We start from the raw sequence: 57,671 nt of genomic DNA, 5'->3' as shown, positions 1-57,671 counted from the left end.
ACGCGTTCGATCAGGTTGAAGTAGTCGGCAACGAACTGAGTGTACAGAGCCGGGTTTGTGCGAGCCTGCGTCCAGAAGCCGGAAACCATAGCCCAGCGAGTGTCATTCGGGATCGACAGATCCGTCATGACCGCGTCGAAGACGTTGCGCTTGACGGTTGCGTCTTCCACGGCTGCGCGAGCACATGCTGCGTTCTGGTGGCCGGTCATCGTGCCATCTTCAGCTTCGAGAGCCACGATCTCTGCTTCGCCGGCAAGACCCAGGCGAACCAGTGCGATCAGCAGTACCCAACGGCAATCAAGGTCAAGATCGAGGCCTTCAAGAACCTTTTCACCTGCGAAGATTGCTCGGAGTTGCTCGCCTTGCTCGGCGGTGGTAGCACCGTGAGCGGCTGCGCGGATCAGTATGTTTTGTTCGTCTGATGCCGGAGCAGCTGCAACAGCAAGGTCCAGAAGTGCGCCACCAACTTTTTCGAGGGCAGCCTGACGCTCGGCCGGAGCAACAAAGGTACGAACTGCTTCTTCGATGTGACGGATCGTCAGCTGGAGCATCGACATATTCGTCTCACCCGGGATCGCCGCAAGAGCAAGATCCAAGTAGGAGCGTGCCGACATCTCACCATCGCGGGTCATATCCCATGCGGACGCCATGATGACGCCACGGGTCAGCGAATCGGTGATCGACGCAATGTTCTTTGTTGCGAACTCGAGGGACTCGGCGTCCATGCGGATCTTCGCGTATGCCAGGTCACCGTCGTTCAGCAGAATCAGCTGGGGACGAGCAAGGCCAGAGGCAGCAGGAACAACGGTGCGTGCGCCGTCAACATCGAGCTCTTGCCGGAAGACCTGCTTCAAAGAACCATCTTCAGTGGCCGAGTAACCGGCGACGGCCATGCGGTGCGGGCGCAACGAGGAACCTTCAGAGAAGGATTCCTGCACAACAGCGAGTTCGGAGATTGTGCCGTTGTCGTCGACGTTGATTTCGGGGCGGAGCAGGGTCACGCCTGCTTCTTCCAGCCAGACCTTCGACCATGCCTTGAGGTCACGGCCTGAAGCCTTCTCGAGTTCACCCAGAAGGTCGGTGAGCGTCGCGTTCGCGTAGGAATGAGCGGTCAGGTATTCGTGCAGACCGGTGAAGAATCCTTCGCGGCCAACGTAGGACACCAGCTGACGCAGAACGGATGCACCTTTTGCGTAGGTAATACCATCGAAGTTCACCTCAACGTCCGCGAGGTCACGGATTTCAGCTTTAATCGGATGAGTCGTGGGCAGCTGATCCTGCTTCAAGCCCCAGTCCTTGCGGAGCATGAAGCCTGTCCATGCATCGGTGAACTCGGTGCCCTCAGTGAGAGCCAGGTGGCTCATGAACTCAGCGAAGGATTCGTTCAGCCAGAGGTCGTTCCACCATTTCATCGTCACCAGGTCGCCGAACCACATGTGGGCGAGCTCGTGAAGAATCGTGTTGGCTCGGGTCTCAAGCTGAGCAGCAGTCGGGCGAGTACGGAACACGTAGGAATCGCGGAAGGTCACGCAGCCCGCGTTCTCCATTGCGCCAGCGTTGTATTCAGGAACGAAGATCTGATCGTACTTCGTGAAGGGGTAGGCGATGCCGTACTGCTTCTCGAAGAAAGCGAAGCCCTTGCGGGTCGTGTCAATGATGCGATCAGTGTCGAGGTGCTCGACCAGCGACGCGCGAGAGTACACGCCCAGATCAATTGTGCGACCGTCAGAGGACACCAGTGAATCGGTAACGCCTTTGTACGGGCCAGCAATAATCGCGGTGATGTACGTCGACATCTTTTCAGTTTCAGCGAAACGGTAGATCCACGTCGTGCCATCAACCTCGGGCTTAGGAGTCGGAGCATTCGAGAACACCAGCCAGCCAGCGGGAGCGCTGACGGTCAGAGCGAAGGTTGCCTTCAGATCAGGCTGCTCGAAGGTCGTGTAGACGCGGCGAGCATCCGGAACCTCAAACTGGGAGTAGCAGTAGTCTTCGCCGTCAGCCGGATCGGTGAAACGGTGCAGGCCTTCGCCGGTGTGCATGTACTGGCAGTCAGCTTCAACTTCAAGAACGTTGTGCTTAGCCAAATCGTCCAGCGCGATGCGGTGGTCAGTGTGAGCCTCGGTGGGGATTTCCTGACCATTCAGACGAATCGAACGGACGTTGTTTGAAACTAAGTCAGCGAAGGTCGAGGCGCCGGCGGTCGCATCGAACTCGATGCGCGTCGTGGAACCAAAATCAGTGGCGCCACGCGTCAGATCCAGCGTGATGTCGTAGTGGTGAACGGACAGGATCTCCGCGCGTGTCGCTGCTTCTTCGCGGGTAAGGTTCAATCCCGGCATGATGCCCTTTCAATTCAGAGGAACGTAAACAAAGAAATACTTGATCCTATCTTTTCACTGAACGACCTTTGACGCACATTTGACAATGAAAAAGCAAGCATGACCCGCCAGAGTGATCAGTCGTGAACGGGGAATAGTCCCAGACCGATGGCTGTTCGCCACGGTAGAAATGAAGCGGAGTTTTACCAGATGTGAACACGCTGTGAGGGATCAAGCCACATGTGATCGCCCTGACAGACATCGAAGGCCTCGTGGAACTGATCCATATTGCGTGCAATCTGATTGCATCTAAACTCTGCGGGCGAGTGAGGATCGATCGCCAGCATCTGCAGAGCAAACTCTGGGCGTGACGCGGTTCGCCACGCTCGTGCCCACGCGTAGAAGAAGCGTTGGGCTCCGCTCAGACCATCAATCACCGGGGCAGAATCAATAGTTAAGCCTTGTTCACTCAACGTGGCAACCCACGCATTCCATGCAATCGTCAGACCAGCAAGGTCGCCAATATTCTCGCCCAGGGTCAGTGCACCATTCACCGTTGGAACAGGTGAAGACTCTTCTTCCACCTGCGTATCTTCGCCGGCATCCAGATCATAGACCGCAAGTTGAGCCAAATCTAGGGGAGTGAGTGTGTCGTACTGTTCGACCAGTTTGCTCGTGATCTGCTCGAAGAGCTCGCGGTCGGTGTCACTCCACCAGTTTTCAAGGTTGCCCTGAGCGTCATACCGTGAGCCCTGGTCATCGAAGCCGTGCCCGATCTCGTGTCCGATAACTGCGCCGATTGCACCAAAGTTCACTGCATCGTCAGCTTCGGGATCGAAGAACGGTGGTTGCAAGATCGCGGCAGGGAAGACGATTTCATTCATCGCAGGGTGGTAATAAGCGTTCACCGTCTGAGGAGTCATCAGCCACTCGTCGCGGTCGACTGGCTCATCGAGCTTACGTAGTTCTCGCGTGGTCTCGAACTGGTAGGCCTTTGTCACGGCGTCAACCAGAGAATCACCCTGTTCAATGACGAGCCCCGACATGTCGCGCCACTTCGGTGGATACCCAATCTTCGGGCGGAAGGTTGCGAGCTTTTCAAGCGCCCGCTTCTTTGTCTCTTCGCCCATCCAGTCACATGTAGTGATTGCTTCGCCGTAGGCATTCAATAGCCCTTCGACCAACTGATCCATGCGTTCCTTGGACTCTGGCGGGAAGTGTCGTGACACCCAGATGCGCCCCAGCGATTCGCCGGCAACAGATTCAACGAGGCCGAGTGCACGCTTCCAACGAGGTCGCAGTTCCTGTGTGCCTGACAAGGTACGGCCATAGAAATCAAAGTTTTCTTCGACAAACTCCGAAGAAAGCAGACCGATCCGCGCATCCAGTACGGAGAGCTTTGACCAGATCTTCAGATCCTCGATCGGAGTCTGGCCCCAAATCTGCGCCGATCCGGCAAAGAAATCGGGTTGAGACACGCTGATCTGGGCCTCGTCCCCGATCTGCCAACCCAGGCCGCGCGCCCACGCATCCCAATTGAACCCAGGCGCACTGGCAACAAATTCGCGCCACGTCATCTGGTTATCAGACAGGAGGGGATTGCGGTTATCCACGGCACTGCGGTGATGCGAAGCAAAACGCGTTTCGAGATCCATAATCAGGCGCGCAACCCGGGCAGAGTTTTCACCAATACCGGCCAACGATGCGAGTTTCTCGAGGTGAGAAACGTAGGCATCGCGGATGGGTGCATATGAATCTTCGCGATAGTAGGCCTCGTCCGGAAGACCTATTCCGCCTTGGACAAAGGTCATAATGCGCGCATCGGAATTATGCGGATGCGTACCGCTGTAGGCCCCAAAGAAAGAATCGGCGCCACCGGCCATCAACGTGCCAGTCAATTCATCAAGTTCTTCGCGCGTAGTTACGTGATCGATGGCCTCGAAGAAGGGAAACAGGGGAGTAATGCCTGCTTCCTCAATCGCGTTTTCATCCATAAATGCACCCCAGAGGGTAGCAATAAGAGTGGCGTCCGTGTCATCAAGAGTGCCGGCAAGAGCATCGTTGCAAATATCCCGACCACGTTCTTCGGAAAGATCACGCAACGCGTGGAAAGCGCCGTCGATCGGCCGGTCAGCGGGGATTTCATGCGTTGCAATCCAGTGTCCATTGACGTGACGATAAAAATCGTCCTGCGCACGGACGTTGGAATCGATGTTTGCGGTTTCTAGGACTCGCGCCAGAATCTTTTCGCTCATGCGCTAACTGTATGGCAGAGCATGTAGATATCGCTTTGCGAAAACAGGGGAGTGGTCGGAGGGGCCATGTGCCCCCCAGCTCTTTCCTGGCAGATCCGAGTGCGAATTCCGAATCATTCGTTATGTGAAAATCTGTCATTTCACACCTGAAAAGCGCAGGTTTCCGGCGTTTCTCTACGAATGGAAAATGAGGTACGCCTAAGTTGTGAACATTTGTGCATAGGGGTTGAACAATGCAATCAAATGAGGGGAGGCAAGGCACTATTGAAGAGGCGAAGGGGCTAGCTGTGTGCAAGCCCGAAGCGAAAATGTGAAGGGAACGAATGGTGAAGACGATCAACACTGACGTTGTCGTCATTGGCGGTGGTTCCACCGGAGCCGGTGTCGTCCGTGACGTTGCAATGCGAGGGTTTAGAACCGTCCTCGTTGAACGATTCGACATCGCACAAGGTACCTCTGGCCGCTTCCATGGACTGCTCCACTCTGGTGGACGCTACATCGCGTCCGACCCCGAGTCAGCAACCGAGTGTGCAGAAGAAAACGAAATCGTTAAGCGCATCAACTCAAACGCAGTTGAAGCAACCGGTGGCCTGTTCGTGGTTACCTCGCAAGACGACGAAGAATACGCAGATAAATTCCTCGAGCGCGCTGCCGCGGCAAAAGTGCCGGCACAGGAAATCAGCGTCGCCGAGGCACTGAAGCGTGAGCCTCGTCTTGACCCCAAGCTCAAGCGTGCATTCGAGGTCCTCGACGGCTCCGTCGACGGCTGGCAGATGGTCTGGGGCGCAATCCGTTCCGCAGAGGCTTACGGCGCACAGGTGATGACCTACAACAAGGTCACAAAGATCGAACGCGAAGGTGACCGCATCAGCGCAGTCATCGTCCACAACGTTCGCACCGGCGAAGACACTCGCATCGAATGTCAGTTCGTTTTGAACTGTGGTGGCCCCTGGGCCGGTCAGATTGCCGCGATGGCTGACTGTCACGGCGTTGACGTCGTCCCCGGCGCCGGCATCATGATTGCAATGAACTTCCGCCTGACCCAGACGGTGCTCAACCGCTGCATCTGGCCAGCCGACGGCGACATCATCGTTCCTGACCACCCGGTGTGCATCATCGGCACGACGGACCTCAAGGCAGACGACCCGGACAAGCTGACGATCCCCGCCGATCAGGTTCAGCAGATGTTCGATGCTGGCGAAGCAATGGTTCCCGGCTTCCGCAAGGCTCGCGCGGTTCACGCGTGGGCAGGTGCCCGACCGCTGGTCAAGGATTCGCGTGTTGCAGCAACCGACACGCGCCACATGGCTCGTGGCATGTCGGTCATCGACCATAATTCGCGTGACGGCGTCTACGGCATGCTTACCATCGCCGGTGGCAAGCTCACGACCTACCGTCTGATGGCAGAGCGCATCGTCGACATCATGTGTGAAGAAATGGGCGAGAAACGCGAGTGCAAGACCGCCGGTGAAGCAGTCCCGACCGCATCGCCGAAGCTCTACACCATCGGCCACCGCCTACACGACATCGAGCACAAGAACGCGGCCCCCAGCCACGATCAGATCATCTGCGAATGCGAACTGGTCACCCGCAAGATGCTCGAAGACACAATGGATGCTTTGCCGGGCGGTCAGCTTGATGACGTTCGTCGTCAGGTTCGCCTCGGCATGGGCCCCTGCCAGGGTGGCTTCTGCTCCCAGCGTGCAACTGGTATCGCTCACGAACGTGGAGATATCGATTCCGAGAAGGCAAACGAACTGTTCAAGACCTTCTTGAAGAACCGTTGGATTGGTCTATGGCCGATCACCTACGGCAAGCAGCTACGTCAGGCAGCGCTTGATAACTGGATTCATGAAGGCATGCTCGATGTCGAGCATCTGCCGATGGCGCAAGGCGAGCCTGGCGAGGAATTTGTCTTTCCTGCATCAGCTTCCGAGAATAAGGAGGACGCCCGATGAGAGACGCCGTTGTTATTGGCGCTGGCCTTGCCGGTCTTACCGCAGCTCTTTATCTTGCTCGCGGTGGCGCTTCGGTCACGGTTGTAACGAAGGGGCTTGGCGGTTTGCAGCTTGGCCAGGGCACCGTCGATATTCTCGGATACTCCGAGTCTCGCGTGGATGCTCCGATCGCTCAGATCTCCGAGCACATTTCCTCGCGTCCGACGCACCCGTACACGCACTTCACTCCCGAGTTCATTGCTCACAGCGCGAACTGGTTGAAGGATGTCCTGGGTCCTGACCTTTTGGTTGGCGATCCCGAAAAGAACGTTGTGCTTCCGACCGCGATCGGTGCGCTCCGTCCGACGAGCCTGTACCAGCCCTCGATGGAAGCGGGTATTCCTGCAGACGGAGCCTCGTACCTGATCGTCGGTCTGCGTCGACTGAAGGATTTCTACCCGACCCTCGCTGCCGAAAACCTCTCGCGCCAGACCACACCGAATGGCGAACCGATCAAGGCGCGTTCGTTGATCGTCGACGTCGAGATGCGTGCAGACGAGGCCGATACGACCGGTACGAACCATGCGCGCACATTGGATCGAGTCGAGAAGCGCACCAAGCTGGTTGAGGCCATCAAGCCTCACGTTCGCGAAGGTGAAATCATCGGCCTTCCCGCCGTGCTTGGTCTCGATGACCTGAACGCCTGGAAAGACATTGCTGACCAGCTCGGACACAAGGTCTTCGAGATCCCGATGCAACCGCCATCAATCCCCGGTATGCGTATGAACCAGGTCCTGACCGCTTTAGTGAAGGCTGAAGCGCGCTTCATTCTCGGGTCTGCCGTGAAGGGCATCGAAACTGACGGCCAGAATGTCACCGCCGTGACGATCGGGACCGCCGGTCACTCGACGCGCATCGAAACGAAGAATGTCATCCTCGCTGGTGGCGGTTTCGAATCCGGCGCACTCGATATGGATTCCTACGGGAAGGTCACCGAAACGATCCTCGGCCTGCCGGTTCTCGGCGCTGAGGGCCAGCTTCTCCACGGTGACTTCTGGGGTAGCGACCAGCCGATCTTCCTCGCCGGCCTTGACGTTGACGATGAGATGCACCCGCTGGACGCAGCCAAGAAGCCCGTCTACACCAACGTTTACGCAGCCGGCGGAAACCTGGCTGGCGCAACCCGTTGGCGCGAAAAGTCAGGTGAAGGCATTGCCCTTGCCTCCGCACTCCGCGCCGCCGATTCGATCCTTGGGAGCCTGAAGTGACCATCGAAGAAATGAACGTACTGTCCCTGACCGACGAAGACTTCGGTCTGCGCTCCACCCTCGACTCCTGCGTCAAGTGCACGATCTGTGAAACCCAGTGTCCGGTCATGCGCGTGACCGATCTGTTCCCGGGCCCGAAGTACTCCGGCCCGCAGGCAGAGCGCTACCGCAAGGCAGGGCAGATCGTCGATTCGTCGATCGATTACTGCTCGTCGTGCGGCACTTGCACGCTGGTCTGTCCGCAGGGCGTGAAGGTCACCGAGATGATCCACCACGCTCGCACCGACATGAAGAAGGAAAAGGGCATTCCGCTTCGCGATCACCTGATTGGTCGTACCGGTTTCATCGGTACCGTCATGACCCCGGTTGCTCCGATCGCGAACTGGGCGCTCGATGTGAAGCCGATCCGTATTGCCATGGAAAAAGTCATCGGCGTTCACCGCAGCGCACCGATGCCGAAGGCCGCCGGTCGCACCTTCGAAGGCTGGTTCAAGAAGCACACGCCGCTGGAAGGTTCTGGCCGCAAGGGCCAGGTCATCTTCTTCCACGGTTGCGCAGGCCAGTACTTCGAGGTCGAAACGTCGATCCACTCGGTCCAGGTTCTCGAGTACCTCGGGTACGAGGTTCTGGTTCCGCCACACGGCTGCTGTGGTTTGGCATTGCAGTCGAACGGCCTGTACGACGAGTCCCGCAAGTACGTCTCGAAGCTGACAAACGATCTGCGCAAGGCCAATCGCAACGCGCCGATTATCTCCGCTTCCGGTTCGTGTGCGGGCATGCTCCGCCATGAGGCAAACGAGATCCTCGAGATGGATACTCCGGAGCTGAAGGACGTGGGCTCGCGTATGTGGGACATTTGCGAATTCCTCATGCACCTGCACGAAAAGGGCGAGTTGGATCTGAACTTCCAGCCGATGGACATCACCATCCCTTACCATGCACCGTGCCAGCTGAAGTCTCAGGGTCTCGGCCTTCCGGCCGTCGAACTGATGGAACTGATCCCCGGTGTGAAGGTCAAGGAATCGAACCAGCCTTGTTGCGGTATTGCTGGTACCTACGGCATGAAAAAGGAAAAGTACGACATTGCCCAGGCAGTCGGAAAGCCTGTCTTCGACTTCATCAAGCAGGTCAACGTTGAACTGGCCGCGTGCGACACGGAAACGTGCCGTTGGCAGTTGCGCACCGCAACGGGTGCGAACGTTGTTCACCCGATCTGGCTGATCCACAAGGCGTACGGCTTGCATAGCTGAACGTTGAATACAGGCGAGTGAGGCGGTGCGAACCCACGTGGTTCGCACCGCCTCACTGCAATCAGGGCTTAATTTCCTTCAGATACGGCACCGTTTCTTCGTAGCGACGATACGATGAAAGACCACACGACGCTAAGGAGGAGTCATGCCCCCCCGTTTTGTCCGATCCTCGCAGACAACGCGAAAGCCATTAGTCGCCACCGCCCTTGTAGCGATAACAAGTCTGCTTTTAGCCGGTTGCGCAAGCTCAACGATGAGTTCTGACTCCAGTGGGGCGCCCGTGGGTCAGAATTACGAGTATGGCACCTCTTCGAGCGAGGCGAGTAACTCAGACTCTGACTCTTCGTATGACTCGAACAGAGAATCGCAAGGAACAACGGTTGAAGCTCAAGTGATCGTCACCGGTAATATGAGCCTCGATGTTGCTGATCCCGCTGAAGCGTTAGCTCATGCCTCCACTATCGTCACTGAAGCGGGTGGCTCAGTTGCTCATTCTTCCCTGAAGGGAGAATCGGATTCACCGTGGGGCAACGCAACATTCAAGATCCCAGCAAATAGCTTCGAAGAAACTCGTCAGAAGCTTGCAGAATTGGGGAAGGTCACTGATCAATCGACTGATACTGCCGATGCGGGGGCTGAAGTCGCTGACCTTGACGCTCGCATCACAGCGTTGAAAGCATCCATCGCCCGCCTTACCACTTTGATCGATCAGGCAGAGACTACATCGGATCTCTTGGAAGCAGAACGCGAACTCACAAGTCGTCAGGAAGAACTCGACAGTCTGAAAGCGCAGCGCGCCTGGTATTCCGACCAAGTGTCGTATTCAACTCTTGAGGTTTCTTTCCATTCGACAGCGATCACTCCGGTTCCCTCAAGCTCGGCATGGGAAGAATCCTGGCAGGCGTTCTCTCAGGGAATCGCAGGACTTGTGTATGGACTGATCATGTTCGTCCCGTGGCTTATCGTGATTATTCCGATCACGCTATTTTTCGTGTGGCTATATCGCCGTAGAAGGGCTCGCCGGCGCGCGCGAGGGGAGGCAACGCCTACCATGTCTACGGAAACTGAGCCCGAGGCTCAGGGGGATCCCGTTGCTCAGGCAACGAATACGCTGGTCGCACGCAACATGTGACCGGGCAGACTAACCGCTGATGTTGAACTCTCGCCGGAGGGATGTGAGGGACAAGCCACGTGGGCTGGCTCGGCTCTCAGTCGTAATTTCAGCTACGATAAACACCAACGTTGATCCGGCCTGCGCTACACGGCGCGGGGTATCACCGGGGAGTTTTCGGAAGAACCGGGCGCGCTCGCAGTGCGCCCACAGTAGAACCGAACGGGTGAGCCCGTTACAGCGAATAAAAGAAGCGGCTTTGCTCCTGCGGCGCGCACGCATCGGGGTGGTAGAGCAAGCGGGGTGGTACCGCGGGTCCCAGTGAAGCTGGTCCTCGTCCCTGTGAATCGAACAGACGAGGACAACAATGACGAAGCACGGCTTTTACCCGCGTCACCGCGACAACGAGGTGGACGCAAGCCCGTCCTTCCCGCAGATGGAAGGCGAAACCCTGGCCTTTTGGGCCGATAACGATACCTTCCGTAAGTCCATTGAGGCGCGCCCTGCTGGCGAAGGCGGTCAGAACGAGTTCGTGTTCTACGACGGCCCACCCTTTGCCAACGGACTTCCGCACTACGGTCACCTTCTGACCGGCTACGTCAAGGACGTTGTTGGTCGCTACCAGACAATGCTCGGCCACCGCGTTGAACGCCGTTTCGGCTGGGACACGCACGGTCTGCCCGCTGAACTCGAGGCGCAGCGTATCCTCGGCATCGAAGATGTCACTGAGATCACCCGCGAAGGTGGCCTCGGCATCGAGAAGTTCAACGAGGCCTGCCGTTCGTCTGTTCTTCGTTACACGAACGAGTGGGAAGACTATGTCACCCGCCAGGCTCGCTGGGTTGACTTCTCCGACGACTACAAGACGCTCGACCCGAACTACATGGAGTCGGTCATCTGGGCATTCAAGACTCTCTATGACAAGGATCTTGCCTACCAGGGCCACCGCGTTCTGCCGTACTGCTGGCACGACCGTACCCCGCTGTCCAACCATGAGCTCAAGATGGATGACGATGTCTACCAGGATCGTCAAGACAACACGGTCACCGTTGGTATGCGCCTCGAAGAGCCTCTTGTTGAGGGCTCTGACAAGGGTGAACTGGTCCTGATCTGGACTACGACCCCGTGGACCTTGCCGTCGAACGAAGCTGTCGCCGTTGGCCCGACCATCGACTACGTGGTCGTGCGCGTTCCGGCTGACCTCGAGTCCCCGGTTGCCGGCCAGGATGTCGTTGTCGCTCAGGGGCGTCTTGGCGCATACGCGAAGGAACTGGGCGAAGAACCGCAGATCGTGAAGACCTTCAAGGGGAGCGAGCTTGCGGGCAAGCATTACTTCCCGATCTTCGACTATTTCGACAACGCCGATCACCGCGCCAAGGGTGCGGCTCCCGGCCCGGACGGCTGGACGATCATCCCCGGCGATTACGTGTCGACGGAAGACGGCACCGGCCTGGTCCACATCGCACCCGCATTCGGTGAAGACGACATGTTCGTCTGCCAGGAACGCGGAATCCTACCGGTCATCCCGGTGGATGAAGGCGGTTGCTTCACGTCTGAAGTTCCCGACTACCAGGGCATGCAGGTGTTCGATGCGAATAAGCCGATCACCGTTGACCTGCGCGATGGTACTGGTCCGCTGGCCCGCGTTCCCGAAGAAAAGCGTGCCGTTCTGGTTCAGCAGAAGTCGTATGTTCACTCCTACCCGCACTGCTGGCGTTGCCGTAAGCCGCTGATCTACAAGGCTGTGTCCTCGTGGTTCGTGCGCGTCAGCGCTATCCGTGATCGCATGGTCGAACTCAACCAAGAGATCACCTGGGTTCCTGAGCACACCAAAGACGGCATCTTCGGAAACTGGCTTGCCGGCGCTCGCGACTGGTCGATCTCGCGTAACCGCTTCTGGGGTGCGCCGATCCCGGTCTGGCGTTCAGATGACCCGAACTACCCGCGTGAAGACGTCTACGGTTCTTTTAAGGAACTTGAGCGCGACTTCGGCGTGAAGGTGGATAACCTGCACCGCCCGTTCATCGATCAGCTGGTTCGCCCGAACCCGGATGATCCGACGGGCAAGTCGATGATGCGCCGTATCCCGGACGTTCTCGACTGCTGGTTCGAGTCTGGTTCTATGCCGTACGCGCAGGTTCACTACCCGTTCGAGAACCAGGAATGGTTCGAGTCGCACTACCCGGGCGACTTCATCGTCGAGTACATCGGCCAGACGCGTGGCTGGTTTTACACCCTGCACGTCCTGGCGACCGCTCTGTTCGACCGCCCGGCGTTCACGAACGTTGTCTCGCATGGCATCGTTCTGGGTGATGACGGCCGCAAGATGAGCAAGTCCCTGCGCAACTATCCGGACGTCAACGGCGTGTTCGACACCTACGGTTCGGATGCGATGCGTTGGTTCCTCATGAGCTCGCCTGTCGTCCGCGGTGGCAACCTCATAGTGACCGACACGGGTATCCGTGACACGGTTCGCCAGGTGCTACTGCCGATCTGGAATACCTACTACTTCTTCACTCTGTACGCGGGGGCAGCGAATGGGGGCAAGGGGTACGAGGCCACGGCCTGGGACCTCAACGACAAAGCGGTGGTTTCCAGCTTGTCGAAGATGGACCGCTACCTGCTGGCACGCACGCGCTCGCTCGCAGCCGATGTCAAGGCTGACTTGGATTGGTATGACATCGCGAAGGCATGCGAGCACGTCCGCGATTACCTGGATGTTCTGACGAACTGGTACGTGCGTACTCAGCGCCAGCGTTTCTGGGAGGAGGATTCGGCTGCGTTCAACACGCTGTACACCGCTCTTGTCCGTCTGTCTGAGATTGCAGCTCCGTTACTCCCGTTGCTCAGCGAGGAAATCTGGCGCGGTCTGACCGGTGGTGAGTCTGTCCACCTGGTTGACTTCCCGGTGATCTCGGATCTGGTTGCTGACGACGCACTGGTGTCCGCAATGGACGAGGTCCGCGACGTTGTGTCGACGGCACACGCCCTGCGTAAGAACCATCACCTGCGCGTTCGTCAGCCACTTGCCGGCATGACGATCGTCTCTGAGCAGGCGGGTGCGCTCGGCCAGTTCGCTGACCTTGTTGCATCCGAGGTCAACGTCAAGGACGTTCGCTTCCGAACGCCGGAAGAATCCGGTTTGCGTGCGAACATCGAACTGTCGCTGAACCCGCGCGCCTTTGCTCCCGAGCTCCGTAAGCTGACGTCTTTGCTGTTCAAGGCGCAGAAGTCGGGCGAGTGGACCGTGAACGAAGACGGTAGCTGTGTTTTTGCGACCGTCCAGCTTAATGGCCAGCCGGTTGTTCTGACCGGCGAGCAGTTCTTAGTGGCCACCACCGTGGACGCTGAAGAAGGCCAGGCGGCGGACGTCATGAGCAATGGCACGGTGGTCCTGCTTGATACAGAGCTGACCGCGGAGCTGGAAGCTGAAGGCTACGCACGTGACGTGATCCGCGCCGTGCAGGATGAGCGTAAGAACGCCGGCCTGCATATTGCTGACCGCATCACGCTGAACCTCGTTGTTCCTACTGATCGCGTGGACGCCGTGAACGCGCACACTGAAATGATCGCCCACGAAACGCTCGCCCTTCAGGTGAACGTGGAAGCCGGCGAGAAGCTCACGGTGAGCGTCGCAAAGCACTGATCATTTGATCGCGTGACTCGGGGCTGGGATCACATCACTACGAAGTGCTCCCAGCCCCGAACCGTATAAAATAGGCGGGTCGCTTTTTAACTGCGCGCACTTTCGATGCGCCGGGCAACATGTGCTCTGGAGGCCCTCATGTCGAACGATCACTCCGCATTCTTTGGCGATAGCGAGGAAGAAGCGGTTGCAGGCTCAATCCCTGCGGATCTGATTCCCTACCTTGAAGCGGCTGACGAGCCCGATGAGGTGGCATTGACTGACGTAACGGATCACGGGCAAGATGCCGAAGAGGCTGAACTGCAAACTGCTCTGCGGAACCTCGTCGAATCCTCCTTGCTACTTGGCCCCGATCCTTCGATTCTCGCAGAACTGGAAGGCGATATCGACGAAGACTTTGCCGACGACGCCGAGGCAGCGCGCGCAGAACACGAAGAAGCTCTCGCGAAGGCTGCAGATTCGGTTGAGCTGGATGCTACGGTGGCTCAGATCTACGAATCAATCGTCGAGCGCGCACCCGAACACGACATTGAGCCGAGCTTGGATCGCATCCGGATGCTGCTCGATATCCTGGGCGATCCGCAGAATACATTCCCGACCGTGCACATTACGGGTACGAACGGCAAGACATCGACCGCACGCATGATCGATGCGGTGCTGACTGCGTTCGGCGTGCGCGTCGGACGATTTACGTCTCCGCATTTGATTGATGTGCGTGAGCGAATAAGTATCGAAGGCATACCAATTTCCCGCGAAGCCTTTATCGCAGCCTGGAACGATATCGCGCCCTACGTCGAGATGGTCGACACGAAGTCGGTTGCTGCCGGAGGAGTACGCCTGTCGTTTTTTGAGGTCTTTACTGCTCTAGCGTTGGCAGCGTTTGCGGACCACCCGGTCGATGCTGGCGTCATCGAGGTCGGCATGGGTGGAACGTGGGATGCCACGAACCTCATTGAGGCCGGCGTTTCTGTGATCATGCCGATCGATCTGGATCATACGAAGTGGCTGGGCTCCACGATCCGTGAAATCGCAGAAGAAAAGGCCGGGATTATCAAGCCCGGTCAGATTGTCGTGATCGCCGAGCAACCCGAAGAAGCACTAGAGGTCCTATTGGACCGCGCCCGCGAAGTTGATGCGATCGTCCGCCTTGAAGGCCGAGACTTCGAGCTCCTTGATCGCCAGATGGGCGTTGGTGGTCAGCTGGTTACTGTCCGCACTCCTTCCGCCACCTATACTGACGTTTTCGTTCCGCTCTTTGGCGAGCATCAGGCCCACAACGCGGCGGCAGCTCTGGTTGGAGTCGAAGCGTTCATGGGCGGTCGCGCCTTGGATGCGAAGATCGTCGAAAATGGCATGATGACGGCGACTTCACCGGGACGCCTGCAGGTTGTGCGCACATCCCCGACAATTCTTGTCGACGCTGCACATAATCCCGCAGGTGCTCGCGTCCTTGCCGATGCTCTTGACGATTCCTTCGCATTCGCTCACGTTGTCGGCGTCTATTCGGCGATGGGAGACAAGGACATCGAGTCCGTTCTGGCCGAAATGGAACCGCATCTGGATTCGATTGTCATCACCGAAATGCCCGGCGAACGTGCTGCGAATATCCAACAATTGCGCGAAATTGCAATCGATGTCTTTGGTGAAGACAGGGTGGAAGTACGCGACAATCTTGGCGAAGCGGTCGACCGTGCGGCGACCCTTGCTGAAGTCACCACTGACCCCGCAGACAAATGCGGCGTGGTCGTCTTTGGCTCGGTCGTTCTTGCAGGCCACATGCTTGATCTTGCTGGCATTCGTCCATAGAGGTCAGTGAGCCGTCTTTTTGCTAGTCGAGTAGCAAAAGTCGTGGCACCATAGTCCCAGAGCATGACCGCTCTGTTTTGATGCAAGGAGGCACGATGAAGAAGCTGGTCAATGACGTCCACAACGTCGTCAAGGAAACCCTCGAAGGGTTTGCTCTGGCGCATGCGGATATGGTGGAGGTTCACCTCGATCCCGATTTCGTTACCCGCGCAACCCCGAAGGATAACGGCAAGGTCGGTCTGGTTTCCGGTGGTGGCTCTGGTCACGAACCGTTGCACGCAGGCTTTGTCGGCCTGGGCATGCTGGATGCTGCCGTTCCTGGCGCCGTTTTCACGTCCCCGACCCCGGATCCGATCCTCGAAGCCACAAAGGCTGCCGATCGCGGTGCAGGCGTCCTGCACATCGTGAAGAACTATACCGGCGACGTCCTCAACTTCGAGACCGCCGCCGAAATGGCTGAAATGGAAGACATCGAGGTCCGTTCCGTTGTCGTCAATGATGACGTCGCGGTCGAAGACTCGCTGTACACCGCAGGCCGTCGTGGTGTTGCCGGCACCGTCTTTGTTGAGAAGCTTGCCGGTGCAGCCGCAGAACGTGGCGACGACCTTGACAAGGTCACCGAAATCGCTCAGCGTGTGAACGACGAGATGCGTTCCATGGGCCTCGCACTTGGCCCGTGCACGGTTCCTCACGCAGGCACCCCCTCCTTCGATCTTGGCGAAGACGAGATCGAGCTCGGCATCGGTATCCACGGTGAACCCGGTTACCGTCGTGGCAAGATGGAAACCGCTGACGCACTGGTGGAAGAGCTCTATATCAAGGTTCGTGATGACCTGAAGCTTGAAAAGGGCCAGCGTGTGATCACCCTGGTCAACGGAATGGGTGGCACACCTTCGTCCGAGCTCTACATTTGCCATCGTCGACTGGCTCAGCTGCTGGAAGCAGACGGCATTAAGATTGCTCGCACAATGGTGGGCAACTACGTGACCAGCCTTGAAATGCCTGGCGTTTCTGTCTCCCTGCTCCGCGTGGATGACGAAATGCTTGAACTGTTCGATGCGCCGGTGGCAACACCGGCATGGAAGTGAGGGACTAGATGGCGCTAGATACTGCATGGGCAATGCGCTGGATTGCGCTTACTCGCGTAGAGATTGGTGCTCAGCGTGAATACTTGATCGATCTGGACCGCCAGATCGGCGATGGTGATCATGGTGAGAACCTCGATCGTGGGTTCGGCAAGGTCATGGAAGCCTTCGAAGCAACGCCTCCGACTAGCGTTCAGGACTGCCTGAAGATCGTTGCGAAGACTCTGATGTCGACGGTCGGTGGGGCTGCTGGTCCTCTGTACGGAACAGCTTTTCTGCGCGCAGCAAAGGTTGCTGTCGACGAACCTCTGACCGCTGAAGCTGTTGCTGCCCTGATCGGCGGTGCTCTCGCTGGCATTCAGGCTCGTGGCAAGGCAGAGCGTGGCGAGAAGACCATGGTCGATGCCTGGGGTCCGGCGTATGACGCAGCTAAGGCTGCTGCAGAATCTGGCGCCACACCTGAACAGGTTCTGGCGGTTGCTTCCGAGGCCGCTCATAAGGGTGCTCTTGCCACTGAACCTCTTCAGGCAACCAAGGGTCGTGCTTCCTACCTGGGAGAGCGTTCCAAGGGACATCTTGATCCGGGTGCTATGTCGTCCGCGATCATCCTTGCGAAGGCGCTTGAAGCAGCTGAGGAGGAATGATGGCGCGCGTTGCATTTGTCATCGCAAGCCATTCGGATCTTCTGGCTCGTGGCGTAGTCGAACTTGCCCGGCAGATGGCTCCCGAGGTTTTCTTCCAAGCCGCGGGTGGTACTGATGAGGGCGGGATCGGTACATCCTTCGACAAGATTGATGCTGCTGTCAGCGCCTGCCTCGATGAGGTTGGCGATGGCGATGGTGCAGGTGTCTTGATCCTGACAGATCTTGGTTCAGCCACGATGACGGTTGAATCGGTTCTGGATTTTGCTGACGATCCCGATCATCTGAAGTTCATTGAAGCTCCGCTTGTTGAGGGTGCTGTCGCGGCTGCGGTGCGCGCTCAATTGGGTGATTGCCTGAATGACGTTGCCGATGCTGCGCGTAATGCGATCGGACCAATGATCGAGCTTCACTCTATGCATCAGGATCGCCAGACTTCTTCAGCTCCAACCGATGGTGTCACGGACACGGCAGTTGTTGCTGATCCGGTTGGTCTGCATGCTCGTCCGGCAGCTCTTCTGGCTCGTCTTGCAGCCACATTTGATGCCGAGATTCTTGTGAATGGAACAGATGCCGCTTCCGTTCTTGAAATCATGGCTCTCGGTGTGAAGCAGGGCGAAACGGTTGAACTGCGGGCTACTGGTCCGCAGGCAGCTGAGAGCATTGTTGCTCTCAAAGAGATGATCGAAAACGTTTCGTGATGCGGTGTGGCTGTGGTGGATATTCATCCGAGTACCGCCACAGCCACGTCGTGTGAACGATGATGCGATCATCGGTTACGATATTGATTCCTTGAACAACGTGTAATGAAAGGAGGGCGAATGCCAACTCCTGATCTGCTCGACCCGAATAAGGAACACACTCTGATCCTGGTCAAGCCCGATGGGTTTGCTCGCGGTCTGACTGGAGAGGTTCTGCGTCGCATCGAAGCGAAGGGCTATGTCCTGAAGGGCCTGAAGATTAAGAAGGCCTCTAGGGAACTCCTTGAAGAGCACTACGCGGAGCACCGTGAGCAACACTTTTTTAACGGAATGGTTGATTTCATGAGCTCGGGCCCGCTCGTTGCCATCGTGGTTGAAGGTGACCGCGTGATTGAGGGTATGCGTATTCTCATGGGCACAACAAACCCGACCTTGGCTGCTCCTGGAACTATTCGTGGCGATCTTGGACGCGACTGGGGTTCGAACCACGTGGAGAACGTTGTTCACGGTTCAGATTCCCCGACTTCTGCTGAGCGTGAGATCGCACTGTGGTTCCCTGAACTGTGTTGCTGAGACTATCTTGTATGAGCGTGAACCTGTCCGAGGAGCACGCATGACATTATGAAAAAGTGGTGTTTGCATCTGCAGGCGCCACTTTTTCTTATTCTTCCCACAGTTTCCACGTATCCTTGACCCGTGCACTTAAAGAACCTGACGCTACGCGGGTTTAAGTCTTTCGCATCTACGACGACGTTGAAGCTTGAACCCGGGATCACCTGTGTCGTGGGTCCGAACGGTTCGGGTAAGTCGAACGTTGTGGATGCACTTGCCTGGGTGATGGGCGAGCAGGGCGCGAAGAGCCTGCGTGGCTCTAACATGTCGGACGTTATTTTCGCCGGCACATCGGGACGTCCGGCTTTAGGGCGTGCGCAGATTGATCTGACGATCGATAACTCAGATGGCGCTCTTCCCATCGAATACACGGAAGTAACGATCACCAGGACACTGTTCCGCGGTGGGGGCTCCGAATACGCAATTAACGGTTCACCTGCTCGACTGCTTGATATTCAAGAATTGCTGTCCGATACGGGCATGGGACGTCAGATGCACGTCATCGTGGGGCAGGGGCGCCTCGACTCGATCCTTCAAGCAACCCCGGAAGATCGTCGCGGGTTCATTGAAGAGGCTGCCGGTGTGCTGAAGCATCGCCGGCGTAAAGAGCGTGCGCTGAAGAAGCTCGCTGACATGGATCAGAATCTCGTGCGTGTTCTGGACCTGACTGAAGAGATCCGACGCCAGCTGGGTCCTCTTGCGCGCCAAGCGAAGCAGGCGCGCAAGGCCTCGTTGATCCAAGCACGAGTGCGAGACGCGAAAGCTCGCTTGCTCGCCGACGATCTTGTGAACGTGCGCGAGAAGCTTGAACGTCAGTCGCATATTGATACCCGTCTCGAAGAGCTGAAGCGTGCGCATGAAACCAAGATTGCGGATCTGCGGGCATCAATTGAGGAAAGCGAACGCAATCAAGAAGCTCGCGCTCGCAATGCGAATGACGTGACGCGAGTCTGGCAGGAAGCGACCAGCGTCCATGAGCGTGCGAAGACGACGCTCGCAATCTCTGCCGAGCGCGTCAAACAGTATTCGCGCCCCGAAGCTACACCGACGGGTGAAGACCCGGATGTCTTGGACCAGAGGGCATTAGCTGCTTCGAATGAGGACGGGGACCTTCTCCAGCGTGTTCAGCAAGCCCAACGTGAATTAAGTAGCCTCGTACGCGCCAAGGAACAAGCGGAAGACGAAGATCAACGCGCAGCCAAAGAACTCGCCAGGGTCAACGCACTCGTCGCTGACCATCGTGAGAAAGTGGCGCGCCTGACGGGTGATGTTGGGAGTGCTCACGCCCGATTGGAAGCCGGTGAAGCGGAAGCCGGTCGTGCTCGTAGCGCGCTCGAAGCTGCACTCGCGCGAGCTGAAGAAGCGAAGAAAGCCGTTGAGGACGCGCCCGAAGAATCGGGTGGCGATTTCGATGTGAGTCGCGCGCATGCGCAGGCGGGCATCCATCGTGATCAGGCACGAGCAAAAGTTGATGCCCTCCTTGCCGCTGAACGCGAAGCTCGCGCCGATCGTGCTCACTGGGAAGCGCGTCGTGATGCCCTGACCCAGCTTCTTGCGCGTGACGATGACACGGCTCACCTGCTCGATCGTGACCACGTGCTGGGTGCCGTCCAGGATTTCGTGAACGCCCGCCAAGGAACCGAGAACGCGATCGCGACGCTACTTGGCCCATTTGCGGACGCCGTCGTCATGGATTCCCTGGATTCTGCGCTCACTCAAGCGCGCGACGCCCAGGAGTCCAATAGTGGCCAGTTACGGATGATGATCGCGAATGGGGACGAGGTCGCGCCTGCCAAGCAGAAACTACCCGAGGGCCTGACGTGGGCGCGAGAGTGCGTGACACCAGACCCGAAAGTCGCAGCGAGCGTTTCAGCCTTGCTTTGTGGCGCAGTAGTTGCCAACGATCTTGATGCTGCCCAACGTGGCATTGCGATCGACACAGTGGACGTTGCCGTTACATTGAGCGGAACAATGGTGACTCGTTCAGGTGTTATAGCAGCCGGACAGACAGCCGACTCATTACTTGCCATCAAAGCCCAACACGAAGCAGCCGCTACGAAGGCCGAGGCAGCACAACACACGTGCGATGCCCTCTCTGATGAACTCACGGCAGCGAATACTGCGCTGGACCTGGCAATACGCGGAGCGAACGAAGCCCTGAAAGCTCTGCGTGCCCACGACGCCCTGCAGGCTGAACGCGCTCAAAAGACTGCACGACTCCAGTCCGCGCTCGCAGCCAGTGAAGCTGAGGTAGGCCGTGGACGAGAAGCGCTCAAACGTGCCGAGGATCATGTCGAATGGGCTAAAGAACGCGTTGAAGAAGCGCGATCGAAAGTCGAAACACTGTCGGAGAGTCCCTCTGAAGACGTCGACGCAGCGCGCGATAAAGCTGAGGGTGCTGCCAGAACGGCGAAAGAAGCCCGTGAAGCGGAAACCTCAGCGCGCCTGGCATTGCGAGCATTAGAAGAACAATCCAGGCAGGCTGGCGCGCGTGCCCGAAACCTTCGCCAGGCAGCAGCAAAAGAGCGCGAAGAGCGTGGCCGTTATGCGAAGCGCGAAGCTCAACGCCAGGTTGCGTTGCGTGCTGCAACGGAGATTGAGGCCGACGCGCGTCAGGCAGTGAACGAGGCTGCCCAGCTGCTTGCTATCGCCTCGGCCCGCCAGACGGCGGTTGCTGAAGAAACTCGGCAGGAAAATGAGCGCGTTGGTGCCCTGCGCTTGGCCGTGGATGAAGAAATGAAGCGCCTAGCCGACGTTACTGGCGAGGTTCAACGTGACGAAATTGCGCGCACTCAACTGGAATTGCAAGCGAGTGATGTTGAGCGTCGAGCAATGGAAGAGCTTGCGCTCGATGCTGACACTTTGATTGAAGAATACGGACCCCATACCCTGGTACCCGTTTTCCCATCGGACCCGGATGAAGAAGTCAGCGAAGAAGGCCAGCCTTTTGTTCGAAGCGAACAAGAAAAGGCTTGTGAGAAAGCTTCAAACGAGCTGGTGCGCCTGGGGCGCGTGAACCCCCTGGCTTTGGAAGAACACGATGCTCTGGCTGCTCGTCATGCATTCTTGATGGAACAGGTAAAAGACCTCAAAGAATCAAAAGCCGATCTGATGAGCATCATTACCGATGTGGATCGACTGGTTGAAGAAGCATTCGTTTCCGCATTTGAAGACACGAAGAAACAGTTCGCGCACACCTTTGACGTTTTGTTCCCCGGCGGTACAGGTGATCTGATTTTGACCGACCCAGATTCGCCTTTGACCACGGGCATTGAAATTGAAGCTCGCCCCGCCGGCAAGAAGGTCAAGCGAATGAGTTTGCTGTCGGGTGGTGAACGCTCACTCGCAGCTATTGCTTTCCTCGTCGCGATCTTTAAAGCTCGTCCATCTCCGTTCTACGTGATGGACGAAGTTGAAGCCGCACTCGACGACGTGAACTTGTCGCGTCTTCTGGCAATCTTTAAAGAACTACGTGAAGAATCTCAGCTGATCGTGATCACGCACCAGAAACGCACTATGGAGATCGCCGATGCTCTCTATGGCGTCTCGATGCGTGATGGTGTGACAGGAGTTGTTTCCCAGCGTCTTGCGCGCTCATAATGCCGTGTTAGTGTGAGAAACCCGTGTCCGCATCTTTATGTTTTCTGCCCGCGCGATAACAAAGACAATGGGTACGCCAGATGGCGTACCCATTGTCTATTCAGTAGTTGTGGCGTGGTCAAAGAGAACCGAGACAGCAGATGATCAGTTGTCCTTGTTCAGGAAGTGACGTTCGTCGAGGATCGAGGCGCCCGACAGCATAAGGGCGTCAAGGTTTTGCGTCGCGTGGTGGGCGCAGAAGAACAGTTGGAAGCCGGATGGCATCGTGGCACGCAGCCACGCCTTCGCGCCACACTTGTCGCAACGGTCGGCGGCGTTGAGAACCGGGGCCGTTGAGGTTTCTGGCTGAAGTGAAAGCGTTGTCATGTTTCAATCACACACTAAAGAGTCGGTAATGTCGCGTTCAAAAGCGATTGTTCACCCTCGGCGCAATCCGTACGCGAGTGTGCTCATCATGCGAGCAAGTGGAACACGCGTCATCTGGAAGAATACGGCGAGGTGAAATGGCGCTCATTCAATGATTCTTTAAGATAAGCGGGTGACTTCTTCATCTGACTATTCGGCACGGCACCTCAGCGTCCTTGAAGGACTGGAAGCTGTTCGTAAGCGCCCCGGCATGTACATCGGTTCCACGGACCACCGCGGTTTGATGCACTGTCTCTGGGAAATTATCGACAATGCCGTTGACGAGGCTCTTGAAGGTCACTGCGACACGATCAATGTGCGCCTGCACCCTGACTATTCTGCGTCGGTGGCTGACAACGGTCGAGGTATTCCGGTTGACGAGGTCCCCGGTGTCGGTTTGTCAGGCGTCGAGGTCGTGTACACGAAGCTTCACGCTGGCGGTAAGTTCGGTGGTGGTTCCTATGCGTCATCGGGTGGTCTGCACGGCGTGGGTGCGTCCGTTGTGAACGCGCTGTCCGCGCGTCTTGACGTGCAGGTTGACCGCGGCTCAAAGACATGGGAAATGTGTTTCCGTCGCGGTGAGCCCGGCGAATTCGACGATTCGAAGCAACGCACCCCGAATTCACCGTTCACTCCGTTTGAAGAATCTTCACAGCTGAAAACCGTTGGCAAGGTAAAGAAGAATGTCACCGGTACACGCGTGCGTTTCTGGGCTGACTTTCAGATCTTCCCGTCAACCGAAGGATTCTCATGGGAAGCTTTGTGCGCGCGTGCACGCCAGACCGCATTCCTTGTTCCCGGCCTGACCATCAACTGCTGGGATGAGCGCGCAGAAGAAGAGCTTCACGAGTCATTCCGCTACGACGGTGGCGTCGTTGACTTTACGAACTGGCTGGCCAGCGATGGTCCTGTGACTGACACGTGGCATATTCAAGGTGAAGGAACCTTCACCGAAACCGTTCAGGCACTCGATCCGTCAACGGGACACCTCGCTGCGACCGAAGTGGAACGCACGTGCCAGGTGGATTGCGCCTTGCGATGGGGGATTGGCTACGATACTTCACTGCAGTCATTCGTCAACATTATTGCGACCCCGAAGGGTGGCACACACGTTGCCGGTTTCGAGCAGGCTGTCTTGAAGGTGTTGCGCGCGCAGATTGATAAGAACGCGCGCAAGTTGAAGGTGGGTACCAAAGATGGGCGTCCCGAAAAGGATGATGTCCAAGCGGGTCTGACTGCCGTTGTCACCGTCCGTTTCCCCGAACCGCAGTTTGAGGGGCAGACCAAGGAAATCCTGGGTACACCACAAGTCCGTACGGTCGTGTCTCGCGTTGTCACCGACTGGCTGAATGCGAAGTTTAATTCCGCAAAGCGCGACGACAAACAGCAGACGTCTTCGCTGATGGAAAAGGTTGTCGGCGAAATGAAAGCGCGTGTTTCAGCGCGTATTCACAAGGAAATTTCGCGTAAGAAGAATGCGCTTGAAACATCCTCTCTGCCCGCGAAGCTCGCAGACTGCCGAATGGAAGATGTCTTAGAAACCGAACTGTTCATCGTCGAGGGTGACTCGGCACTGGGCACGGCAAAGGCGGCACGCAACAGCCAGTATCAGGCGCTCTTCCCGATTCGAGGCAAGATCCTGAACGTCCAAAAGGCATCGACAGCGGATATGCTGGCGAACGCGGAATGCGCGAACATTATCCAGGTCATTGGTGCAGGATCAGGTCGAACTTTCGATCTTGATTCCGCCCGCTACGGCAAGGTTATTTTGATGACCGATGCTGACGTCGATGGCGCGCATATTCGCACGTTGTTGCTCACCCTGTTCTTCCGCTATATGCGCCCCATGGTCGAAGCTGGCCGAATTTACGCTGCTGTTCCACCGTTGCACCGCATTGAAGTGAGCGCTAAGGGACGCAAGCCTCGCGAACTGATTTACACGTATTCCGAAGATGAACTCCACAAGAAGCTTGCTCAACTGCGTAAGGCGGGGCGGACATGGAAAGAACCGATCCAGCGCTACAAGGGCCTGGGTGAGATGGACGCGGACCAGTTGGCTGAAACCACCATGGATCGCGCGCATCGTTCCTTGCGACGCATCACCCTTGATGATGAAGACGCTTTGCGCGAAGCAGAAGATGTGTTCGAACTGCTGATGGGTTCCACGGTGGGACCGCGTAAGGATTTCATTGTCGAAGGATCCTCTGGCATCGACCGCATGCGCATCGACGCCTGAAAACTCCCTGTCGCCCCATCGTGTTGGGCCTCGTCTTTTCGCACCGTGTGTATTGAGCACCTGGCCGCTGAGACCTAGCGCAGAACCTTCCCGCGTATGTGACCAAAGACCCGATGCGCACGTACACTAGGATCTATGACTGGACTTGCGCAACGTTTGAAGCCACCAGCCTCAGTTTCGTATCCGGGCACCCACATCGGATTGAGGTGGCGTTCGATGATCGCCTCCGACGCTCCGGGTGTTTATGACGTGATTCGTCAGGTTGAGGCTGCTGATGAGATGCATCATCGTATGAGTGCATCCGACATCGCCGACATGGTGGAAGGTCGCACGCAAGATTTCTGGATCGATGCGCTTGTCGGTATCGATTCAGACAATCGTATTTGCGCAGTCGCAGCCGTTCGAGTCCTCACTTCGCTCTCAGATCATGCTGCCGCCGAGGTCAACGCCTACATTCATCCGCATTGGCGTGGACGTGGATTGGGCCGAGCTCTCCTCTACTGGCAAGATGGCCGTGCCCGTCAAATGCTGGTCGAAACATTCGGAGCGGACTCGAAGGTCCCCGCATCAATTTTCAACGTCGTTGATGCCCACATGACGGATCGTCGTCGTTTGTATATTGCGGCGGGCTTCTACGCGAAGGCTACGTTCCAAGTGATGTACCGCGAGCTTCTAGGGGCTGAAAAGGCTCGGAAGCCTCGCCACGGCTATTCGATCATTCCGTGGTCCGATGTTGATATGGGGAGCGCGAAAGCACTGTACTTGCGTTCTTTCGCTGAGCACACCCTGCCCTACTTGCACGAGGCCTGGTGGGAAGAATCTACCTCGAATTTGGATCCTCGCTGGTCGTTCGGAGCAGTATCTGAGCAGGGCGAGCTGGCTGGCTGTTTCGTCGTGGGACGCCCCGTTGAACGGTGGGCCGCGACCGGTAAGACAGAGGCATACGCGGAACTTCTGGCCGTTGATCAATCGCATCGTGGGCACGGGCTTTCAACCGCGTTGATTGGTGCAGCGGTGGCGGCGGCCGCTGAATCGGGAATGTCCAGGATCGGATTGGATGTGGATACGAAGAATACGTCGAACGCCCATGCCATCTACGAGCACCTCGGTTTCCTTGACGGGCCCGCGCAGGTTTTCTATTCGATTGACCAATAAGGTGTCCTGCGGGTTAGCGTGCCCGTGGGCGAATACAGGGACGTGAATATCTCACAATCTGGTGGTGACAAGAAAGGACGCGCATGGCTGACAATGCGTTGACGGGTGAAATCCCGCTGGCTCGTCGTACAAGCGCGCCCGACGACGTGCCATTCCCGCCGTCCCATCATGGGATTGTCTGGGAAGAGCTCAGCATGAATCGCCTGCATGAATTGGCGACGCTGATTGCGCGCATGGAAGCGCAGGATAATCCTCCATATCGCACCAGTGTCGACGAAGTCGAAGAGATGCTGTCGGCTGAAGGCTGGCGTGGGCTGGCCGGTATGACGACTCGTGGTATCGCGAAGGGACGCATGGTCGCTTACGGTCGCGTTGCAATGCGCCAGAGTGGTCGTGTGGAGTGCCTGTGCGAAGGAGGCGTTGACCCGTCGTTCCGTCGCATTGGCTTGGGCAGTTCGCTGGTTGAATGGCAGGAAGCAGTTTCGCGTCAGATGCTTGCTACAGCGGATACGGATGCGCCGGCTCAGATCACCATGCTTGTCGAGGCGGGTGAAAATGAGCTGGAAGAGCAGCTTCAGTTGCGTGGCTTCCACTGGACCCGTTCGTACTATGAACTTCGTGCGGATCTGTCCCAGATTCCTCCGATTCCGGATCTTGGCCGTTATCTGACGATTGAACCTTGGTCGGATGAGTGGGATGAACCGGCGCGTCACGCCGCGAATCGGCTCTCCGAGATTGAGTGGGGTAGTCCTGCCCTCACTCGTGAACAGTGGCTGATGGGACGTACTTCTTTCGTCCCGCAGTGGTCGTTCGTTGCCGTGGACCGCAGGGGTGACCGTCCGTGCGTGGTTGGTTTCCTCCTTGCCTCGAAGTACGTCCAGGACTGGGCTGCTCTTGGTTGGCGCGAAGGCTATATCGACCAGATGGGTGTCTTGGAAGAGGCGCGTTCGGATCGCGCCGTCGATGCCCTGATTACGTCGTCGATGCGCGCGATGGCAGCCGATGGGATGGATCGTATCGGCGCTGGGCTCGGAAGCGCGAATCATTCCAGAGCGCTTGCCGTCTACGATTATTTGGGTTTTGCGACGGTGGGTCAGACGCGCTTGTACGCGATCGATGTGTGACGAGGCCACGCCGGCACTTTCGCGCCGGCGCGAACCGTTGTAGCGCCTTAGCCGATGAGGGTGATTGGAAGAACCACGGGAGTACCTGACCCATCGCGACGTTCGTCAACGTCGGGCAAGTCAACGGGGGAGCCATCAGCTGAGGCGCCTCGAGGTCGACGGTCACCCACCCACGCCAAGTCAATGCGATCCTCACCGCGCAGGAAACGCTGGGCGCGGACGCCTTGACCACCGCGACCCTTGACCGGGTAGAGCTCCAGCGGAGTTACCTTAGCGGTCGTCTGACCCGTTCCCGGCAGTGCTCCTTCAGCTGCTGCGACGGTGACGACGAAGGAGTCTGATGATACTGACAGAGCCCAGAATCCGAGTGCTTGGGCACCATCGTTCAGCTTCATACCAGCCATACCAGCGGCGGTGCGCCCCTGCGGTCGTACCTTCGATGCCGGCGTACGAAGAAGCTGCGCGTCGGTTGAAACAAAGACAAGATCGTAGTCGTCGGCACACGGTCCGAAACCAACTAGACGATCACCGTCATCCAGTGTGATGACTTCCCATTCGTCACGGGCAAGTACATCCGGCTTCAAGCGCTTCACGGTGCCGTGGGCAGTACCCATCGCATACACCTGGTCTGATGCGGGATCAAGCAAACCGATCGCGGGAGAATTCGTGTGCAAGAGCAGAGATGCGGGCGTGGCTGCCGCCAGCGACAATCCTGTATCGAAGCGGGGGAGCGCGGGTAGGTCCACGACCTCCATGCGGTGAGCAACACCGTCTGCTGTAACAACCGCGATCTGAGAACGTGCGGTCGACGACAATTGTGCTATCCACCCGTCGTGGCTGGCACGAGGCCCCGGTTCTAGCGGGTCTCCGCCTTCAATTCGAGCCAGACCACCGTTCGATGACAGCACAACGACGCACGGGTCATCAGGGATCTGCAGGTCCATTCCCTTGCCGGACTTCGATGTGGCCGGCAACGTAGCAGCCAAGGCGGCGCCACTCGTCGCCTCGTTCCCCGATTCGGCTCCGGCAGACGACAGCAGCAGAGTCCGCCGGGGAGTAGCCAGACGCTGAGCAACATCGCGCAACTCAGAGATGACCAGGCCTCGCAACATCACCGGATCGGAAAGAATCTCTTCAAGATGTGCGATCGTTGCTTGGAGTTCATCGCGTTCGTTCTCTAGCTCGATGCGCGAGAACTTGGTCAAGCGACGCAGGCGGAGCTCCAGAATGTAGTTCGCCTGAATATCGGTCAGGTCGAAGGCAATCTTCAGTCGTTCGCGAGCGGTTTCCACGTCGAAAGACGAACGAATAATCGCAATGACGTCATCAATATCGAGGACTGCGATCAATAAACCTTCAACCAGGTGAAGGCGATCCTGAGCCTTACCCAGACGGAACTTCGTGCGTCGCGTTGTCACGTCAAGACGGTGGTTGACGAATACGCTCAGCATGTCTTTCAAACCGAGGGTACGAGGCTGACCATTGACGAGGGCAACGGCGTTGATCGAGAAGGAATCTTCAAGAGGTGTGCGCTTGTACAGCTGTTGCAGGACCGCTTCGGGGTTGAAACCGTTCTTGATTTCGATGACCAAACGCAGGCCGTGGATACGGTCAGTCAGGTTCTGAACCGACGAAATACCCTTCAGCCGCCCGGCGTTAACGTTTTCCTTGATCTTTTCGATGACCTTTTCGGGGCCGACCATGTAGGGCAGTTCGGTGACGATCAAACCCATCTTGCGTGCGCTGACGCGTTCGACTCCGACCTTTGCGCGAGTCTTGAAAGCACCGCGACCAGTTTCGTAGGCGTCTTTGATTCCATCGAGTCCGACGATGACGCCACCTTCAGGCAGGTCAGGCCCGGGCACGAAACGCATCAGGTCGGCGACGGTGGCATCCGGATGCTCAATCAGGTGAATGGACGCTGCGATTGTTTCAGCAAGATTGTGCGGGGCAATATTCGTTGCCATACCAACAGCAATACCGGAAGCGCCGTTGACCAGAAGCTGGGGGAATGCCGCTGGGAGTACCTCGGGTTGCATGAACTGGTTGTCGTAGTTCGGCACGAATTCAACCGTGTCTTCATCCAAACCGGTGACAAGATCCAACGCGGAGGGAGCCATGCGGGCTTCGGTGTAACGCGCGGCTGCGGGGCCGTCATCAAGAGAGCCAAAGTTGCCGTGTCCGTCGACTAGGGGAAGACGCAGGTTGAACGGCTGAGCGAGGCGCACGAGAGCCTCGTAAATTGCCGAGTCACCGTGCGGGTGAAGCTTACCCATAACCTCGCCGACAACACGCTGGGATTTCACGTGGCCCTTGTCGGGGCGAAGTCCCATCTGATCCATCTGGAACAGGATGCGTCGTTGCACGGGCTTGAGGCCATCGCGTGCGTCTGGGAGTGCGCGAGCGTAGATGACAGAGACGGCGTATTCCAAGAAGGAGGTTCGCATCTCTTCGGAGACATTGATTTCACTGATGTCTTCGTCCGCAACGGGCAGTGGTTCTACGAGGTCCTTCTTAGCCATATTCGCGATTATCACGGGCGAAAGAACCTCTGTTCGACTCCCACGCCGAACGCGGGCACAATTAGAGGGTGAACACATGGGATCGAATCAATCGAACGGGCTTTTTCCCCCAGCTTGTTACCGCATCTTTGAAGCGCGCGTTGGGTGGTCAGACGCCACGCGCCACTCTTTGCCAGGTGGATGCTGCTTTTGATCAGGGGTCGGTTTTCCGCCACCTGTCATTGGCGACTCTGACTGACAGTGTGCTGATTCATATGCATGTTGATGAACTCGAAGATGGCGGAGCCTCCGTTGGCACGGGGATCTTCCCTCTTTCGCGTTTGGGGACGGTGTCGTCGATTGAGGTCTATCGTGAGGCGATGACATCGATGTTTCCTGCGGAGCTGACCATCTCGGTTGATCTGGGGGCAATGCGTCGTAGCGAAGTTGAGCCCGCTCAATGTGGCGATCCCTCGTGCACAGCGGAACACGGTTACACGGTCGCATCTTTCCCCGATGATTTGAATTTCCGTATCAGCGTCGACGCTGATGGCGTGGATGCAATGACTGAAGCCAGGCAGTTCGTGGATCTGCTTTCATCTGCTACTCGAGATCACCACTGATCGCCATGGCCACTTCACCCGTTTCGGTTCCCGCATGGGCAGATGTGCCTTCGCAGGCTGACCCGTGTTTGGCTGATGTTTTTGGTGCCGCTTTGGCATGTGCCGGTCTGCCTCTGGGGAACGAGGCCGCTCGGGCTCGTTTGTCGCTTGACCGTGAAGAAGGGCAGCTCCTGATCATCTTGGTCGATGGCTTGGGCTATGTTCCCTTGATGTCTCACCTTGGGCACGCGTCGACCTTGCGGTCGGTGCGCGATGACATTGTGAACCTTCACACGATCGCGCCGTCGACGACAGCCGCTGCGATTACCTCTTTTGGAACGGGGGAAAAGCCTGGGAAGACGCGGATGGTGGGCTATGCGGTTGCCCGGGGGGATTCGGTGATGAATCTTCTGGCGTTTGAGAATGGTCCAGATCCTCTGGCATGGCAAGAATGTCCGACTTACTTTGAGCGCCTCAGCCAGCAGGGGGTGAAGTCCGCAGTTATTTCTCCGCCGACGTTCGCTGGTTCGGGCTTGACGAAGGCTGCCTTAAGGGGCGCGCGCCACGTGGCTGGCAAAACCTGGGATGAGCGTGCCAGTGCGGCTCTGCGAGAGCTCAAGAAAGGCACGCAGGTCGTCTACCTCTACTGGTCAGAAATCGACCATACGGGCCATGGGCATGCAGTGAGCTCTTGGGAATGGTCCGATGCTCTTGAAGCCTTCGACGCCGGATTGGGGCGCCTGCTTCGTAGCCTGCCCCGCAACGTGCGTACGGTACTGACTGCTGACCACGGCATGATCGATATTGACCATGGTGCGTTGATTGATCTTGCGGATCGTCCAGATCTTGCCGACGGTGTACGGATCCTTGCCGGAGAAACACGCGCTGTTCACATTCATACCGAAGCTGGCCGTGAATCCGAAGTGATTGACCGTTGGAAGCATGAACTGAACGACGTCGCGTGGGTACTCGGTTGCGATGAATCTGCGAGCCTCTTGGGTGAAGGCCCAGGTAATCGCGAAATTGGCGCGGGTATCGCGTTCTTTAATGGACGCGCAGGCCTCGTTGATTCCAGATCACAAAAGCCGGAAATGATCGCGATGCCTGGAGTCCACGGTTCCCTGACCGAAGCTGAAATGCGAATTCCGCTGATCCGGCTTTCCTGAACCCGAGCCGTCAGCAAAAAAACGAAAAACTCACGAGCATCATGTGTCGTGGGTTTCTCGTTTGAAAACGACTACTTCGACTTTGAACCGAAGACGATCTCGTCCCAACTGGGAACAGAACGACGACGAGACTTCGACTTCTTCGCGCTAGCTGGCGCTGAAGAATGAGGCTCTTCAACAAGGTTTTCAAGACCTGGCAACGACTGGTCATCGTAATCAGCATCCGAATCGGTGGACGCTTTTTTCGCGGGCGCAGTCTTCTTTGCAGAAGGAACCTTCGTGTCCTGGGTCTTCGAGTTGGGAGCTTCCTTGTCCTTTGGTGAAGAAGTAGACGCGCTCGGGATCGGCGTCGATGCGGACAGTGCATCGAGAACAGGGAACTCGGAGTTCTGCGAAGGGACCTCTTCCTCTTCCTTCGTGCGAGCATGTGCCAAGGAATAGATGCGAGCCGAAATTGAAGAATCGGTCAGCGTGGCCTGTTCGAACTCTTCGGGGTCAAAATCCTCGTCATCAAGGTCATACTCGATGTCCTGAGGCTTTCCGCGGCTCGCATTCAACTGATCAATGATCGCTTCACGTGCGCGAACTTCTTCGAGGTCTGCAGGATCCAACGCATCGGGTGCGTTCGGCTGCAGGGGAGTGAAGATTGAAGCCGCAGGAGTCGACGACTGGGTTTCAGTCAGCCACTGGGCTTCCTGATCAATAGCTTCAAGAGGACCGGTCTTCGGCAACAGCCAATTGGCGGCGTGTTCTGACGCCGACTGGATGAACGTCAAGCAAATCTGCCAGGGGCCAGCACCTTCGCGACTTGCATTCCATTCCAAAGTTGACGGATCAACACCGCGTGCGGCCAATCGATCAATGACAAGCTCACCCATCTTCGGGCCGTCCGCTACCGAGCCAATACGCATATTCTGCGCGCGCTGGAGTGCGTATTCTTTTTCAGCCTGGATGGGGCTTTCGAAGGAACGCACCATCTCGATATCGCATGCGTGGGATGTGGCGATTTCTTCGGGAGTAGCGCCGGCACGGAGCAGGCTCTGAATCTCGCGGGGAGAGATCTGCTGACGCGCTGGGCTGGGTGCTGGCTCGAGGTGCATACGATGACGACGGATTGATCCGCGAAGCTCGTCAGTAATAGAGACTTGGTAGCGTTCCCCGTTTGGATCGGTAAAGACCAGCGTTTCGCCGTCTGCGCCGATACCGAGCAAATCGAGCTCGATCATGAGCACCTCCTACAGTTCATCAGCGAAATGTTCTCAAACTGTAGGCACTAATCGTGATTGAACGCGCCGCAAAGTCCTAAGTGGTGGCATTCGTCTCTTAACAGTGTTATATTCCCTCCGCCGATACAGTTCATGATCAGATCATGAAATAACCCGCCCGAAGGACGAAACTCATGGCTACCGATTACGACGCACCTCGTAAGAATGACGATGATGTTGCCGAAGATTCAATCGAGGAACTGAAGTCGCGTCGAGGTGACGCTGGTTCCGCTGAAATCGAAGAAGACGAGACCGAAGCAGCTGAGAACTTTGAGCTCCCCGGTGCTGACCTGTCGAAGGAAGAACTGACCGTTCACGTTATTCCCCGTCAGGATGACGAATTCACCTGCTCGTCCTGCTTCCTCGTCCACCACGCTTCTCAGCTCGCCTACGTTGACGACGCTGGGCTGCCGGTGTGCACCGAGTGCGCGGGCTGAGGCGCTATCTTGTTTTTCTCTCGAAAGAAAAAGGCTGAAGCAACCGATATTCCCGAGCTTGGAACGCAGGTAGCACCTGAAGAAACCGTTGACCCGATTGATTTGCCGGGCCCTCGCTCGGTTGGCGAGTGCGATACGTCCAACGGCTACATCGATATGGGCTCCTTGCTTCTTCCATCCGTCCCCGGTGCCCAGTTGCGTACCCAGGTCGGCGATGACGGTCACTCCGTTCTCAAGGTTTTAATCGTTATCGGAGACTCCGGTCTGCAGATTTCTGTTGCTGCAGCACCTCGAAGCGGTGGCGTGTGGGATGAAATCCGCGAAGAGATCCGTGCCGGATTGCTGAAGGATTCTGCAACAGTCATTGATCGCGATACGCGTTACGGGACTGAGCTCCAAGCTGATATTCCAGTCTCCCTTCCGGATGGCCGGCAGGGGACCTCGCGGATGAGGATCATCGGACGTGAAGGCGACCGTTGGTTTGCGCGCATTGACATTCTTGGCCCTGCGGCTCTGAGCAATGAGGCAGGCAAAAACTTCGAGTCGATCATTGACCGAATCGTTGTCGTTCGCGACGATCAGCCACGCGCTCGCCTTGGGTTGCTTCCTCTTCACCTTCCGAACGAAGAAGTCGAGATTCCTCGTGTCTAAACACAGTTCGCGTGCGTCAGGCTTCTGGAGCGCACTCGCGCAACATTTCTCGACGGACAGTCGTCAAAAAGACGAGGCTCTGGATGAGGAACAGAGGCGAGCGCGCCGTGGAACCACTCCAATTCGTGACGTTCACAATCGTCAACACGTCACGCTTTTTGGCACGCTCATGTCAATGACCTACCCGCCTGAAGGATCACATTTCATGCTGGTTGGAACCCTGTATGACGGGACGGCCTCCATTGAACTGAGATGGCCGGGACGCGTGTCAATTCCGGGGCTGAAAGTCGGCGAACACATTGAGGTTGAAGGCACAGCAGGAATGCAAGGAGACGTGCTGACAATCATCAATCCGCTCTACCGCATCATCGCTTCGGAGAACATGTGAGCGCCTTAGATGAACACGATGAATCCACTGGCGTGACCGAGTCTGGTCCGACCTGGACGCGTCAACTCAACGAAGAATCGTTTTCTTTTACCCAGGCGGTCGGAGGCTGGCGCGGACTCACTGAATCCGTAGTGCCAGCCCTTCTCTTCGTTGTCGTTTTCATCATTTTCCACTCGGTCGTCGGCGCATCGGTCGTCGCGGGTGTCGTTGCGCTACTCGCCGTTGGCATCCGTCTTGTTCAGCGTCAGCCACTGACACAATCGCTTTCAGGCGTCATCGGTGTAGGAATCGGCGTGGTCTGGGCTCTTGCTTCGGGCAGGGGAGAAAACTTCTACACGTGGGGCCTGATCACCTCGGCAGCTTTCCTTGTTGGCTTCCTTGCGTCGATCGTCGTAAGAAAGCCACTTGTCTCCCGGGGCGCTGGGATGTTCTGGGAACTGGAAGCTGACTGGTATCGCAAAGAAGAGTGGGCCGGCCTTAAGCGTCGAGGCCTTCTTCTTACGTGGCTTTGGACAGGGCTCTTCGCACTACGTCTTGGCATTGAGCTTCCCCTATGGCTTGCTCACATGGTTGGCCCATTAGGTATCGCGAAGCTTGTCCTAGGACTGCCACTCTTTGCCCTCGTCACATGGCTCACCTGGATGGGTTTAAAACCGTTCTCTCCAACAAAGGCGGATGAGCATTCAGCCCAGGCCTCGTAGCGACGAATCGCGAATCGGGTGAAGGCGGAATTATTCTTCCGACTCGGCTTCCTCTTCGTCGGCCGCTGGCGGAACTTCCACCAACGCTTGGAGAGTCGACAGAGCATTCTTCTCCGTATCGGAAATCAACAGCAACAACTCGTCACCGGACTCAAAAAGATCATCATCCGATGGCGTGAGTGGGCGACCATCACGGAGCAACGACGTCAATACGGTGCGCGGAGGCAGATCCGTGTCAGAAATGCGTTTGCCAACGATCGGGGAGCCCTCGGGCAAAACGATCGCGTACATCGATACTTCAGCAGAGTTGAACGAGAACAAACGAACCGGAATACCCTCGGACACGGCTTCTTCCACGAGAGCCGTCATAATGCGTGGGGTCGACACCGAAACATCAACGCCCCACGAGCCATTGAACAGCCACTCATTGTGAGGATTGTTCAGACGAGCAACCACTCGCGGCACCGCGAACTCGGTCTTCGCTAGCAAAGAAATAACCAGATTAGCCTTGTCATCGCCCGTCGCGGCAACCATCACGTCAGCTTCCGCAAGACCTGCTTCACGCAAAGCGTCGGGAGAACAGGCGTCAGCGAGAACCCAGTCCGCGTCAGCAACCGATGCAACGCGTAACTTATCGGGCTGCTTATCGATCAGAGTGCACTCGTGACCGTGTTCGAGAAGTTCAAGGGCGACGGAGCGACCAACCGAGCCTGCGCCTGCGATAACGATCTTCATGCGTATCAGTCCTCAAAGTTCGGGGTGGCCGTCAGAATAGAACGCAAGCGCGTCGACTCTGCTCCACCGATCGCAAAGTACAGCTGGTCGTGTTCTTGCACCACGAAGTCTTGGCGCGCTGGAACGATAGTCCCCAAACGGGATACGAAGGCAATACGCTCGCCGGTAAGTTCTTCAACTGTCGGGAAAGAAACGCCGTACCACGATGTCTCGGGCGTCGCCGTAACCAAGGAAACCTCGCCCGTGGGGTGCGTCCATGTGACCGCCGCATCCGGGGGAAGCATACGGCGCAGAACTGATTCTGCCGTGCGCTTCACGGTCGCAACCGTTGGGATGCCGAGACGCTCGTACACGTAGGCGCGTTCAGGATCATAAATTCGTGCGACAACGTGTGGCACGTGGAAGGTCTCTTGGGCGATACGCGTCGAAATAATGTTCGAGTTATCACCGCTGGAGACAGCTGCGAACGCATAGGCGTCTTTAATGTCAGCTTTCTTCAGGGCCTCGCGATCCATACCCAAGCCGGTGACGCGCTTGCCGGAAAAATCTGACGGCAGACGCGAGAAAGCTTTCGGATCAACGTCGATGACTGCAACTGAATGCCCATCAGCATCCAAAGCGGTGGCGAGGAAAGAACCAACGCGACCGCATCCCATAATGACGAAATGCACGCTCCTAAACTACCCGCATCAGCGTGCTTTCGTCACGTCTGAAGGGCTGGCCTAGAGCACATGTTCTCGGTATCACTTAAAGAGTTGCCCCAAGGAGTGCTGTTTTGACGCTAATAGGGCTACGCTTTAGCCCGTGCTGTATAACGTTTTCGCCAGAGCAAAACGTGTTCTGATCGGTCGTCCGATGCGTTCGGACGCGATGGGACACCAGCTTCTGCCTAAGCGCATTGCGCTACCGATCTTCGCCTCAGACGCGCTGTCGTCGGTCGCCTATGCCCCCGATGAAATCCTGCTGACCTTAGCGTTAGCGGGCGGTTTGGCTGCCATGCAGTCGATTTGGGTTGGTGTCGTCGTCGCTGCGGTTCTTGCAGTTGTCGTGTTGTCATACCGCCAGACCGTGCATGCTTACCCGTCGGGTGGCGGTGACTACGAGGTTGTCACAACGAACCTTGGTCGCACGTGGGGTCTGGTTGTCGCATCAGCTCTGCTGGTCGACTACATCCTGACGGTCGCCGTATCGATTTCGTCGGGTGCTGCCTACATCACGACTGCTTTGCCGTCGCTTGCGGGGCACGAGGTCCTGATCGCAGTTCTGCTTGTCATCATCTTGTCCCTGTTGAACCTGCGTGGCACGAAAGAAGCAGGTGGCGCATTTGCGATCCCGACATACATTTACATGGGTGCGATCGCGCTGATGGTGATCGTCGGCTTTGTGCAGATGGCGACAGGACACCTGGGGAGCGCACCGACAGCGCAATACGAACTGGTTGCTTCCGATCAATTCTCCTCTGGTCTGGCGGGCCTTGCGGGAGCGTTCCTGCTGATGCGCGCGTTCTCTTCCGGTTGCGCCGCTTTGACGGGCGTTGAAGCAATCTCGAACGGCGTGCCCATGTTTAAGCGTCCCAAGTCGAAGAATGCTGCTTCGACGCTTGCACTGCTCGGCTTGATTGCCGCAACAATGATGCTGTCGATCCTGATCTTGGCGCGTGCAACCGGTGTGAAGATTGTCGATGACGCCGTCGAACAGCTGACACTTAACGGCCAGCCCGTGGGTGAAGAGACGGTTGTGTCTCCCGCAATTGGTCAGATTGCTTCGGCTGTTTTCGGCCATGGATCAATCCTGTTCCTCTTGGTGACGACCGTGACCGGTTTGATTCTGGTTTTGGCAGCAAACACTGCGTTTAACGGTTTCCCGACTCTTGCGTCGGTTCTCTCCCGTGATTCCTTCCTTCCGCGACAGCTCTACAAGCGTGGCGATCGCCTTTCATACTCGAACGGCATCGTTGTTCTGGCTCTTGCAGCGATCATCTTGATCGTTGGATTCAAAGCCCAGACGACGCGCCTGATCCAGCTGTACGTGCTCGGTGTGTTTATCTCCTTCACACTTTCGCAGCTGGGCATGATTCGTCACTGGAACCGCGCTCTGCGTATGCGCCAGACCGGCTCAGAACGAGGCGCCGTATTGCGCTCGCGTGCGGTGAACATCATCGGTTTTATGATGACCGGCTTGGTTCTGCTGATCGTTTTGGCCACGAAGTTCACGCACGGTGCGTGGATTACGCTGATCATGATTGCGGTCGTCTTCTGCGTCCAACTCGGCATTCAGCATCACTACACGCAGATTCGCTCTCAGCTGCGTGTCGACGATTGGTCGGCGAAGCGTGCGCTTCCGACCCGCGTTCGTGCCCTGGTACTGGTCTCTAACCTTTCTCGCCCGTCTATGCGAGCTATTGCTGCGGCCCGCGCCTCGCAACCCTCCGCTCTGGAACTGGTGAGCGTCGTTGCCGACGATGACGAGGAAGCCCACATCCGCAAGGAATGGAAAGAATCTGGTCTACCGATCCCGTTGACCCTCCTGTCGAGCCCGTACCGCGACCTCAACCAGGTTGTGTTGCAGTACGTGCGCGGGCGTCGCCGTCGCGCTCCGGAGGAAATGCTGGTCGTGTATATGCCCCAGTTCCTTGTTCGTCATTGGTGGGAAAATGCAATGCATAATCAGACTGCATTGCGTCTTCGTCGTGCCCTCCTGTCCGTTCCCGGTGTAGTGATTACGACCGTGCCGTGGAAGCTAGGCGAAGATGACGAAGTGGAAGGTCGTCAGTTGATTAACGACCCCTTCAAGTCCGATGAGCACCATTCGAGTGCCCACGAAAATAGGCGACCGCCTTCGTTGACGACGAAATAGAATCGTTTCTTCACATCCAACTCGCTCCCGTGAGGCTTTATCGCCATCGGGGATTATCAAAGGCTTCATATGAACAAGCGCCGTTATCATCACCGCACTGCCACTCCACGCAACGAAGAGATTATTGAGTTGCGTGTTGGCGAGCCGGCTCACGGTGGCGCGTGTGTTGCCCGCGACGTTTCCGGGCGCGTGGTGTTTGTCCGTCACACATTGCCCGGCGAAAAGGTGAAGGCACGCGTGACGGCGGTGCAGAAGAACCTTGCGTGGGCTGACGCTGTAGAGATTCTTGAGGCATCTGCCGATCGTGTGCCGTCCGTGTGGCCACAGGCTGGCCCTGGTGGCGTCGGCGGTGGCGAGCTCGCTCATGTGGCGCCCGCGGCTCAGCGCGCGTGGAAAGAGACGGTTCTGCGTGGTCAGCTTCGTCGCGTTGGTGGCGAGGCTCTGTCTGCCCGCGTTGAAAATCTTGGCGGTGTTACAGTGCGTCCAGCTCCTGGGGACGAGGCCGACCAGACTTTATTGCACCGTCGAACGCGCATTGAGGTCGTCATTGATCGCGCTGGCTTGGCCGGTATGCACACCTATCGTGGCAAAGATGTCATTGCTCTAGATTCGATGCCATTGGCTTCAGAATCGATTGAACGATTGGGCCTGTGGGGTGCGAATTCGCAATGGGCTCCTTTCTTCAAGCCTGCTGATCGTGTGCGCGTTGTCGCGCCTGACGGTGGCTCTCCGGTCGTCGTGACTCCTCGCGGAACATTCAACTCACTGGGTGAAAAGCTCACGGAAACGCGATTGCCTTGGCATGTCACGGTGAACGGTGAGCAACTGGAGTACCGCGTTCGTGTTGGGGGCTTCTGGCAGACGCATGTCATGGGCGCTGAAGTTCTTGCAAACGCAGTCATGGGTGTTGCTTGTCTGTCTGAAGGCGACCGGGTGATGGAGCTGTATTCGGGTGCTGGCCTGTTCAGTGTTCCGATGGCAAAGGCTGTTGGTGCACGCGGTCGCATTGTCACCTTGGAAGGTTCTCAGGGCGCGGTCGAGGACGCAGGCGAGAACTGTGCGCCCTTTGACTGGGTTGAACCCTATGTTGGGAATGTCGACACTGAAGGTGTCCGTGAACTTGCAGCGGAGCTAGAAGGACGCCCGGACGTCATTGTTCTTGATCCTCCGCGCGCGGGTGCAGGTCGTGAGGTGACTGAGGCTATTGCTCAGTGTGGTGCATCGAAGATTGTCCTGGTTTCATGTGATCCTGCTGCCGGTGCCCGTGACATGTGCTTGCTTACCGAAGCGGGGTATGAATTGGCCAGCCTCCATGCGTGGGATTTATTTCCGCATACGCATCACCTGGAGACAGTTGCTTTGCTTCAACGCGTGAATTGACTTTGTCGGTTCTTCCCCCAGATTGATCTTCGTATCGTACGCGCTGGCATCGTTTCGTTGATCCTCGTCGCGGTTTGGCCTTGTCTCTTCTGGTAGCTGAATCGGCCACTTCGCGTTTTGGCGCTACTGTAGCGGTGCGGGAATGGGGAAGAAGTAGCCGTGAAAGTGTGGAGCAGATGGAACTCATTATTAGAGCTCGTTGAATGAAGAGTCATCTTCTGCGTGTCGCTGACGAACCCCATCTTTTTTGAACTGCGACCAGTCACTCGCCGAGGCGTCGGAAGCATACACTAGAGCTTCACGCGCCTGTCAAACGATATATGGAGCTTCATGCAACTCTTGCTTGCAGTCATTTACGTCGCCTTCATCAGCTTGGGTCTGCCAGACTCGCTGTTAGGTGCGGCGTGGCCGTCGATCTATCCGCAGATTGATGTCCCTGTTTCGTACGCAGGCATCATTTCGATGCTGATTGCAGCGGGCACCATCGTCTCCTCCCTGAACTCCGATCGCCTGACCCTGCGTTTTGGCACCGGCAAGGTGACAGCAACGAGCGTCGCGATGACCGCTGTTGCCCTTCTCGGCTTCTCCTTCTCAACGTCATTCCTTGAGCTTTGTCTTTGGGCGATTCCTTACGGTTTGGGCGCGGGTAGCGTTGACGCATCGCTGAACAACTTCGTCGCTCTTCATTACAAGTCGCGACATATGAGCTGGTTGCACTGCATGTGGGGCGTAGGCGCCAGCCTTGGCCCGTACATCATGGGGTACGCGCTCACCGGGCATGTTGGTTGGGCTGGTGGCTATCGAATCATTGGCCTGATGCAAATCGGGTTGGCGACGTTGCTCTTTATCAGTCTTCCCCTATGGAAGAAAACACCTGTCAATACCGGTGTGAGTGACGCCAACTCCGCGCCCACACATCAGGCGGATGCTGATGATCGTCAAGCGCGGCCTCGTACCCCTTTGACCCTGGCGCAGATTCTTCGCATCCGTGGTGCAAAAGCAGTTATGCTCACATTCTTCTGCTACTGCGCGATCGAAGCTACAGCTGGACTCTGGGCTGCCAGCTACCTGAACCTTCACCGTGGAGTATCTGCTGAAGACGCCGCTTCGTACGCAGCGGCATTCTTCGTTGGTCTTACGGTGGGGCGGGCACTCAGTGGTTTCCTGACCATTCGATTCAGCGACGATCAGATGATTATTGGTGGTGAAGCCTTGATTGTCATCGGTATCGCCACCACGGTGATCCCAGGCCATAACATCATCGCGTTGATGGGGCTTGTGGTGATTGGCTTGGGGTGTGCTCCGGTGTATCCGAGCATCATCCACGCAACACCTGCGCGCTTCGGAGCGGACAAATCGCAGGCGATTATCGGCGTCCAGATGGCAACCGCCTATGCGGGCACCCTCGCCATGCCACCGTTTTTTGGGTTGATTGCGAACCATTTTTCTGTCGCGTTATTCCCTTACTACCTCATGCTTTTGCTGTTCGCGATGGCCGCTAGCCACCGCCTGCTATTGTGGATCAGCGCTACGCATGCGGACGAGGATACTGCCTAGCGCGATCCTCATCTGGGCGAGTCATCGTTTCGTTTCTACGAGCGCATGGGCTATGCGCTCATCTCAACCTTTCATCAATGCGGTTTCACGTCTGACCGGTGGTAGACATGGTGCGGATGGAAAAATGATTGGCTCGCATGAATTGCTGGCATCTTTTGTGTCTTTTTGTTCACTGAGAACCAACATCCGCGGGTTTTTAGTACACCGATGTTGTTGATTTCTGAGGCGAGTGTTGTGTGAGGGCCTCCTGCACCACCTGAGGGAAGCCGAGAATTCACCGAAAAGTCTGAATTCAACGAATCTGTCCTATTTCTACTTGCGGACACCACGTCAGCAAGTAATCTTGATATCAAGATACTTAAGTGTGTGCGCAACAGTGGAGGAGAGGTCATGGCATCCGTGAACTCATTCGGAGCACAAACCACCCTGAGCGTTGATTCTCAGGACTACACGATTTACTCGCTTGACGCGGTCGATGGCCTCGACAAACTTCCGTACTCACTGAAGGTTCTTGCGGAAAACCTGTTGCGCACCGAAGACGGAGCAAACATCACCGCTGAGCACATCAAAGCGCTCGCATCGTGGGATCCGGACGGTGAGCCTGACACCGAAATCCAGTTCACCCCTGCGCGCGTCATCATGCAGGATTTCACCGGCGTTCCCTGCATCGTGGACCTCGCAACGATGCGTGAAGCAGTTGCTGACCTCGGTGGCGACCCGACTCTGATTAACCCACTGGCCCCCGCTGAAATGGTCATCGACCACTCCGTTCAGATTGACGTTGCCGGCACCTCGATCGCATTCGAACGCAATGTTGAACGTGAATACGAACGCAACCAGGAACGCTACCAGTTCCTCCGCTGGGGGCAGGGCGCATTCGATAACTTCCGCGTTGTCCCGCCGTCAACCGGCATCGTTCACCAGGTCAACATTGAGCACCTCGCCCGCACGGTTTTCGTCAAGGATGAAGCCGACGGTTCGAAGATGGCCTACCCCGACACTTGCGTCGGCACTGACTCGCACACCACGATGGTCAACGGTCTCGGTGTGCTCGGCTGGGGCGTCGGTGGTATTGAAGCCGAAGCCGCCATGCTTGGCCAGCCCGTTTCGATGCTGATCCCGCGCGTTGTTGGCTTCAAGCTGAAGGGTAAAATCCCCGCTGGCGCAACCGCCACCGACGTCGTGCTCACGATTACGCAGATGCTGCGCGCACACGGAGTCGTCGGCAAGTTCGTTGAGTTCTACGGCAGTGGCGTGGGCGCAGTTCCGCTCGCGAACCGCGCAACGATCGGCAACATGTCGCCGGAGTTCGGCTCCACCGCCGCCATCTTCCCAATCGACGAGGTCACGCTTGACTACCTGCGCCTGACGGGTCGGAGCGAAGAATCGATTGCCCTCGTTGAGGCATACGCGAAGAAGCAGGGTCTCTGGCACGATCCTTCACGCGAAGCCCGCTATTCCGAATACCTTGAACTCGATCTGTCGACGGTTGTTCCGTCGATTGCAGGCCCGAAGCGCCCGCAGGACCGTATCGAGCTGTCGAACTCGAAAGATATGTTCGAGAAGACGATCGGCACCTATGCGCCGGACGGTCCGCGTGAGGATGTTGAGTTGATGCTGGCCGATGGGACGAAGACTCGCCTGAACCACGGTGATGTGGTGATCGCGTCGATCACTTCGTGCACGAATACGTCGAACCCATCGGTCATGTTGGCGGCCGGTCTGCTGGCACGTAACGCTGTGAAGCGTGGTCTGACGTCGAAGCCGTGGGTGAAGACTTCCCTGGCACCCGGTTCCAAGGTTGTCACCGACTACTATGAGAAGGCAGGCCTCTGGGACGACCTCAATGCTCTGGGCTTCAACCTGGTTGGCTATGGGTGCGCCACCTGTATCGGTAACTCTGGCCCGCTGACTCCCGAGGTTTCTGCAGCGGTGAACGACAACGACCTCGCTGTCGTGTCGGTTCTGTCGGGCAACCGTAACTTCGAAGGTCGCATCAACCCCGACGTGAAGATGAATTACCTGGCGTCCCCCCCACTTGTCATCGCCTACGCGTTGGCTGGCACGATGGACTTCGACTTCGAGAATGATCCGTTGGGAATCGACCCCGCAGATGGTTCTGAAGTGTATTTGCGTGATATCTGGCCGGACGCCGACGAAGTACAGAAGACAACCGACGCGTCGATCGACCGCTCCATGTTCGAAAACGGCTACGCGGATGTCTTCGCTGGCGATGAACGTTGGCGCTCTCTGAACACCCCCGAAGGCCATGTATTCGCATGGAACGGAGAATCCACCTACGTGCGTAAGCCCCCCTATTTCGAGGGCATGGGCTTGGAGCCTGCTCCAGTCTCGGATATCGAAGGTGCTCGCGTTCTGCTGAAGCTCGGCGACTCGGTGACAACCGACCACATTTCGCCGGCTGGCGCTTTCAAGCCGGAAACCCCCGCGGGGCAGTACCTGATGAGCCACGGAGTCGAGCGCAAGGACTTCAACTCCTACGGTTCTCGCCGAGGCAACCATGAGGTCATGATCCGCGGTACGTTCGCGAATATCCGTATTCGTAACGAGATGCTTCCCGGTGTTGAAGGCGGTTTCACGAAGAACTTTGCTCACCCGGGTGCACCGGTTTCAACCGTGTATGACGCCAGCGTCGACTATCTCGCCCAGGGCACCCCCCTCGTTGTCCTCGGTGGCAAGGAATACGGTTCCGGTTCGTCTCGTGACTGGGCAGCAAAGGGAACCTCCTTGCTCGGCGTGAAGGCCGTGATCGCTGAATCCTTTGAACGCATTCATCGCTCGAACCTGATCGGCATGGGTGTCTTGCCCTTGCAGTTCCCCGAAGGACAGACGCGTGACTCGCTGGGATTGACCGGTGATGAGGTCTTCTCAATCCACGGTGTCACCGCTTTGAATGAGGGTATAACCCCGCAGGCTCTGACGGTCGAGGCCCTACGCGAAGACGGTACCTCCGTTACCTTCGATGCGCGCCTGCGTATCGATACGCCCGGTGAGGCTGACTACTATCGACACGGTGGCATCTTGCAGTACGTGTTGCGGGGCCTCGCTCAGCGTGACTAAAAACATGCGCGGTAAGACGAGTGGGGGGCACGGTGCGCTACCAAGTTGGTAGTCGCCTTCAAGATTTTGCGAGTGAATTATTCACGAGGCCCGGATGCCGCGTACCACGCTGCACCGACGATGCCGGCGGTATTACGAAGCTCAGCCGGGAGCATCTTCGTCTTTAGATCAAGCAACGGCATGAACTTCGCGTGGTTCTTCGACACGCCACCGCCGACCACGAACAGGTCGGGGCTGAACAACATTTCAACGTGGCTGTAGTACTTCTGAAGGCGCTTCGCCCACTTCTTCCACGACAGATCCTGAAGTGTCTTCTGACCGGACGAGGCGCGGGTCTCGGCGTCGTGGCCGTCGATCTCAAGGTGGCCGAGCTCAGAGTTGGGGACGAGCTTGCCGTCCATGATCAGAGCCGAACCGATTCCTGTACCGAGCGTCGTGACAATGACCAGACCCGGGACATCCTTCGCAGCACCGTAAACGACCTCTGCCAGACCAGCAGCATCAGCGTCGTTGAGTGGAACAACCTTGCGACCAAGGTGCTTTTCCATCAGGTCAATGACATTCACACCAACCCACGAATCATCCAGATTCGCCATAAAAGGAATAACGCCGTGAATCACTGGAGCTGGGAAGGTAATTCCGACAGGAATATCGGAGGCAACCTCAAGACCTTCAAGAAGCTGACGACAAACATCAGCAACTGCATCAGGGGTTGCAGGCTTGGGCGTTTCAATGCGAATACGTTCGCCGATGAACTCACCAGTCTCCAGGTCGACCAGGGCTGCTTTCACGCCAGATCCACCAATATCGATTCCACATCCAACGGTCGTCATTGTGCGAATGATCCCTTCCGAAACGTCATTGTTCGACTCAGTTGATATCGTACCGTAGCGCCGAGCAACAAGGTCGCGCGAACAGTTACGTCCGCGCGACCTCGTCGATCAGCAAAAATGTGCCAGCCTCAGACTCACGGAAGAGTCAAAATCTCCGCACCGTCTTCGGTGACAACGATGGTGTGCTCAAACTGAGCAGTACGTGAACGGTCAGCGGTCACAACGGTCCAGTCATCGTCCCACTGCTCCCAATCAATGCCACCAAGGGTCAACATCGGCTCGATCGTGAAGACCATACCGGGCTCCATCATCGTCGAATACGCGGGTGCAGCATCGTAGTGAGGAACAATCAGACCGGAGTGGAAGGCCTCGCCCACACCGTGCCCCGTGTAATCGCGGATCACGCCGTAGTCGAAACGCTTCGCATAACGTTCAATGACACGACCGATCACGTTGATTTCACGACCCGGACCAACAGCCTTAATGCCACGCATCATCGCTTCATGCGTGCGTTCAATCAGAAGGTGCGATTCCTCGTCGACCTTGCCAACCTCGAACATCGCGCAGGTATCACCGTGAACACCATCAACATAGGCGGTGATATCAACGTTCACGATGTCGCCTTCTTCCAACGGGCGATCGTCGGGAATGCCGTGGCAGATGACCTCGTTGATCGACGTGCACAGAGACTTCGGGAAACCCATGTACCCCAAGCATGACGGGTAGGCATTGTTGTCAATGAGGAACTCGTGGCCAATACGGTCGAGTTCGTCGGTCGTCACGCCCGGTGCGACGCTCTTGCCCACGGCCTCCAGAGCCTGAGCAGCAATACGGCCCGCGTGACGAATACGCTCGATCGTCGACACGTCCTTAATATCCGACGCAGTCACGCGCTCCGGACCCTCATGGAACATGTATTCAGGACGATCAATATGAGACGGGACTAAACGAACAGGGGAGATAGTTCCCGGTTTCAAGGTTCCAAGTGGCGCACGCTTGGCTAAATCAGATATATGAGTCATACCTTTAAGACTAGTCCTTTCGCTCACCTCGGGCAGATGGCCAGGCGACGAGGCTCCTTTATGACTGCTGACTGTGCAGACAACGAAGATATGAACCCAGCGTGAGTGACCCCATGTGGACGACAACGTAGTATCTTGCGGGCTCGGACTATCATGGCAGGGCATATAGTGCGTTCAAAACGAGACCTAATTGGAGGAAACAGGACATGGCCCAGGAAGCCCCTGACCTCAATCCACTGGATAGTGCAGCCGTCGACGCCCTCGTCACAGCTGCACTTTCAGATATTGAAGCCGCATCTTCACTCGAAGAACTCAAAGCCACAAAGCAAGCGATCCTTGGCGACAACGCCCCGCTGGTCGTAGCCAACCGCATCATCGGTTCCCTCAAACCCGCAGACCGTGGCACTGCAGGTAAGAATCTCGGTGGTGCTCGCGGCCAGATTTCGAAGGCTCTCGCCGTCCGTCAAGAGGTGCTTGAAGCTGAGAACGAGGCACGTGTTCTTCGCGAAGAATCCGTCGATGTGACTGCCGGTGGGCATCGCACGGTGACGGGTGCGCGTCACCCGATCGAGACTCTGATTGAAGAGATCGAAGATGTGTTTACATCCATGGGCTGGGCTATCGCTGAAGGCCCCGAAGTTGAACACGAATGGTTTAACTTCGACTCCCTGAACTTCGACATCGACCACCCGGCTCGTCAGATGCAGGACACGTTCTACGTTGACGGCACTTCTGCTGGTGGCCAGAACGCCGATGATGGGCACCTCGTGATGCGTACTCACACGTCGCCGGTGCAGTCGCGTGCCATGCTTGACCGCGGTGTCCCTCTGTACGTCGCATGCCCGGGCAAGGTGTTCCGTTCTGACGCTCTTGACGCGACGCACACCCCGGTTTTTCACCAGGTCGAAGGTTTGGCCGTTGATAAGGGCCTGACCATGGCGCACCTGAAGGGCGTGCTCAATCACTTTGCTCAGGCAATGTTTGGTCCTGAAGCGAAGGCGCGCCTGCGCCCGTCGTTCTTTCCTTTCACTGAGCCCAGCGCCGAACTTGATATTTGGTTCCCACAGAAGAAGGGTGGCGCCGGCTGGATTGAAGTCGGTGGTTGCGGCATGGTGAACCCCAACGTTCTCAGAGCAAACGGAATCGATCCGGAGGTCTACACCGGTTTCGCATTCGGTATGGGTATTGAACGCACCCTCATGCTCCGGCACGGAATTGCTGACATGCACGACATCGTTGAAGGCGACGTTCGTTTCAGCCAGCAGTTCGGTTTGATTGGAAAGGGACACTGACATGCCAATGGTTCCGATTTCTTGGCTCGCCGATCACGTCGAGGTCCCTGCTGATCTTGATGCCGCGCAGCTCGCAGCAGCGCTGGTGAAGGTTGGTCTGGAAGAAGAAGCAATCCACCCCGCAAAGGTCACCGGTCCGCTGGTTGTTGGCAAGGTTCTGACCCTGGTGAAGGAAACTGCCTCCAACGGCAAGACTGTCAATTACTGTCGCGTCGACGTTGGTCAGTACAACGACCAGCCGGGTGCCGGTAAGGAACCTTCGGATCTGCCAAGCCGTGGCATCATTTGCGGTGCTCACAACTTCGTTGAGGGTGACCTCGTTGTTGTTTCCCTGCCCGGTGCAGTTCTTCCCGGCGATTTCGCGATTGCAGCGCGTAAGACCTACGGTCACATTTCCGATGGCATGATTTGCTCTGCCCGTGAACTGGGACTGGGTAACGATCACGATGGCATCATCGTGTTGCCGAAGTATTTCCCAGACCGTGAGATCCCTGCTCCGGGTTCTGATCTGCTCGGTTTCCTTGGCTTGGGCGAAGAGACTCTTGAGATCAACGTGACCCCCGACCGCGGTTACTGCTTCTCAATGCGCGGTGTCGCACGCGAATTCGCGCACTCGACGGGTGCGAAGTTCACGGATCCCGGTCTGGTTGGAAACTGTGTTGCTTCGGTGCCCGAGGCAACCGCTGACGGATTCGAGGTGCGTATCGCAGACGACGCGCCGATCCACGGTAAGCCCGGTGCGGACCGTTTTGTCACCCGCATTGTTCGTGGCGTGAACCCTTCGGCTCCCAGCCCGCGTTGGATGGTCGAGCGTCTCGAAGCAGCAGGAATGCGTAGCCTCTCCTTGGCCGTTGACATCACCAACTACGTGATGCTCGACCTTGGGCAGCCAATGCACGCCTACGACCTGAATGCTCTTGAAGCTCCGATCGTTGTCCGTCGCGCACGCGCCGGTGAGCGTCTGACAACGCTGGATGAGGTCGATCGGCAACTGGATCCGCAAGACCTGCTGATCACAGATTCTCCGAACGGTGAAGGATCACGCATCATCGGCATGGCCGGTGTTATGGGTGGTCAGTATTCAGAGGTCGAGCATTCCACGACGGATATCCTCCTCGAAGCCGCTCACTTTGATGCGGTGTCGGTCGCCCGTACCGCACGTCGTCACCACCTGCCGTCTGAAGCGTCGAAGCGCTTCGAACGTGGCACTGATCCCCAGCTTGCTCCTGTCGCAGCTCAACGAGCTGTTGACCTGCTGGTTGAGTACGGCGGGGGAACGGCAGATGCAGCAGTGTCCGACTTCAACGAAGTCGCGCCGGCCTCGTCAATTCGTTTCCCGTACACCGATGCCGCCCGCTTGATCGGCGTCGACTACTCGAAGGAACGCGTTGAGGAGCTTCTCACTGAAATTGGTTGCACGCTCGACGAAATCGAAGACGGAATCTTCAACGTGACCGTTCCGACGTGGCGTCCCGACCTGACCGGTTCTGCCCACCTGGTTGAGGAAATTGCACGTCTTGACGGTTTCGACACTATTCCGTCGATTCTGCCGTCGGCTCCTGCCGGTGCTGGTTTGACTGATGCGCAGCAGGCGCGTCGTCACGTTTCTGCGTCGCTTGCAGCTTCTGGTTTGGTTGAGGTTCTCAGCTATCCGTTCGTTTCGGATTCCTTCGATCGTCAGCGTCTCGCTCAGGGCGATGAACGTCGTCAGGCTCTGAAGCTTCGTAACCCGCTTGCGGATGATGCACCCCTGTTGCGCACCTCGATCATTGATACCTTGCTCGACGCTGCCGGACGCAACGTTGCACGCGGTAGCGACCGCGTGGCGCTGTTTGAAACCGGACTTGTTGTTCGCCCTGCAGGCACAGTTCCTGCCGATCTTCTGAGCGCTGAACAGCGCCCGACTGATGAGGAACTTGCTGGACTGCGTGCTGGCACTCCTGCTCAGCCGTGGCATGTGGGTGTTGTCCTTGCCGGTCGTGCCTCGGCTTCGCCGGTTGTCGAGCCTGCTCGCATGTTCGCATGGTCGGATGCTCTTGAGACGGTCGAGAATATTGCGTCTCTTCTGGGCGTTCGCATTGAGGTCACTCGCGCGTGGGATGCCGACTACAAGAAGGTGCCCGGTCCGCTGATGCCTGAACCTGCATCGGATCCGGCTGATGTTGCTCCGTGGCATCCGGGTCGTGTTGCTCGCGTATTCGTCCGCCGTGGTCGCGATTTGATTGATATCGCGATGGCTGGCGAACTTCACCCCGGCGTGTGCAAGTCGTTTGGCTTGCCGGCCCGTTCGTGCGCCGCAGAGGTTGATCTGTCTGCTCTGATTGAGGCGATGAGCGGTGAGCCGACGCAGGTGAAGCCCGTCTCGACTTACCCGATTGCGAAGGAAGACATCGCTCTTGTTGTGTCGAAGTCGATCCCTGTTGCTCGCGTCGAGCAGGTTGTTCGCCAGGGCGGGGGAGCGTTGCTTGAAGAAGTGACGCTGTTCGACATTTTCGAATCCGAGACACTTGGCGCTGACGTTCGCTCGCTGGCGTTCGCTCTGAAGTTGCGTGCGCCGGATCGCACGCTGAGTGCCGACGAAGTTCGTGAGGTTCGCGAAAGTGTCGTCGCGAAGGCGGGCAAGGTGCTGGGAGCACAGTTGCGCTCTTAGTTAACGAGGCTCCTGACGGGGCACGATGACCGATAGAACAGCCGGGCTGGAGTCCGCGCCTTGTGTATCTTGACTCAGTACGAGATGTCAGCGCGACTCCAGCCCGGCTTTCTGCCACACTTATAGCTATGCATATCCTTGTCACTGCTTCTTCAAAGCATGGTTCAACGAACGAAGTTGCCGACGCGATTGCGAGGCGACTCGAAGATGCCGGTCACACGGCTGATCGCATCGCGCCGGAGGATGTTACTTCTGTTGACGCTTATGACGCTGTGATTTGCGGTTCGGCTGTTTATATCCTGCAGTGGATGGATGGAGCGCACGATTTCATGGATCGTTTTAGCGCCCAGCTTGAAAACAAGCCCGTGTGGGCATTCTCAGTTGGTATGAATGGTGTTCCGAAGCATGCCCCTCAGGATCCGACTCGTATCGGTCCGCTTCTGACTCGCGTCAGTGCTATTGATCTTCATTCTTTTGCTGGTCGCTACACCCCATCGTTGCTTTCGTTGCGTGAACGCTCAGTTGCACGTCTTGCCGGTGTTGTGGAAGGCGATTTCCGCGACTGGGATGAGATCAACGAGTGGACTGATTCGATTCTGAAGGATCTCGAACAGCGCTGATTTTGGGTGCCTCGCGCCATTGTGCAATTTATACATAGTTACGTATAATCATGCATATGGGAGATCGAAGCACACAAACGCCCGCTGCGCGACGTGAAGCAATTCGTTCAATTCTTGCTAGCGGATCAATCGGTTCGCAAAAGGATCTTCGCGATCTGTTGCGTGAGCAAGGTATTGACGTTACTCAGGCAACTCTGTCGCGTGACCTTGTCGATATGCGTGCGACAAAGATTCGTGTGGCTGACGGCACTCGCATCTACTCCGTTCCCGATATTGACGGGGGAGCAACCCACGAAGGCGAAGCTGGACACGAACGCTTGCAGAAATGGTGCCAGTCGATCCTCGTTACCTCAATCCTTGTTGACCATCAGCTGGTGCTCAGGACAACGGTTGGAGCAGCCAATCTCTTGGCCTCAGCTATCGATGCTGTTCGTCTTGATGCGGTTGCGGGAACAATCGCGGGCGATGACACAATCCTTGTGATTTGTCGATCTTCTGAAGATGCGCAGCAGACCCAATCGTATCTGATGGATCTTGCTGAGCCCGGATCTTCCGCTCACTGAGCCCACACTTTTCTTATTCACTCCACTCTCACACTTTCATCGGAGAAGGAATACAACATGGCAGAGCACAAGGACCGCGTTGTCCTCGCATACTCGGGTGGTTTGGACACCTCCGTTGCTATTGGTTGGATCGGCGAACAGACCGGTCGCGAGGTCGTTGCGGTTGCAGTTGACGTGGGGCAGGGTGGCGAAGACCTCGAGGTCATCCGCCAGCGCGCGCTCGACTGCGGTGCGGTGGAAGCCTACGTTGCAGATGCTCGCGACGAGTTCGCCAACGAATACTGCATGCCGGCACTGAAGGCGAATGCCCTCTATGAAGGTAAGTACCCGCTGGTTTCAGCTCTGTCCCGTCCCGTGATCGCCAAGCACCTGGTGAAAGCTGCGCGCGAATTTGGCGCACACACTGTTGCTCACGGTTGCACCGGCAAGGGGAACGACCAGGTACGTTTCGAGGTTTCGATTACGTCGATGGCCCCCGACATGGACTGCATCTCGCCGGTTCGTGACCTTGCGCTGACGCGTGACGTTGCTATCGAATACGCCGAGAAGCACCACCTGCCGATCGAAACGACGAAGCATAACCCGTTCTCGATCGACCAGAACGTGTGGGGTCGAGCAATCGAAACTGGCTTCCTTGAAGACCTGTGGAACGCGCCGACCAAGGACGTCTACGTTTACACCGATGATCCGACTTACCCGCCGCTTCCGGATGAGGTCGTCATTTCCTTCGAAAAGGGCATCCCGGTAGCCATTGACGGTCGCGCAGTCACCCCGCTTGAAGCAATCCAAGAGCTGAACCGCCGTGCAGGCGCTCAAGGCATCGGTCGTATTGACATGGTCGAAGATCGTCTGGTTGGCATCAAGTCACGTGAGATTTACGAGGCTCCCGGTGCTCTCGCTTTGATCGAAGCACACCAGGGGCTGGAATCCATCACCCTCGAACGCGTGCAGCGCCGCTACAAGCGTGGTCTTGAGCAGATGTGGGGTGAATTGGTCTATGAAGCCCAGTGGTACTCACCGTTGAAGAAGTCCATGGATGCGTTCATTGAAGATACTCAGCAGTATGTGACCGGTGATATTCGTATGGTCCTGCACGGTGGCCGTGCAACTGTGAATGGACGGAGTTCCGAGGCTTCACTGTATGACTTCAACCTGGCAACCTACGAGACTGGCGATAGCTTCGATCAGTCTTCGTCGCGTGGATTCATTGATATCTACGGTCTGCAGTCGAAGCTTGCGGCTGCTCGTGACGTCCGTCTGGGTAACTCGCAGGGATACTGAGCAGACGTTCGTTTGGTCAAACAAACACTGATATGCACGTGTGCCCAAGGCTGATTTCCTTGGGCACACGTGTTTTCTTTATCTAAGTGTGCCCAATGGACACCGGGGCGTGGCACGTTCTTTCGCTAGAGTGGTCACGATGAAAGAATCGGTTGAGTTTCTACGCAGGTATGGGGCGAAGACGACGCCTGAGCGTCGAGCCTTAGATATCGTCACCATTGCAATCTTCTTTCTAGGCTTCGCAGGCCAAGGCGTACGTAATATCGTTGGCTTCTACGGGTCTTCGGTTGTCATGGTGGCATTATTTGTTGCTTTGGCGTATCTGATGCATCTCAATCAGATTCGTTTCACACGGGTTGCGTATCCACTTGCCACACTGCTGTTCGTCATGTGGTGCGCTTTATCGGTCGCATGGTCGCAATATCCGCATTATTCTGCGATGTTTGCCGTCGTGACAATCGGCGTGTCTCTTACAGGTTTGGCGATTTCTGCCTGTTACACGTTTACGGAAACAGCGAATCTTCTCATCGTTTCGTTCAAGGTCATTCTGATTGTTTCCTACGCTCTTGAGCTGTTCACCGCTCTTATCTGGAAACAGCGCTTGGCTCCGATTCCAATGATCCGCGCTGGGGAATCCGTGCCCGATATGTCCTATTGGGTTTATGGAGATCTTTTTAATGGTGGCCCTATTCAAGGCTTCCCCGGTAATCGGAATCCGCTTGCGTTTATTGCGTTGCTGTTGATTCTCTGTTTGCTTGTCAAATGGATGTCAACGTATAAAAACACGACGTCAACGATTATCTGGCTGATCATTTCGATTGTGACAATTGCTCTGACGCGTTCAGGAACGGTCACCGTCGCGGTCATCATCTGTATGGCGATCGCAATGTCCTTCGGTTTGGTGAAGTCGGTGACGCGTCCTCATCGTCCCGCCCTGATTTCTTTGATCGTCTCGCTGACTCTGACAGGAGCGGTGATCGCACTGTTTAACCGTTTGGCGATCACTGATTTCCTTGGTCGTTCCCCGGATTTTTCAGGTCGTGGTGACATCTGGAAGGCGCTTCTCCCCATGTGGAGCCAACATCCGATTCTCGGATGGGGCTTCACCATTGGCTATCAAGGTGATGTGCCTGTTTTTTCGAATTTCATTCGTCGCGGTGATGGAACTCCGACAACTCAGGCTCACAACTCGTTTATCGAGGCCCTTTTCCAGACAGGCATTATCGGAGTCTCAATTCTGAGCGTCGCCGTTGCGACAGTATTCTTTGGCACGTTCATTTACGCTGTGCGCCATATCGATGAATCCCGCAGGGTTGTAATGCCAGCAATGATTGCTTCAGCATTGATTATTCAGTCGACGGTTGAATCCCGTCTTTTGTTTGAAGGCAACTGGATTCTTTTTGTCATCTTGGCAGCGTGGGTGGCGAAAAAACAACCTTTTGCTTCACTGTTTGCAAAATATGGTCCCTTTAAACGTCTCGCGAATTGGAGTTTGTCGCGAGGGCAAGGAATGATGAACCCGTGACTTCGCAAGAGACAACAACACCGACTGCTTTGTGGGGTGGCCGTTTTTCCGGTGGTCCTGCGCAGGCGCTCGCAGCCCTTTCAGTTTCTACCCATTTCGATTGGCGTCTCGCGCATGTGGACATTGCTGGTTCTCATGCCCACGCTGACGCGCTGTACGAGGCTGGCCTCTTAAGCGCTGATGAAATCGACGCGATGCATGCCGCGTTGGCGCAATTGGATGCCGATGTTGCGTCGGGTGCGTTTGTTCCATCGCCGGACGATGAGGATGTCCATACGGCACTCGAGCGTGGTTTGCTTGAGCGCGCGGGTAGTGAGCTTGGCGGAAAGTTGCGTGCGGGGCGTTCGCGTAATGATCAGATTGCAACACTGATTCGCATGTACCTGCGTGACGAGACGCGCCATATTGCGAGCCGCGTCCTGGATGTTGTGGACGCGATTTTGTCGCAGGCTGCACGTGCTGGTGACGCTGTTATGCCGGGGCGTACTCATATGCAACACGCACAACCCGTTTTGGTGGCGCATCATCTGATGGCACACGCATGGCCTCTGATTCGCGACGTTGAACGTTTTGCCGATTGGGATAAGCGTGCCGCGATTTCTCCCTATGGCTCGGGCGCTCTGGCAGGTAATACTCTCGGCATGGATCCGCAGGCTGTTGCTCGTCAGCTCGGCTTTGATGATTCGGTGGATAATTCGATCGATGGAACCGCGTCGCGTGACATCGTTGCGGAGTGCTCTTTTATCCTTGCGATGATCGGCGTTGATATCTCTCGCCTCAGCGAAGAAATCATCATGTGGAACACCAAGGAATTCGACTACGTGACTCTTGATGATTCCTTCTCAACAGGATCATCGATCATGCCTCAGAAGAAGAATCCCGATGTGGCTGAACTCGCTCGCGGTAAAGCCGGTCGCCTGATCGGTGATCTGATGAGCCTATTGACGGTGCTCAAGGGCATCCCGCTGGCATACGATCGCGATCTTCAAGAAGACAAAGAACCTGTCTTCGATCAGCTGGATACGCTCGATGTTTTGCTGCCCGCTGTTTCGGGAATGGTTGAAACGATGACCCTTAACTTGGAGCGCATGGCGGAGCTCGCACCTCAGGGATTCTCGCTTGCCACGGACATTGCAGAGTGGCTTGTGCGTAGGGGAGTACCTTTCCGTAGCGCGCACGAAATCTCTGGAGCTTGCGTCAAGATGGCAGAGCGACGTGGCGTCGAGCTTGCTGATCTCAGCGATGAAGAATTGACCTCGGCCTCGTCGCTTCTGACCCCGGATGTCCGCGAAGTCCTGAACGTCGCAGGATCTGTATCCGCGCGACTGGGGAAGGGGGGAACTGCTCCTGTTCGCGTTGAGGAACAACGACAAGCACTTGCTGTCCGTATTGCTGGATGCCGTGAGTGGGCGTCCACCCCAACCCGCTAAGATAGCCTCGGCTACTTCGAGCCGAAATGGAAGGAATTTAAAGTGACCGACATTCTGGATGACCTCCAGTGGAGGGGTCTCATCGCCCAGCACACCGACATTGATGCTCTTCGCGAGCACCTGAACGCCGGGCCGGTCACCTTTTATTGTGGCTTCGACCCGACCGCAGCTTCTCTGCACCACGGACACCTTGTTCAAATTCTTCTGATGCGTCACCTGCAGCTGGCTGGTCATAAGCCACTCGCACTTGTCGGTGGGGCAACCGGTCAGATTGGCGATCCGCGTCAATCGGGGGAGCGCCAGCTGCAGCCGACCGAGGTCGTTCGCGGTTGGGCAGACAATCTGCGCAACCAGATCTCGCGTTTTCTCGATTTTGAAGGACCGGCCGCGGCGACGATGGTGAACAACCTCGACTGGACTGAGGAACTGAGCGCCATTGATCTGCTCCGCGGTATCGGTAAGTACTTCCGCGTTGGCACGATGCTCGGTAAGGACATTGTTGCGCGTCGTCTGGCATCGGATGAGGGCATTTCCTACACGGAGTTCTCCTATCAGATCCTGCAGGCGAACGATTTCCTTGAACTGCATCGTCGTTACGGTGCCACTCTTGAGACCGGCGGTAACGATCAGTGGGGCAATATGATCGGTGGCGTTGATCTGATTCGTAAGGTTGACGGCGAGGTGTCGCACGTGCTGACGACTCCGATTATTACGAAGGCTGATGGTACGAAATTCGGTAAGTCCGAGGGCGGTGCGATTTGGCTCGATCCGACGATGATGAGCCCGTACGCCTTCTACCAGTTCTGGCTGCAGGTTGAGGACGCCGATGTTGTTCGCTTCCTGAAGATCTTCACCTTCCTTGACCGTGCTCGCATAGAAGAGCTTGAGGTTGAGGTTGCAGAGCGTCCTCATGCGCGCGCAGCCCAGAAGGCCCTGGCGGCTGAGGTGACGAAGCTTGTTCACGGTGAAGAAGAGTTTGAGCGTGTTCTTGGTGCAACCAACGCCCTTTGGGGCGGTGGAGATCTGCGCGCAATCGATGCGGATACCTTGGCTTCTGCTACGTCGGATCTTCCTCGCGCAACTGTGAAGCTCGGTGAGGCAACGATGGTTGACGCGTTGGTTGAAACCGGTTTGGAAAAGGGACGAGGCGCCGCACGTCGCACGATTGCTTCCGGTGGTGCGTACCTGAACAACGTCAAGTTTGAGGACGCGGAAGCTGTGTTCACGGCTGACGATGTTCTGGCTGGTCATCGACTGCTGATCCGTAAGGGGCGTCGCAACCTTGCTGTCATCGAATTCGACGACTGAAGCGTCCGTATGGGAATCGCAGTGATTTCCTGATTGGACTCACCTGCGGGGCGGAAACACTACGTTTCCGCCCCGCAGTGCGTTTCTAACAGGTCATTGCATCTCGATATTGGTGCTGTGCTGCGTGGTGTTCTTAGATGTATTGGTCGCCGTGTACGTACGCAATCGCATGTATGTGGCGACGTGTAGGCGCCGTGTGACAGTCGGCGTTTGCTACGGAGATCTGAGTCGCAATCACGGTCTAGTTTTGTGGTCTGTAAAACGCTGACAGATCACAATTTTAGTGTTTCCTTGCTGCTCAGAGCCACTTTTCGGCGAAATACTGCGAATCTGCTGGTGTGCAAGAGGTAGGAATTGAAGCTTGCGCTGATTTGACGGTGTGGTGGGGGGTGGGTATTGTTTCTGTTGTTGCGCCGAGTGGTTGCAAGCTTTTGGGCCTGTTTGTGGTTTTGGGTTTGTGATTGTGGCGTGGTTGCTTCCTCCCTGTTTTTGATGGTTGCGGTTTTTTGTGGCTGTTTTGGGGTGTGTGGGTGTTGTTTGTGAACTCGATAGTGTGTTTGTTTTTATGCCTGTTTTTTGTTTTTGAGTTTGTTTTTATTGTTGGGATTGGCTGGCCGCGTTTTGGTGGTTGGTTTTTTCTGGATATGTTTTTGTTCGGAGAGTTTGATCCTGGC

Annotated in this window: 41 protein-coding genes (1 of these 41 running past the window's edge); 32 read left to right on the top strand and 9 right to left on the bottom strand. The window is 56.8% G+C overall.

Features of this window, described 5'->3' with window-relative positions:
* Positions 1–2,342, bottom strand: partial view of an aminopeptidase N gene (pepN, locus tag QP442_RS04950; protein ID WP_285069680.1) — the 5' portion only. Its footprint begins 214 nt before the window's first position; the window shows 2,342 of its 2,556 coding nt (coding positions 1–2,342); it begins with the start codon at positions 2,340–2,342; its stop codon lies beyond the left edge, outside the window.
* Between the two features lie 182 nt (positions 2,343–2,524).
* Positions 2,525–4,576, bottom strand: a complete 2,052-nt coding sequence (locus QP442_RS04945) for a M13 family metallopeptidase (protein WP_219585793.1) — start codon at positions 4,574–4,576, stop codon at positions 2,525–2,527.
* Positions 4,577–4,902: 326 nt separating this feature from the next.
* Between QP442_RS04945 and glpA the strand changes: the two genes are divergently transcribed.
* The 11 genes from glpA to smc all read left to right on the top strand — a co-directional run bounded on the left by glpA (position 4,903) and on the right by smc (position 22,233).
* Entirely contained in the window at positions 4,903–6,534 is a 1,632-nt protein-coding gene (glpA, locus tag QP442_RS04940) for an anaerobic glycerol-3-phosphate dehydrogenase subunit GlpA (RefSeq protein ID WP_179370436.1), read from the top strand.
* A complete protein-coding gene (gene glpB / locus QP442_RS04935; protein WP_103633604.1) occupies positions 6,531–7,781 on the top strand; it encodes a glycerol-3-phosphate dehydrogenase subunit GlpB in 1,251 nt (416 codons plus the stop codon). Before glpA ends, glpB begins: the two co-directional genes overlap by 4 nt.
* An 11-nt stretch (positions 7,782–7,792) precedes the next feature.
* The gene (locus QP442_RS04930; protein WP_103633642.1) at positions 7,793–9,031 is read left to right on the top strand and encodes an anaerobic glycerol-3-phosphate dehydrogenase subunit C; all 1,239 of its coding nucleotides are present in this window, start codon (positions 7,793–7,795) and stop codon (positions 9,029–9,031) included.
* 253 nt (positions 9,032–9,284) lie between these two features.
* Positions 9,285–10,163: a DUF4349 domain-containing protein gene (locus tag QP442_RS04925; protein ID WP_219585795.1), complete on the top strand. Its 879-nt coding sequence runs from the start codon at positions 9,285–9,287 to the stop codon at positions 10,161–10,163.
* A gap of 346 nt (positions 10,164–10,509) precedes the next feature.
* Entirely contained in the window at positions 10,510–13,788 is a 3,279-nt protein-coding gene (ileS, locus tag QP442_RS04920) for an isoleucine--tRNA ligase (RefSeq protein WP_103633606.1), read from the top strand.
* A 138-nt stretch (positions 13,789–13,926) separates the two neighbouring features.
* A complete protein-coding gene (locus QP442_RS04915; protein ID WP_103633607.1) occupies positions 13,927–15,594 on the top strand; it encodes a bifunctional folylpolyglutamate synthase/dihydrofolate synthase in 1,668 nt (555 codons plus the stop codon).
* 95 nt (positions 15,595–15,689) lie between these two features.
* Positions 15,690–16,682 (top strand): dihydroxyacetone kinase subunit DhaK, encoded by a 993-nt coding sequence (gene dhaK / locus QP442_RS04910; RefSeq protein WP_103633608.1) that lies wholly within the window; start codon positions 15,690–15,692, stop codon positions 16,680–16,682.
* Positions 16,683–16,690: 8 nt separating this feature from the next.
* On the top strand, positions 16,691–17,323 hold the full coding sequence (gene dhaL / locus QP442_RS04905) for a dihydroxyacetone kinase subunit DhaL (protein WP_103633609.1): 633 nt from the start codon (positions 16,691–16,693) through the stop codon (positions 17,321–17,323).
* Entirely contained in the window at positions 17,320–18,021 is a 702-nt protein-coding gene (gene dhaM / locus QP442_RS04900; protein WP_103633610.1) for a dihydroxyacetone kinase phosphoryl donor subunit DhaM, read from the top strand. The genes dhaL and dhaM overlap by 4 nt, the downstream gene beginning before the upstream one ends.
* Positions 18,022–18,141: 120 nt before the next feature.
* Positions 18,142–18,594, top strand: a complete 453-nt coding sequence (ndk, locus tag QP442_RS04895) for a nucleoside-diphosphate kinase (RefSeq protein ID WP_101627233.1) — start codon at positions 18,142–18,144, stop codon at positions 18,592–18,594.
* A 123-nt stretch (positions 18,595–18,717) separates the two neighbouring features.
* Positions 18,718–22,233, top strand: a complete 3,516-nt coding sequence (gene smc / locus QP442_RS04890) for a chromosome segregation protein SMC (protein WP_103633611.1) — start codon at positions 18,718–18,720, stop codon at positions 22,231–22,233.
* 144 nt (positions 22,234–22,377) lie between these two features.
* On the opposite strand, the gene QP442_RS04885 is transcribed toward smc, so the two are convergent.
* Entirely contained in the window at positions 22,378–22,599 is a 222-nt protein-coding gene (locus QP442_RS04885) for a DUF7455 domain-containing protein (RefSeq protein ID WP_006681584.1), read from the bottom strand.
* A 172-nt stretch (positions 22,600–22,771) separates the two neighbouring features.
* Between QP442_RS04885 and QP442_RS04880 the strand changes: the two genes are divergently transcribed.
* The 3 genes from QP442_RS04880 (at position 22,772) to QP442_RS04870 (ending at position 27,153) form a co-directional block, all read left to right on the top strand.
* A complete protein-coding gene (locus QP442_RS04880) occupies positions 22,772–24,874 on the top strand; it encodes a DNA gyrase/topoisomerase IV subunit B (RefSeq protein WP_103633612.1) in 2,103 nt (700 codons plus the stop codon).
* Between the two features lie 216 nt (positions 24,875–25,090).
* Positions 25,091–26,029, top strand: a complete 939-nt coding sequence (locus QP442_RS04875; RefSeq protein WP_006681582.1) for a GNAT family N-acetyltransferase — start codon at positions 25,091–25,093, stop codon at positions 26,027–26,029.
* 83 nt (positions 26,030–26,112) lie between these two features.
* On the top strand, positions 26,113–27,153 hold the full coding sequence (locus QP442_RS04870) for a GNAT family N-acetyltransferase (protein ID WP_103633613.1): 1,041 nt from the start codon (positions 26,113–26,115) through the stop codon (positions 27,151–27,153).
* 47 nt (positions 27,154–27,200) lie between these two features.
* Here the strand turns inward: QP442_RS04870 and QP442_RS04865 are convergent, their stop codons facing one another.
* Positions 27,201–29,675 carry a DNA gyrase/topoisomerase IV subunit A gene (locus tag QP442_RS04865; RefSeq protein WP_103633643.1) on the bottom strand — a complete coding sequence of 825 codons (2,475 nt, stop codon included), beginning with the start codon at positions 29,673–29,675 and terminating at the stop codon, positions 27,201–27,203.
* 68 nt (positions 29,676–29,743) lie between these two features.
* Between QP442_RS04865 and QP442_RS04860 the strand changes: the two genes are divergently transcribed.
* Together QP442_RS04860 and QP442_RS04855 are read left to right on the top strand one after the other, a co-directional pair.
* Positions 29,744–30,277: a DUF5998 family protein gene (locus QP442_RS04860; RefSeq protein ID WP_006681579.1), complete on the top strand. Its 534-nt coding sequence runs from the start codon at positions 29,744–29,746 to the stop codon at positions 30,275–30,277.
* 5 nt (positions 30,278–30,282) lie between these two features.
* Positions 30,283–31,422, top strand: a complete 1,140-nt coding sequence (locus QP442_RS04855) for an alkaline phosphatase family protein (RefSeq protein ID WP_006681578.1) — start codon at positions 30,283–30,285, stop codon at positions 31,420–31,422.
* A 71-nt stretch (positions 31,423–31,493) separates the two neighbouring features.
* Here the strand turns inward: QP442_RS04855 and sepH are convergent, their stop codons facing one another.
* Positions 31,494–32,648: a septation protein SepH gene (gene sepH, locus QP442_RS04850; RefSeq protein ID WP_006681577.1), complete on the bottom strand. Its 1,155-nt coding sequence runs from the start codon at positions 32,646–32,648 to the stop codon at positions 31,494–31,496.
* Positions 32,649–32,821: 173 nt separating this feature from the next.
* Between sepH and QP442_RS04845 the strand changes: the two genes are divergently transcribed.
* The 4 genes from QP442_RS04845 to QP442_RS04830 all read left to right on the top strand — a co-directional run bounded on the left by QP442_RS04845 (position 32,822) and on the right by QP442_RS04830 (position 34,864).
* A complete protein-coding gene (locus tag QP442_RS04845; RefSeq protein ID WP_006681576.1) occupies positions 32,822–33,124 on the top strand; it encodes a DUF4193 domain-containing protein in 303 nt (100 codons plus the stop codon).
* Positions 33,125–33,133: 9 nt separating this feature from the next.
* The gene (locus QP442_RS04840; RefSeq protein WP_006681575.1) at positions 33,134–33,775 is read left to right on the top strand and encodes a DUF3710 domain-containing protein; all 642 of its coding nucleotides are present in this window, start codon (positions 33,134–33,136) and stop codon (positions 33,773–33,775) included.
* Between the two features lie 79 nt (positions 33,776–33,854).
* Complete coding sequence (locus QP442_RS04835) at positions 33,855–34,163, top strand: DNA-binding protein (protein ID WP_243440792.1); 309 nt, start codon at positions 33,855–33,857, stop codon at positions 34,161–34,163.
* Positions 34,160–34,864, top strand: a complete 705-nt coding sequence (locus QP442_RS04830; protein ID WP_103633614.1) for a DUF3159 domain-containing protein — start codon at positions 34,160–34,162, stop codon at positions 34,862–34,864. The genes QP442_RS04835 and QP442_RS04830 overlap by 4 nt, the downstream gene beginning before the upstream one ends.
* Positions 34,865–34,894: 30 nt before the next feature.
* Here the strand turns inward: QP442_RS04830 and QP442_RS04825 are convergent, their stop codons facing one another.
* Positions 34,895–35,599: a potassium channel family protein gene (locus tag QP442_RS04825; protein WP_103633615.1), complete on the bottom strand. Its 705-nt coding sequence runs from the start codon at positions 35,597–35,599 to the stop codon at positions 34,895–34,897.
* Between the two features lie 5 nt (positions 35,600–35,604).
* Complete coding sequence (locus QP442_RS04820; RefSeq protein ID WP_006681571.1) at positions 35,605–36,255, bottom strand: potassium channel family protein; 651 nt, start codon at positions 36,253–36,255, stop codon at positions 35,605–35,607.
* A 199-nt stretch (positions 36,256–36,454) separates the two neighbouring features.
* Between QP442_RS04820 and QP442_RS04815 the strand changes: the two genes are divergently transcribed.
* The 4 genes from QP442_RS04815 (at position 36,455) to acnA (ending at position 44,473) form a co-directional block, all read left to right on the top strand.
* Positions 36,455–38,455 carry an amino acid permease gene (locus QP442_RS04815; RefSeq protein WP_442953371.1) on the top strand — a complete coding sequence of 667 codons (2,001 nt, stop codon included), beginning with the start codon at positions 36,455–36,457 and terminating at the stop codon, positions 38,453–38,455.
* Between the two features lie 69 nt (positions 38,456–38,524).
* A complete protein-coding gene (locus tag QP442_RS04810; RefSeq protein ID WP_103633617.1) occupies positions 38,525–39,835 on the top strand; it encodes a class I SAM-dependent RNA methyltransferase in 1,311 nt (436 codons plus the stop codon).
* Between the two features lie 330 nt (positions 39,836–40,165).
* Positions 40,166–41,392 (top strand): MFS transporter, encoded by a 1,227-nt coding sequence (locus tag QP442_RS04805; RefSeq protein WP_006681566.1) that lies wholly within the window; start codon positions 40,166–40,168, stop codon positions 41,390–41,392.
* Between the two features lie 390 nt (positions 41,393–41,782).
* Positions 41,783–44,473: an aconitate hydratase AcnA gene (gene acnA, locus QP442_RS04800; RefSeq protein ID WP_103633618.1), complete on the top strand. Its 2,691-nt coding sequence runs from the start codon at positions 41,783–41,785 to the stop codon at positions 44,471–44,473.
* 77 nt (positions 44,474–44,550) lie between these two features.
* Here acnA and ppgK read toward each other — a convergent pair whose 3' ends face one another.
* Positions 44,551–45,306 carry a polyphosphate--glucose phosphotransferase gene (gene ppgK, locus QP442_RS04795; protein WP_181002189.1) on the bottom strand — a complete coding sequence of 252 codons (756 nt, stop codon included), beginning with the start codon at positions 45,304–45,306 and terminating at the stop codon, positions 44,551–44,553.
* Between the two features lie 134 nt (positions 45,307–45,440).
* Entirely contained in the window at positions 45,441–46,328 is an 888-nt protein-coding gene (gene map, locus QP442_RS04790; RefSeq protein WP_103633644.1) for a type I methionyl aminopeptidase, read from the bottom strand.
* A 206-nt stretch (positions 46,329–46,534) separates the two neighbouring features.
* Here map and pheS point away from each other — a divergent pair, with 206 nt between their 5' ends.
* The 8 genes from pheS to tyrS all read left to right on the top strand — a co-directional run bounded on the left by pheS (position 46,535) and on the right by tyrS (position 56,997).
* Complete coding sequence (pheS, locus tag QP442_RS04785; protein WP_103633620.1) at positions 46,535–47,620, top strand: phenylalanine--tRNA ligase subunit alpha; 1,086 nt, start codon at positions 46,535–46,537, stop codon at positions 47,618–47,620.
* A 1-nt stretch (position 47,621) separates the two neighbouring features.
* The gene (pheT, locus tag QP442_RS04780; protein WP_103633621.1) at positions 47,622–50,270 is read left to right on the top strand and encodes a phenylalanine--tRNA ligase subunit beta; all 2,649 of its coding nucleotides are present in this window, start codon (positions 47,622–47,624) and stop codon (positions 50,268–50,270) included.
* Between the two features lie 128 nt (positions 50,271–50,398).
* Complete coding sequence (locus tag QP442_RS04775) at positions 50,399–50,890, top strand: flavodoxin domain-containing protein (protein WP_103633645.1); 492 nt, start codon at positions 50,399–50,401, stop codon at positions 50,888–50,890.
* 50 nt (positions 50,891–50,940) lie between these two features.
* Complete coding sequence (locus QP442_RS04770; RefSeq protein WP_006681559.1) at positions 50,941–51,453, top strand: arginine repressor; 513 nt, start codon at positions 50,941–50,943, stop codon at positions 51,451–51,453.
* Positions 51,454–51,510: 57 nt separating this feature from the next.
* A complete protein-coding gene (locus QP442_RS04765) occupies positions 51,511–52,734 on the top strand; it encodes an argininosuccinate synthase (protein ID WP_103633622.1) in 1,224 nt (407 codons plus the stop codon).
* 139 nt (positions 52,735–52,873) lie between these two features.
* The gene (locus QP442_RS04760) at positions 52,874–54,259 is read left to right on the top strand and encodes an O-antigen ligase family protein (protein ID WP_285067758.1); all 1,386 of its coding nucleotides are present in this window, start codon (positions 52,874–52,876) and stop codon (positions 54,257–54,259) included.
* On the top strand, positions 54,256–55,689 hold the full coding sequence (gene argH / locus QP442_RS04755; protein ID WP_006681556.1) for an argininosuccinate lyase: 1,434 nt from the start codon (positions 54,256–54,258) through the stop codon (positions 55,687–55,689). Before QP442_RS04760 ends, argH begins: the two co-directional genes overlap by 4 nt.
* A gap of 42 nt (positions 55,690–55,731) precedes the next feature.
* Positions 55,732–56,997, top strand: a complete 1,266-nt coding sequence (gene tyrS / locus QP442_RS04750) for a tyrosine--tRNA ligase (protein ID WP_006681555.1) — start codon at positions 55,732–55,734, stop codon at positions 56,995–56,997.
* The last annotated feature ends 674 nt before the right edge of the window (positions 56,998–57,671 follow it).

Source organism: Pauljensenia sp. UMB1177 (assembly GCF_030217965.1).
Classification (GTDB): domain Bacteria; phylum Actinomycetota; class Actinomycetes; order Actinomycetales; family Actinomycetaceae; genus Pauljensenia; species Pauljensenia turicensis_A.
The sequence above is the reverse complement of the archived record's forward strand: the minus strand, read 5'-3'. Positions and strand labels throughout refer to the sequence as shown.

What these genes read in the sequence shown, in the direction of transcription:
- QP442_RS04945 (WP_219585793.1), bottom strand. Translation starts at nt 4,576, where the DNA reads ATGAGCGAAAAGATTCTGGCGCGAGTCCTAGAAACCGCAAACATCGAT.
- glpB (WP_103633604.1), top strand. Translation starts at nt 6,531, where the DNA reads ATGAGAGACGCCGTTGTTATTGGCGCTGGCCTTGCCGGTCTTACCGCA.
- QP442_RS04930 (WP_103633642.1), top strand. Translation starts at nt 7,793, where the DNA reads ATGAACGTACTGTCCCTGACCGACGAAGACTTCGGTCTGCGCTCCACC.
- QP442_RS04925 (WP_219585795.1), top strand. Translation starts at nt 9,285, where the DNA reads ATGAGTTCTGACTCCAGTGGGGCGCCCGTGGGTCAGAATTACGAGTAT.
- ileS (WP_103633606.1), top strand. Translation starts at nt 10,510, where the DNA reads ATGACGAAGCACGGCTTTTACCCGCGTCACCGCGACAACGAGGTGGAC.
- QP442_RS04915 (WP_103633607.1), top strand. Translation starts at nt 13,927, where the DNA reads ATGTCGAACGATCACTCCGCATTCTTTGGCGATAGCGAGGAAGAAGCG.
- dhaK (WP_103633608.1), top strand. Translation starts at nt 15,690, where the DNA reads ATGAAGAAGCTGGTCAATGACGTCCACAACGTCGTCAAGGAAACCCTC.
- dhaL (WP_103633609.1), top strand. Translation starts at nt 16,691, where the DNA reads ATGGCGCTAGATACTGCATGGGCAATGCGCTGGATTGCGCTTACTCGC.
- dhaM (WP_103633610.1), top strand. Translation starts at nt 17,320, where the DNA reads ATGATGGCGCGCGTTGCATTTGTCATCGCAAGCCATTCGGATCTTCTG.
- ndk (WP_101627233.1), top strand. Translation starts at nt 18,142, where the DNA reads ATGCCAACTCCTGATCTGCTCGACCCGAATAAGGAACACACTCTGATC.
- QP442_RS04885 (WP_006681584.1), bottom strand. Translation starts at nt 22,599, where the DNA reads ATGACAACGCTTTCACTTCAGCCAGAAACCTCAACGGCCCCGGTTCTC.
- QP442_RS04875 (WP_006681582.1), top strand. Translation starts at nt 25,091, where the DNA reads ATGATCGCCTCCGACGCTCCGGGTGTTTATGACGTGATTCGTCAGGTT.
- QP442_RS04870 (WP_103633613.1), top strand. Translation starts at nt 26,113, where the DNA reads ATGGCTGACAATGCGTTGACGGGTGAAATCCCGCTGGCTCGTCGTACA.
- QP442_RS04865 (WP_103633643.1), bottom strand. Translation starts at nt 29,675, where the DNA reads ATGGCTAAGAAGGACCTCGTAGAACCACTGCCCGTTGCGGACGAAGAC.
- QP442_RS04855 (WP_006681578.1), top strand. Translation starts at nt 30,283, where the DNA reads ATGGCCACTTCACCCGTTTCGGTTCCCGCATGGGCAGATGTGCCTTCG.
- sepH (WP_006681577.1), bottom strand. Translation starts at nt 32,648, where the DNA reads ATGATCGAGCTCGATTTGCTCGGTATCGGCGCAGACGGCGAAACGCTG.
- QP442_RS04845 (WP_006681576.1), top strand. Translation starts at nt 32,822, where the DNA reads ATGGCTACCGATTACGACGCACCTCGTAAGAATGACGATGATGTTGCC.
- QP442_RS04825 (WP_103633615.1), bottom strand. Translation starts at nt 35,599, where the DNA reads ATGAAGATCGTTATCGCAGGCGCAGGCTCGGTTGGTCGCTCCGTCGCC.
- QP442_RS04820 (WP_006681571.1), bottom strand. Translation starts at nt 36,255, where the DNA reads ATGGGATGCGGTCGCGTTGGTTCTTTCCTCGCCACCGCTTTGGATGCT.
- QP442_RS04815 (WP_442953371.1), top strand. Translation starts at nt 36,455, where the DNA reads ATGCGTTCGGACGCGATGGGACACCAGCTTCTGCCTAAGCGCATTGCG.
- QP442_RS04810 (WP_103633617.1), top strand. Translation starts at nt 38,525, where the DNA reads ATGAACAAGCGCCGTTATCATCACCGCACTGCCACTCCACGCAACGAA.
- QP442_RS04805 (WP_006681566.1), top strand. Translation starts at nt 40,166, where the DNA reads ATGCAACTCTTGCTTGCAGTCATTTACGTCGCCTTCATCAGCTTGGGT.
- acnA (WP_103633618.1), top strand. Translation starts at nt 41,783, where the DNA reads ATGGCATCCGTGAACTCATTCGGAGCACAAACCACCCTGAGCGTTGAT.
- ppgK (WP_181002189.1), bottom strand. Translation starts at nt 45,306, where the DNA reads ATGACGACCGTTGGATGTGGAATCGATATTGGTGGATCTGGCGTGAAA.
- map (WP_103633644.1), bottom strand. Translation starts at nt 46,328, where the DNA reads ATGACTCATATATCTGATTTAGCCAAGCGTGCGCCACTTGGAACCTTG.
- pheS (WP_103633620.1), top strand. Translation starts at nt 46,535, where the DNA reads ATGGCCCAGGAAGCCCCTGACCTCAATCCACTGGATAGTGCAGCCGTC.
- pheT (WP_103633621.1), top strand. Translation starts at nt 47,622, where the DNA reads ATGCCAATGGTTCCGATTTCTTGGCTCGCCGATCACGTCGAGGTCCCT.
- QP442_RS04775 (WP_103633645.1), top strand. Translation starts at nt 50,399, where the DNA reads ATGCATATCCTTGTCACTGCTTCTTCAAAGCATGGTTCAACGAACGAA.
- QP442_RS04770 (WP_006681559.1), top strand. Translation starts at nt 50,941, where the DNA reads ATGCATATGGGAGATCGAAGCACACAAACGCCCGCTGCGCGACGTGAA.
- QP442_RS04765 (WP_103633622.1), top strand. Translation starts at nt 51,511, where the DNA reads ATGGCAGAGCACAAGGACCGCGTTGTCCTCGCATACTCGGGTGGTTTG.
- QP442_RS04760 (WP_285067758.1), top strand. Translation starts at nt 52,874, where the DNA reads ATGAAAGAATCGGTTGAGTTTCTACGCAGGTATGGGGCGAAGACGACG.